This is a genomic window from Acinetobacter sp. F16, from assembly GCF_052712855.1.
Genome location: NZ_JBRATK010000010.1, coordinates 1 through 57,671, shown reverse-complemented (window position 1 = coordinate 57,671; position 57,671 = coordinate 1). Strand labels below are relative to the sequence as shown.

Below are 57,671 nucleotides of genomic sequence, written 5' to 3'. Positions count from 1 at the left end.
CAAAAGAAAATACTTGGCAACGATGAGTTAGATCGCATTTTTTGATTTTTGTTGGGACTTTTAAGCGCAAAATTCTCACTTGCGCACATCAGTTATAGTGGCTTGTATGTCATGATCATATGAACCACAGTTGCTATGCCGATTTATTTCTTTTATCAAGGTAAAAAAATTTAAAATCAATTCATTCAATTTACCATTTGCCCTAGATTAGTCGTTGGTTGTGTTTCGCTTTAACGCTAAGATAAAGGCTGGAATAATTTAAAATTCATTGCCGTGCTGATCCAATATGAAATATAGAAAAACACGTGCAAGAAAGGATGAAGCAAAACATGGCATTATTCGCAGTGATCGGTTTAGGTAGTTTTGGTTCCACCATTGCAACCCAGCTGGTGAGCTTAAATCACGATGTGATTGGGATGGATAACAACAAAAGAAATGTTGAAAGTATTTCTGATCAAATCACCCATGCTGTGATTGCCGATGCCACCGATGAACATGTGCTCAAAGAACTCAATATTCAAAACTGTGAAGCCGTTGTGGTTGCGATTGGCGAAGACATAGAGGCCAGTATTTTATGTGTACTACATCTAAAGAATATGGGCATGAACAAGATTTGGGCCAAGGCTAAATCCAAAGCCCATCACATGATTCTCACCCATCTTGGCGTAGATAAAATCATTCATCCAGAAGAAGATATGGGTACCCGCGTGGCTCAGTCTTTAAGCTACCCGATGGTCAGTCGTTATATGGGTCTGGAAGACAATCACTTCATCGTTAAAATCGAAATTAAGGCAAGTCTGCACGGTAAACATTTCAATCATTTAATGGAGCACGTTACAGAAATTAAAACGCTCTTGTTTAAACGCGGTAATCAAATTCTGTTTACCATTGATCCCAATTTAATTCTGCAAGAAGGTGATATTTTAGTAGTGGAAGGTGAACTTGAACCTTTACGCAAACTGTCTGCCCGGTTTAAATAAAATATGAATCAACCAAAAAACAGTAAATCCCAAAACGTCAATTTAAGCCCTCCCAGTTTACTTGCCTTTGGGTTCTTAAGTTTTATCTGTGCCGGTACCTTATTGCTTAAACTCCCCATTTCACATCACGGGGAATTAAGCTGGCTTAATGCACTGTTTACCGCAACCTCTGCCGTGACCATTACCGGACTTTCTGTGGTCAATGTCGGAGAAGCTTTTACCACCTTTGGTCAAGTGGTGATTATGCTTCTGCTGCAGGTGGGTGGCTTGGGTTTTATGACCTTTGCTATTCTTGCTGCACTTAGCCTGTCTTCCAACATCAGATTAAAACAGCAAATGATGGCGCAGGAAACCATTGGTCAAACCAGTCTGGCCAAAGTGTCTTTCACCATTAAAGGCGTGCTTTTATATTCCTTATTCTTTGAAGCTGTTGGTACGGTTATTCTCACCATTGCCTGGATGCAGGAATACGATTTCGCCCACGCATTTTTCTATGCCGCTTTTTATAGCGTTTCTGCCTTTAACAACGGCGGGTTTTCCCTTTTCCCGAATAGTTTGATGAGTTTTGCAGACCATTACTTGATTACCTTTACCATCAGCATGCTCTACATTATTGGTGGCATTGGCTTTGTGGTACTGATGGATATTAAACGTAACCATCGCTGGAAAAAATTAAGTACCAATAGCAAATTAATACTCTCCACCATTGCAGGGCTAAATCTGGCTGCCTTTATCGTCATTTGGATATTGGAAGCCAACAATCCGCTGACACTTTCCAGCATGAGTGTAGGCGATCAGGCTCTAAATGCCTGGTTTCATGCCACGGTTCCAAGATCCGCGGGTTTTAACAGCCTAGATGTGTCCAGCATGACCGATGCCTCTACCCTAGTCACCATGATCTTGATGTTTATTGGCGGAGGTTCCTTAAGTACTGCAGGTGGCATTAAAGTCGGTACCTTTATTATTGTGGTTTTAAGTGTCATTACTTTTTTACGCCGTTCCGAAGAATTGCGAATCTTTAACCATTCCGTTCCCAAGACCACCTCATTTAAAGCTTTAGCCGTCGTTTCAATTACAGCCATATTAATCTTTCTTGGATTTTTCGCCCTGCTCATTTTAGAACCAGAAAAAGACTTTCTGGATTTGCTCTTTGAAGCGGTTTCAGCCGCCTGTACTGTAGGCTTGTCCCGTGGCGTGACCAGTGAACTGCAACCGGCAAGCTTGATTGCGTTAATTTTACTGATGTTTGCGGGTCGTTTAGGACCACTGACCTTAGCCTACCTGATTGCGACACCTAAAAAGAGCCGTTTAAAACATCCTCCGGCAGATATTCAAATTGGCTAATTGCTGTTAATTTTCGATATAAAAAAACCACTCAAGCGAGTGGTTTTTTTATAATGCCCTGATAAATTTTAATACCAATTCATCAATGACACCCCTAGACCCACATAGGTGGCACGGTGGTTATAGTCAATCAGACTTTCACCATAACCATCAAACAACTGGAAGTGTCCACGTAATTTCCCACTAATCGGGAATGCCCAATCAAACTGGGCTGCACCATGGGCATCATCACCGCCTTTAAGCGAGTGACGCAGCATCAGTGAAAATTCGTGATCATTTTTTCGGTAGAATGCTGTTAAATCACCACGACCGATGTAGTTTTTAATATCGGGGTTATTATCGTCTTTGGCATCTTCTTCAATGCGATACCACGGACGCACCATCAAGGCAAAGTTATCGCGCTCAAAACCAAGATTCAGCATCACGCGGTTCCAGCTACGCGATAAAGGATCTGCACGGCCATTAGACTGGTGGTTAAAAGTCAAACCAAGCAGGCGCGCATTTAAACCCAATATTTCATAGTTGGTGCGAAAAATCAGACTGGCTTCAGGTTCATAGTTGGTTTCACGAAAAGGACGTGATTCATCCGCATTGTAAACTTGCCAGCGTGATGATTGCGTATAACCAAACCAGATATCACCATTATCACCAAACAGGTTTTCGACCGCTTTGGTTTTTAATGACAACTGGAATTTCGCTTCCATCGATTTCAGATTTTGGTCATCACCCACGAGCACGGTATTGTTTTCATTCGGACTGGAAGGACGTTCATTTTTATCAGACGTCCAGAAACCTGGCATCAGATAAACCGGTTGATGCGCACGAATATTCCAAGTACCGAGTTTACTGTCAGAAGACAATTCCCAGCGCTTATCCAGCAAAGAACTATTCGGGTCTATTTTCGGACCTTCAGCAGCAAATACGCTACTGACCCCATTGCTGATTTTTTCTTTGATTGTTTCTGGTTCAGTCGACTTAGGCGCAATTTCATTTGCTGCCTGGCGTTCAGAAAGCAGCGGTATTTTATCAGCCTCAGCAACTTTAAACAAAGTATCGTAACAAGCCAGCCGATCTGCATTGGATTCTAATGCCACACACGCTTCAGGACTGGCGGGTGTAATTAAAGATTCCGGATTTACTGCATTTACATTCGTCACATACAACGAACTGAGCATAATCATGCTCAGTTGCAAAGTAGTACGTTCAACGCTTTTGAACGCCATTTAACATTACCTCAAATGAGGGGCTGTTGACCTTTCATCTATGCTTTGCGACCACGCATGTTTTTTTAGCGCATAGCAGATACAGAGCAGAATATTGAGTCATTCTAAATACTGCTTCGTAGCGAAATAGCTGCAAAAAAACTATACTCAAGCTGTAAACTGCAGGCTAAAATTTTTTCATATTTCGCGATAAAACCTAAAAATAGTCTTACTATTCTCTGGGTTTGATGCTTTAAGACCTTTACGTCTTATGCTCAATTTTAGCCTACAGCGCAAACCATTTATGAAATATCAACCACCCTTAGCTTTTAGTTTACTTGTTTGATATCAAAGCCAAGTTCAAGCAAGGCATCTCGTTTTGCAACGGGTGCAACCACAGCTTTCACTGGTTTTTGATTAACCAGATATTGTTCTGCAACTCGTTTTAAATCATCCAAAGTTACTGCGAGTAAACGCGCACGCAATTGTTTTCGAACTGCAGGCGTACGTGCATGCAATAAAGCATAGCAAGCACTAATCGCTTCACCCGCAGGAGAACCCGGTTTATCCATGCTCGCAACCAAGCCCAAGATTGCTTCTTCAAGCTGATGCTCTAGATGTTCAGTATTTAACAACCAGTCAATACTTGCTTCAAAGTCTTTAAATGTTTCTGCCAAGCGTGGATCACGGTAGCTATAGAAACGGAATGAACATGCATTGCCGTCATAACTCGCACCACCACCGTAAGCTCCACCTTTTTCACGAATCGCACTATGCAAGAAGCCATTACGCAAATATGCAGCCAAGACCATTAAAGGTGCTGCATCCGGATGAGAGACTTCTACAGCAGCATAAGCTGAAGCGCAGAACTGAACATTGGCCTGAATTAGCCATGCTTCGTCTTTATTGCTATTTTCTGTGAAAATTGTCGTTAATTCCACTGGGGTTTTATCAACGGCCAATTTATCCCAAACGTCTTGAATTTCTTCAATCAAGCGATCTGACTGATGCTCTTCGCATACCAGCAAGAATTGTTTCGGTGCTTGTAAAAGTAGACGATGAATGGCTTTTAATTCCGCAATTAACGCGTCATACGCAGCTTCATCATTTTCAATTTTAGCCACCAGCTCAGTTAACCAGTTCAGTGCACCCAAGCCGGTATTTTGATAATCACGCTGCGCCAAAGCACTGCAATTACGTGATGCAATTTGCATCGCATAACTATGACCTGAACCTGAAATACGTGATTGCCAACGTGTTTTACGCTGTTGCAATAATTCAATAATGCGGTCTTTTTCATCAAAACGCAGTTGCTCAAATGCCAACTTCAATATGCGGATCGCTTCAAAATTATTCACCAGCGATTTGGTGGTCAAGGTCAACCATGCGCTGATTTTATTTTTATCATCCACTTTTGAACGTAAAGATGCGCCCATCCCAACGCCACCACTGACTGCTGTTTGCAGTTGCTGAAGCTCAAGATAATCGTACTCGCCCGCACCGACTTCGCCCAACAAAACAGACAGCAAGTTGAAATATGGCGATTGCACCACTTCATCCGGAATTTTAACCGTCACTTGTTGATAGTAAATGCCGTTGGTACCGGCATGGTACAAATTCAAAGGCGTATCGTGATTATTACTGATAATTTCACGCAATTGACCTTGCACAATATGCAGATCAGCAGGCACATCTTCAAGGCCCACTTTTGGCAACAGGTTCATGTCGTCTGGGGTATCTTGACGAACTTTTAAGGCTTCAGTTTGCTTGATAATTTCAGCTTTTTGCTCATCAGTCAGTTTGGCACCAATTTCAGCCAAACGTGCTTTTTCTGCTTCAGCTTCCTTGGCAGATTTAGTTGCATCGGGTACTAAGGTCATTTGCACACGATGTGGATTATCAAGCAAATGTTCTTGAATCAGATTCGACAGCCACATTGGGTCTTTGAGCTCTTCTTTAACTTGCTCAATCGCGGTATCCACGTCCCAAACATGAATTGGGTCACTGTGATGAATCACACTGCCTAAACCATTTAAAATCAGGCTTAAACCATATGGCATACCGTCGCCATTGATTTCACGTTGATGCAATTCAATCTGATGCAAAATGGCATCGACCATTGCGGAATCAACCGGTTTAGAGGCAACCTCTTGCAGAATTTTGAATACACCTTCTTTAAATTCTTGCGCATTTTCAGGATTTGAACCTTGCACGCCACAGAAAAAGGTGATTTCAAAGTTGGAATCATCTACGCCCATAATTGGACCGGTAGATTGTGCATAATCACAGGTTTCCAGGTAATGACGTAATGGCGAAGCAGAATCTTCAAGCAAAATCCCTTCAACCAGACGCATGCCTAAGCGCAGTTTAATATCGCTCGCTTCAGGCAATAACCATGAAATCACGTGATAAGTTTTATCTTTTAAATCTTCAGCATCTACTGCATAAGTTTCTGTGACTTCAACCGGTGCTGTTAAACGGGTTTCAGGCGTTGAATGCAGCGTTTGACCTTTCTCAAATTTAGACAAGGCCAAAGTTTCAAATTGTTCTTGCAAGTGATAGGCAGATTCATTACCAAAGGTCATAAACACCGCATTACTTGGATGGTAATGCGACTTATAGAAATTGACTAACTCTGGGTAAGTTAAATCTGGAATATCTTTAGGATCACCACCTGAATTGTAATGATAGGTAGTTTTCGGGAATAAATGATGCGCCAATTGATGATACAGCTGATCTGAAGGAGAACTCATCGCCCCTTTCATTTCATTAAACACCACGCCTTTGTAGACTGGCTGACCATCTTCAAGCTCGATACGAATACCTTCTTGAGCAAAGTCCAGCTCGTTTAAATTCGCAGCAAAAGCAGCATCTAAATACACTTCCAGCAAGTTTTGAAAGTCTTTTTTGTTTTGCGTTGCAAATGGATAAGCTGTCCAGTCCGCTGAGGTAAACGCATTCATAAAAGTATTCAGTGAACGACGAATCATCAGGAAGAATGGGTCACGAACAGGGAATTTTTCAGAACCACATAATGCGGTATGTTCTAAAATATGCGCCTCACCTTTTGAATCCATCGGTTGAGTACGAAACGCCACCAAAAAGACATTTTCGTCCAGATCGCTTGCAAGGTGATAATGCGTTGCGCCCGTCACTTTATGTTTATATTCAGACACAAAAACGTCTAAGGCCTCAACATGGTGTTGACGTATCAACTGAAACGCGGGATGAACAGTTTGAGTAATGGTTTCAGTGACATCTACAGTCATGTGATCTCCTCATGTATACATATTTATCAGATGTTGTGATTATACCTGAATCTTCAACTATATGGATTCGTACAGTTACGAATTTCCTAGCATTTCAGTCCAGTTTCCATTCCTTTCTTTTTTAATCAAAATTGGTACAATTTTCAATGCAAAAAAAATAGCAATCGATTGCCATTTTTTTAAATCAGATCCAAAAATATTTTTATGGGTAAAGAGGTATAGCGCCAAAATCCAAAATCAATAAAGTCAGACTGACGCAAAGGACAATCCCACTGATATATCCGATGCCTAGTGACTGATCGACAAAATCTGCTAGTGTCGTGCCTACGGTGGTAATAGCGATAATGGCGCCAATACAAATAAGACCAGCAGGGTTCAGAATTGATTTGAAAAACTAGTGGGGCAATAAGAAATGCCGCGAAAATAAAGGTACTGATCAGGTATCCCAAATTTAAAGACGTTGATACTGCATCACTTGCTGTTTCGCCCAAGGTTGTGGCAAAAATTTGAGTAATCTATAAAAGGTAGGATTATTTAAGGAACTTTAGAAATGTGGGCGCCAATATTTTGTTGTTGATTCATCAGCCTGACTCATTAAAAGGTCTTTGCTGATATCTTCAACTGATGCACTGAACTCAAGATTAAAATTTAAAGCTGTTTTCGATTTTATAGAATCGGCTTGAGCAATTAAAATCTCATCCGTGGAATTTAAAAGTAAAGGTAGCTCATGACGCTGCTGAGCCTATACGCCCCACAGCATCATGACCAAATACAACCATTAACCAGAGCAGAAACTAGAGCAAATATTTGAAATAACTATAATTCGGATGGTTTTCAACAAACACATAATTTTGTTTCTGATAAAAATTTGCTGCAGATTTTGTGTCTGTACTTAGGCATAGCGCAGAAAAATTTGCGCGGGCATTTTTTTCCAGATGCTGCAAAAGCTGTTTACCGACACCATGCTTACGATATTTCGGCAATACATAAAAACGACGTACACGACCAATGCGGGCATCAATTTCGTTTTCATTCCATTGCTGATTTAAGCCACCACAGGCGATCAGTTTCTCATCATCATAAACAAAAAGAAGAAATTCCCCGGGTTGATCAAACCTGTTTTTGCCACTTTCATACTCTTCAATCAATTGATCAATAAGCTGGAATCCTTCTTTCTGAGCTTGCTTGGCTAATTCTGTGATTTGTGCAGGTAATTGTTCAGCTTTTGCAATCGTGATATTCATCTAACCTTCCTAATCCTTTCCTATAGTGCATTTTGTACGAGCATCAGTCATATATTGAATTTTATTCATCAATCTACAGCAATCATGAGCATTGGTGTAAACTTAGCGTTTTATTTTGAAATGTGAATGAAAGACATGACAACTGTTGATCTTTTTGCAATTGGTAACGCATTAATCGACCAAGAATTTAAAGTCTCTGACGATTTCCTGATTCAACAAAATTTGCAAAAAGGCACTATGCAGTTGACTGATGGTGAAACACAAGCAAATTTATATAATAATTTAAAAGAAACGCAAGTATACAAAGGTCAAGCATCCGGTGGATCTGCTGCAAATACCACTGTTGCTTTTAGTGCTTTAGGCAGTAAAGCATTTTATGGATGCCGTGTCGGTAATGATGAACTCGGTCGCATTTACCTCAAAGGCTTAAATGAAGCCGGCATTCAAACCACTGAAAAATCAGTCAGTGAAGGTGTAACCGGTACCTGTATGGTTCTGGTCAGCCCTGATTCTGAACGTACCATGCATACTTTCTTGGGCATTACTGCAGAACTCAGTGAAGCGCAAATCAATTTTGAACCTTTAAAAACTGCAAAATGGCTGTATATTGAAGGCTATTTATCCACCAGCGATTCTGCACGTAAAGCAGTTAAACAGGCACGTAAAATTGCCAAAGCCAATGGCGTAAAAATTGCATTAACTCTATCTGATCCAGCGATGGTGCAATATGCACGTCAAGGTTTGGATGAACTGCTTGATGATGGCGTAGACCTATTGCTTTGTAACCAACATGAAGCCTTAATGTATACAGAAACTGACTCAATTGAAGCAGCATTGGCTAAATTGCAATTGAAAAGCAAATACACTGTCATTACATTGTCTGCAGAAGGCGCTTTAATTTCCGATTCTGAGCAAACTTTTAAAGTTCCAGGTCGTGCAGTCACAGCAGTCGATGCCAATGGTGCCGGTGATGCCTTTGCGGGTGCCTTCCTCTATGCATTAAATGCTGGATTAAGCCTTAAAACTGCTGCTGAATTGGCGATTTTGATTTCAAGTGAAGTCGTTTCACAATTTGGCCCACGCCTGAGTGTAGAAAATTACGCCGAATTATTAAACAACTTCCAAAAGGAATGTGCATAATGATTAAAATTGCGATGACGGAAGAAATTCCTGAACGTGAAGCGCGTTCATATGAAACACCGGATGGTGATACTATTTTTATTACCCAGCGTGATGGGGCATTTTATGCCTATCAGAATCTCTGTCCGCACTTGCAGGTTGAACTGGAGTTTCTAGAAAATCAGTTTCTGGACCGCGATCAGGAATACATCGAATGCTCTACACACGGAGCACTTTTTCTGGTTGAAACCGGTGAATGTATTTCTGGGCCTTGCCAGGGACAATCGCTTGAAAAAGTAGCAATTGATGTACATTCTGATGGTGGAATCTACCTCAACGAAGAATAAATAGAATACACCCTACTGGAATCTTGCCATGCTTGAGTTTTTACAGAACTATGACTTAATCCCATTTCATTTAAGTTTATTGGCTTTAGTTTTGCTCAGCATGGCAGAAACCATCGGCTATTACTTTAATATTCGACCTACGCAATATCTAAAAAAACTGTCTCCAAAGAAAATCTCTGAATCACCTTTGCTGAATGTTAAGTTTTCTAAAACGCTGATTGTGGTGTTTTTACTGATGAACTTCAGCTTTTCTGGCTACTTTCTTCAGCTTTGTGTTTATACCCAGCAACAGGAATTTCTGCCCGCGTTTTATTTGGTGATTCCTGCACTCATTATTGCAATTTTTTTCACTGTATTTATGATTCATTGTCTTGATCAAGTCATTAAACCTAAGCTCACCAGACAACAGGTGAGTTTGCTTGGACGTCTGGCAACAATATCAAGTGGTAATGCCCGTCCAGGCTTTTCTGCTCAGGCCCGGGTGAGAGATAGCTTCGGTCAATTACATTATGTTCAAGTTGAGCCAGAATTTGGTGAACTCGAGTTTCAGTCACAGATTATTTTAATTCGCTTAAAAAAATCACACTATATTGCTAAAAAAATATCCAAATCCAATTCGCTCTTTAGCATGGAAAATCATCAGTGACATTTAAGTCTTTTGGTTATAAGTTATTTAGGTTAATAACCATCAAAATTAATGTCAGATATAAAAAGACCAGTCAAATCAGCAACTCAACCGGTCTTAAAAGCAACAGTATTAACGTTTAAGGAAGCCAGAAATCAAGTTCATGATTTGTTGAATATCTGCATTGGCTTCTTGTTTATTGGTTTGTTCACCTTGTGGAGTGAGTGAATCGATAATTTGCGGTAAAACCGTTGAAATTGCACCATAAATATCTTGCTTAGGCACTTGGGTTTCCTGAGCAACCTGTTCCACTTCGTGCTCATCAAACAGGCTTTGAACCTGTTGCTGATCCACACTGGCATTTTCACCTGGACCTGTAGACACCCAGTCATCGACCTGTTTATTTAAGCCCATGCCTTTTAACTTATCCAAAGCACCTTGTATACCGCCTTGCTTTTGAATCCATGCCAAAACCAATGGCAATACAGCAATGAGTAAAGTTTTTGTGCTTCCACCGCCTAAACCGCCAGTTTGCTGCCTTGGCTGATTTTGTTGTGTGCCACTCAAATGCCCTAATACGGATCCTAAAATTCCGCCTAAACCGCCTTGTTGATGTTGCTGGGATTGCTGGTTAGGTTGAGATTGCTGATTGGTTTGAGATTGTTGCTGCGTATTGTTGCCACTCAACTGCCCCAATACCGAAGCTAGTATCCCACCCAAACCGCCTTGTTGGGGTTGGTGTTGCGATTGGGATTGATTTTGCTGGTTGCCACCTAAAGCCTGCTTAGCCAGTATTTCTACAATATTACTCAGGTTTGTCATCGTATCGTCCTTTTATTGGCTTAAGAAAAGCATACGATGCTTTCAAAACCTGCAATGAGGACAAATTGTTAAGTTTTGCAAAATTTAGAAAAGAAATAAATAGTTGAGATCTACCAGCGGAATTTATTCCAGTTTTCGGGGTTGGCCCAAAACTTGGAATTAAACCAGTCCGGCACATGCTTATAGGTCAGAATGTTAAATTGCCACAAAGCAAAATCGCTCTCATGCTGGGTTTTATCAATCAGTTGGGTAAACCCTAAAGCACGTAATAATTTCTCATCCTGCAACTGACTGACCACCACAATGCGTTTCGCCATCAAGTCACGCAACTTGACCAGCAATTGCGATTTTTGCACATTTGAAATCTCGAGTAATTCTGGTGAATTAAGTAATACCAAACCCAAGTCATATCGCTGTGTAAAAGGCAGACTTAAAAACTCAGTTACGGTAAAATAGTGCCATTGAATTGATTGATTACTGTCGTATTGTGCAAGATTCTGGCCAATACACAATGCAGTTTGAATAGGCTGTTCCTTAGATAAATCGTCTAGCATTGAAGCAATGACATTTTGTTCAGCCATAACTGCATCCTTATTATTTGAGAGAGTATTTCATGGAACTACAAGGCATTTGCCATAAAATGCATGCAGGTCTAAAGGACCCTATTGTAACTGATCAACAGACCTGTAAGGCAAATGTAGAATATAAATTTGTGCTGGATCGTGCTGAAATTGATCTTCCGTTTACTTTGGGACAGGAAATCGAAATCGAATGGACGGGCAATATTTATTGTGTTTCATGCGGCAATAAAACGCCGAAATCCTATGCGCAAGGTCACTGTTTTAAATGTTTTAAAACCCAAGCCTCATGTGATATGTGCATTATGAAGCCTGAAACCTGCCACTATCATCTAGGCACTTGCCGTCAAGATAGTTTTGCCCGTGAAGTTTGTTTTCAGCCCCATATTGTTTATCTGGCCAATTCCAGTGCATTAAAAGTAGGCATTACCCGTCAGGGACAAATGCCGACACGCTGGCTTGATCAAGGTGCAACCCAAGCCCTTCCGATTATGAAAGTCGGTTCACGCCGTCTGTCGGGCCAACTGGAAATCATGTTTGGAACCCAGGTCGCTGATAAAACCGATTGGCGCAAACTGCTCAAAGGTGAAGCTGAACCACTCAATTTGATTGAAGTTCGCGAGCTACTGATTGAAGAATTTGCACCGAAAATTCAAACCATTCGTGATGAATTCAGTCAAAACCTAGAATTCAATGAAACCATTGAAGTGATGGAAGAGGAGCTTCCACGTGAGTTTGTTTACCCAGTGGATGAATATCCTGAGAAAATCAAATCGCATAATCTGGACAAAACTCCGATTATTCGTGGAAAACTGTTCGGGATTAAAGGTCAATACCTGATCTTGGATACCGGCGTGATTAATATTCGTAAATACTCAGGTTATGAACTAAAGCTACGCGCCGAATAAAACTTTATTTAGCCCATAAAAAAACCTGCATCAATGCAGGTTTTTTTATTTCATAGAGAATTATTTAATTTTCGCATGCGCTTTTAGATATTCAGTGTAATCATCCAGCTCTTGTTGACCACGAAGCTGCTGGTACAACTTGGATAATTCATTCAACTGCTCATCCGTTAAAGCATTCGATGTTGTCTTGTTCACATTCGATACGGCCACAACCACCAGCTCATTTGGCAATGAAGCTGTAGTAACTGACCACATGCCTGCTTTCGGTGCTGCAACACTGAATGCTGCACGTTCAATCTCACGTTTCAGACCTTGTGAACGCGTAAATACACCGGCACTTTCAAATGCAATTTTACTTTGCGCAACTACAGTTGCAGCCGGTTGTGATTTAAAGCCATTTAATGCAGCTTGAATTTTTGCTTTCGCAGCATCAATTGCTTTTTGCTCAATCAGTTTAGCTTTTACACGAGGCGTTGCTTCTGCCAAGGTTTGTACGCCGGCAGCATGGTAATTACGTACTTTCACCCAAACGGTATCACCATTCGCTAACTGGATACTGCTTGAGGCATTACGATCCCCATTCTTCACATCATCATTAAATAGTTTAACTTTTACATTTGCATCACTCAGTACAGGATGTTGAGTCGCTAAAGTCATACCCTTGATCGATTGAACAGTTACACCCTTCACTTCTTGTGCAACAACATCCAGTGCATCACTGCCAACCACCATTTCATTCAGACCATTTACCGTATCTGAGAAGGCATTTGCAGATTTGTTCTTTTGCAATTCCGCCAGCAAACGTGGTTTTTCAGTTTCAAATGAAGGAAGCTTAATAGAAGGCGTTTCTGTTTCAATTAAATGATAACCATATTGGGTTTTAACCGGAGCGGATACTTGCGCTGATTTCAAAGAAGCCACAGCCTGGTCAAATGCGTCACCAAATACACCTTTGGCATATGCGTCTACCACACCGCCTTTGGCTTTAGATTCGGTATCATCTGAATATTGTGCAGCTGCTTGAGCAAAGCTCATCCCTGCTTTAATTTTGGCAGCCACATCATTGGCCAATTTCTTCGCCTCTGCATCTGAACGCGTATCTGCTGCAATTAAAATATGCTTCACCAAGGGTTTAGCATCTTTCTTTTGTGCCTCTACAAATGTTGCATAGGCTTGCTGTAATTCTGCCTCGGTCACTTGCGTATTGGCAGGCACAACATTCGCAGGGGTCAACACCACATAATCCACATCAACACTGGCAACTTGTTTAAATGAATTTTGATGCTTGTTGTAATAAGCCGCAATTTCTTGAGGAGTTACTTTTACATTTTTCTTATAGTCATCCAGTTTAATGCTTGCAAGATGCAAAGTACGTTGTTCAGTTTGCAAATTCGCAATCTGTTCAATATCAAGCTTGCTGACCAAAGCATAATCCATAAATGTTGAAGTCAACATTTTCAAGGCATGATCTTTACGCAAATTGGCAATTAAGGCTTGACTGGTCATCCCCACTGAACGCAAATAATTTGAATACAAGCTTTCAGAAAATTTACCGTTTTCTTGGAAGGTAGGCTGTTGGGCCACCATCTGCTCAATCTGTGCATCACTTAAGGAAATGCCCAACTCTTCTGCCTGTTGCAACAAAAGGGTACGAGCCACCAAGGTATCCATCGCTTTATTTTGAATAAAAGATTGATTCAATAAAGTTTCGTCACCATTGGCATAAGCCAGATACTGTTCTTTAAATGTTTTGGTCAGTGTTTCTAGTTCTTTTTTAGAAATTTCTTGGCCATTGACTAATTTTGCTGTGTCTTCTGACTTCCCGCCACTAAAATATCCTTCAATACCTACAAGTGCTAAAGGGGTCAAAAACAATATAAGCAAAACTTTGCCTAACCAACCCTTAATAACTTTACGAAAAGATTCCATAAGTATTCCAATATTTTATTTGTGAGGGATTTTACCCGAAAACCCACAATGAATGAATGCGTTCAACTTGTAAATCGCCATTATTAATAAAAAAACGCGCCTAAGTCGGCGCGTTTATCGGCTTTAAAAAAGATTAAGCAACAGAATCTTTTAAACCTTTACCAGCTTTAAAGCTAGGAACCTTGCTTGCTTTAATTTCTAAAGCTGCACCAGTCTGTGGATTACGACCAGTACGTGCTGCACGTTCTTTTACGTTGAATGTACCAAAACCAACAAGTGTTACAGTATCACCAGATTTAAGTGCTTCAGTAATTGAAGCAATTGTCGCATCTAAGGCTTTACCTGCATCAGTCTTAGACAATCCCCCTTTCTCTGCAATTGCATCGATTAATTCTGATTTATTCATGAAGATTACGTCCTCTTAATATCGTTTATTTAAGGTCTAAGGATTCCATAACACCTTTATAGCAATGGTTCAGGGCAAAACGCAATACTCCGGATATCAATTTCTGCAAAATAAATGCGAAAAAAATTGTTGAAAAATGAAGAAAAAGCAAAATTGTTTCATTTTTTTACAATTTGCGCTTTTAAAAGCTTATTTTCTTCAACTAAAAAATCGACCTTGCTATGTAGTTGTAATATGAGACTTTCTAAATGCTGAATATCTTTTACTGTCACCAAACCAATCCGGTTTAAAGAATGGTTCACACTATGATCAATCAGCTTCTCAACTTTATCTTTGGTGTCGCTAACTGACTCTCTGGCTTTCTCTGAGACTTTTTCTACAGTTTGATCAGCAATTTCAGTAGTTTTAGACTCCAGTTCCTCACCAACCTTGACTAAAGAGTCAAATAATTTATTTCCTTCTTCTTCTGCACGTGAAAAAGCACCTAAACCCGCAAGCCAGATTTGCTGAGTGTATTTACGGAAATCCAGCCCGGACTTACGCCCTACACGTAATTTATCCTTTGTTTTATCAGTATTTTTCTGTAGTTGCAGTGCATCATCTTGATCTTTTAATTGCTTATCCATCCCTTCCTTCTCCTGGTTGTTTTATGTACTGCTAAACAAATTTATCCATAAAATACACTGATAATAGCAAATTAAATACTTGATCGATTTGCTAAACTGTTCTACAAAGCAAGATTATTATGTATTTGGTTTAAAGTCCTGAAGCATATTTAACGAGCTAGGATGCTCTATTTCAGGTAAGGATTGATTTTTATGAGTGAATCGCAACAAAGTCAAAATCAAAAGCACTTGTTGCTCACAATGGCGATGATTGTTCTGGAAACAGTTTTTACACTCATCTTGAAGCATGATCGCGTTATTGGTTTACAGGCTAAAAAATTTATAGATCGAAAAGTTGCGATTAAAATTAACAGTTATTTGCCTTATTTTGATTTTTACATTCAATTTACCGAGAATGGTGTTTTATTTGATACCAAGGCGCCAGAACATGCCGTCGATCTGGATATCCGCACCACCTTCATGGATTTAATTAAAGTCTTTGTGTTTGCAAGTCGTCCAAGTATCAAAAAAATGCGTATTGATGGCGATCTGACTTTAAAAGATGAATTTCGTGATTTAGCTTTACTTTTTAGTTTTCCAAAAGTTTTATCGGACTGGAAACAATGGCTGAGTGAACCCACTGACGAGCAAGAGATTATTGCCTCAAAAAAACGTATTGTCCCTCTTTTGGAAAAAATTGACCTGCAACGCTCAAAAATCAACAGTTTGGAAGTTGAAGTCAAACAATATCAAAATCGTATTCGTCGTATTAAACAAAAACAGAAGAGAATGAATATTGCCTTTAGTATAACAACCGTGCTTTTGGTTGCGTTATTAGTGTATAATTTATGGCTCGCATAAATATATAATTTTTCTTATAAAACGAAACAATTTAAAGCCTCATAAAAAACTTGACTATTTTAGTCAGGATTCTTAAAATCGACACATCTAGTCTTAACATGTGTATCGAATCATGCGTCTTACTACTCGCGGTCGCTACGCAGTGACTGCTCTACTTGATTTAGCTTTGCAGCCAACTGAACAAACGATCACGCTTGCTGAAATTGCAGCTCGTCAAACTATTTCTGTTGCTTATCTTGAGCAGTTATTTGCAAAATTAAAGCGTCACGGCTTAGTCTCTAGTGTACGTGGTGCCAACGGTGGCTACCATCTTGCTCGTCGCGCTGATGAAATCACTGTGTTAGAAATTATTGAAGCTGTAAACGAAACAGTCGATGCAACGCGTTGTGATCATAAAGGCAACTGCCAAAATGGTGCGATGTGTTTGACTCATGATTTATGGCAAGAACTCTCCCACCACATTGCCGATTATTTAGCAAAAATTACGCTTGCTGATCTTGTAGCACGTGACAACGTACAAACCGTTGCAATTCGCCAAAATTCACCAAGTTTTGATTCAGCCCTTTTATCGGTTACAGGTATTTGACATGAAACGTCCGATTTATCTTGATTATGCAGCAACCACTCCTGTAGATCCTCAAGTTGCAGAACGTATGATGGAGTGCTTAACATTCGATGGTACTTTCGGTAATGCTGCATCTCGTTCTCATGCTTACGGGTGGCAAGCGGAAGAAAAAGTAGAATATGCACGTGAACAAGTTGCTAATTTAATTAAAGCGGATCCACGTGAAATCGTGTGGACCTCTGGCGCAACTGAATCTGACAACCTTGCATTAAAAGGTGTTGCACAATTCTATGCCTCTAAAGGTAAGCACATCATTACCTCTAAAATTGAACATAAAGCAATTTTAGATACTTGCCGTGAACTCGAAGAAGAAGGTTTTGAAATCACCTATCTTGAGCCAGAGCCAAAAACCGGTTTAATCACTGCTGAAATGGTTAAAGCTGCGATTCGTCCAGACACCATTCTTGTTTCCCTGATGATGGTGAATAACGAAATTGGTACCGTGACTGACGTTGCTGCAATTGGTGAAATCACACGTGCAAATAAAACTTATTTCCACGTTGATGCTGCCCAAGCTGCAGGTAAAGTTGAAATTGACCTTTCAACCATGAAAATTGATTTAATGAGTTTCTCTGCTCATAAAATTTATGGTCCTAAAGGTATTGGCGCACTGTTCGTACGTCGTAGCCCACGTATTCGTCTTAAAGCTCAAATGCATGGTGGTGGTCATGAACGCGGTATGCGCTCTGGTACCCTTGCAACTCACCAAATCGTAGGTATGGGTGAAGCATTTGAACTTGCAGGCAAAAACCTGGAATCTGAACAAAAACGCATTCGTGTATTACGTGACAAACTTTGGAATGGTTTACAAGGTTTGGAACAGGTGTTCTTAAATGGTCACCCTGAATACAATGTTGCAAACTACCTGAATGTGAGCTTCAACTTTGTTGAAGGCGAATCATTGATGATGGCATTGAAAGATGCTGCTGTATCATCTGGTTCTGCATGTACTTCTGCAACACTTGAGCCTTCTTATGTGCTTCGTGCATTAGGTCTGTCTGATGAACTTGCTCACAGTTCGATTCGTTTCAGCTTTGGTAAATATACCACTGAAGAAGATATTGACCATGTACTCGAAGTGACTAAAGCTGCTGTACAAAAATTACGTGATCTTTCTCCTCTTTGGGATATGTACAAAGATGGCGTAGATTTGTCTACAGTCGAATGGGCTGAACACTAATTTATTCTTGGCATCTTATAGAATTTCATTAAGATGCCCCCATATTAATTCTTATCAAGGCTGACCCCGAGGTTTGGAGACGCATCATGGCTTATAGTGAAAAAGTAATTGATCATTACGAAAACCCCCGTAATGTTGGTGTTTTAGATAAAAACGCTGAAAATGTTGGTACAGGTATGGTCGGTGCACCCGCTTGTGGTGACGTTATGCGTCTTCAAATTCAAGTGGATGACAACGGTGTTATTGAACAGGCACGTTTCAAAACTTATGGTTGCGGATCGGCTATTGCTTCAAGCTCGCTTGTTACTGAATGGCTTAAAGGCAAAACTTTAGACCAAGCACAAGCAATCAAGAACATCGATATTGCAACTGAACTCGCGCTTCCACCAGTAAAAGTACACTGTTCTGTACTTGCTGAAGATGCAATTAAAGCTGCTGTTGAAGACTACCGCAGCAAAAAAGCTAAAGCTTAATGGCTTTAAGTTTTGAATAAGGAATAATGGAGTTTTCATGATTCATTTAACTGAAAATGCTGCAACTCATATCAGCAATTACTTGAAAAATCGCGGTAAGGGTGAAGGCATTCGCGTTGGCGTGAAAACTTCAGGCTGTTCTGGCTTGGCATATGTACTCGAATTCGTTGATGAAGTTGATACACATGACCAAGTATTTGAACAGTTTGGTGTTAAAGTTTTCGTTGATCCTAAAAGCGGTGTCTATTTAGAAGGTTTGGAAATGGACTATGTGAAAAATGGCTTAAATGAAGGCTTCGAATTTAACAATCCGAATAAAAAAGGTGAATGTGGTTGCGGTGAATCTTTCACAGTTTAACCCACCTGCTCCATCCTTTTAAAAATTAAAACAGTGTACAGTACACTGTTTTAATTACATTTATATTTGCAGTTATTTTTATAGAACTTTCGCGGACCAAATCTCCCATGAATCATTTTGAGTTGTTCAATCTTCCTGCGGCACTCGATATTGATTTAGCAGCTTTAAAAAATGAATTTTTAAAATTGCAGCAACAATATCATCCCGATAAAGCTGAAGACAAAGATCAGGCATTGATCAAGTCAAGTGAAATCAATCAAGCGTTTAAAGTTTTATCTCAAGTTGATAGTCGTGCGGGATATTTGCTTTCGTTAAAAAAACAAGATCACCTTCTAGATCAGTCCATCAGCGATTTTGAGTTTTTACAATCTGCGCTAGAAATTCGTGAACAGCTGGATGAAGCCCATGCTGCCGAAGACTTGATTTCACTTAAACAAGAAGTCCAGCAATGGATTGACAGCTTGGTTCGTGAATTCAAAATTGACTATACTGAAGAAGATTGGGCTGAAGCGCGCGACACAGTGCGTAAGTTACGCTTCTTCCAAAAAGTCATGGCGGATATCGACAAAGCTGAAGATCGCTTTTTGGACGATGATTCTTTCGATCTTGACGATGATTTTTAATTTATTTTTACTTTTAGACGTTCAAAGGATGTAACACAATGGCTCTCTTGCAAATTGCAGAACCTGGTCAATCAAGTGCGCCCCACGAACACCGTATTGCCATTGGTATCGATTTAGGTACAACACACTCTTTAGTGGCTACGGTTTTATCAGGCAAAGCCAAAGTTCTTAACGATGAACAAGGTCGCGTGTTACTTCCGTCGATTGTGCATTATGCAGATGACGCAACCCAATATGGTGATGAAGCAAAAGCCTTCATGACCAGCGATCCTAAAAATACCATTGTTTCTGTTAAGCGCTTTATGGGTCGTTCAAAAGCGGATATTAAATTCCAGCACCCGTATACACTGGTGGGTGAAGATCACCAAATGCCAGCTTTTGAAACCAATCAGGGCCGAAAAACCCCAGTTGAAATTTCTGCTGAAATTTTAAAACAACTCAAAGAACGTGCTGAATCCAGCTTACAAAATCCAATTAACGGTGCAGTGATTACTGTTCCTGCCTATTTCGATGAAGCGCAGCGCCAAGCCACCCGTGATGCAGCCCAACTGGCCGGTTTAAATGTCTTACGTTTACTCAATGAACCGACTGCTGCTGCGGTTGCTTATGGCCTGGATCAAGAAAGCAATTTAGCTTCAGATCGCAACTATGTAATTTATGATTTGGGCGGTGGTACTTTTGACGTTTCTATTTTGCGTTTTACCCAAGGTGTATTCGAAGTTTTAGCAACGGGTGGTCATACTGCACTCGGTGGTGATGACTTAGACCGCTTAATTGTAAAATGGGCCAAGAAACAACTGAATATTGAAACCCTGGATGATGCAGAACATGCACATCTGGTGGTTGCTGCACGTACCGCCAAAGAAGCATTAACAGATTTAGAATCGGTTCAACTTCAAGCGCTAGATCAGGTTTTGACTTTAGATCGTGCAACCTTTGAAGCCATCATTAAAATAGCTTTAGATAAAACCATTAGCGTATGCAAACGCGTGATGCGTGATGCCAAACTTGAACTGGATGATATTCAAAACGTGGTTCTTGTCGGTGGCTCAACCCGTTCATATGCTGTACAAAAAGCTGTTCGCGAGGTGTTCAATCAAGAGCCTTTATGCACCATCAATCCAGATGAAGTGGTTGCCATTGGTGCAGCCATTACTGCAGACCAGTTAATTGGCAACAGCAAAGATGGCTCGCTACTACTTGACGTTACCCCGCTCTCTTTAGGTTTAGAAACCATGGGTGGTCTGGTTGAGCGTCTGATCTCACGGAATACCGCAATTCCTGTCGCACGTCGCCAAGAGTTCACCACCTATCAAGATGGCCAAACTGCGATGCTGATTCACGTGGTACAAGGTGAACGTGATCTGGTTGAACACTGCCGTAGTCTAGGCCGTTTTGTCTTGCATGGCATTCCACCGATGACTGCAGGTCAGGCACGTATTGAAGTGACCTTCCAGGTCGATGCAGATGGCTTACTGACCGTTGCAGCCAAAGAAACAACTTCTGGCGTGCATGCTCAAATTGATATTAAACCTTCTTATGGTTTGTCCGATTCCGATACAGAACGCTTATTGGTTGACGGTTTTAAATTTGCTGAAGAAGATAAAAATCTTCGCCACTTGCAAGAAACCAAAGTTGAAGCACAACGCGAACTTGAAGCACTGACCCAAGCATTAAAGGTGGATTCAAGCCTGCTTGGCGCTGAACAGCTTGCTGCTTTAGAACAAGCCAAAGTTCAACTTGAAAGCCAATTATCAACGGCTGATATCAAGGCGATTGAAGAAGCTGTACAACAGCTTAAAATACATAGTGATGCTTTTGCTGCAGCCCGTATGAATCAACATATTGATGCTGCGCTTAAAGGCACTCAACTTGATGACTGGTCAAACTCACCCGAATAAATAGGTAAAAATTATGCCACGTATTAAAGTTCTTCCACATGCGCAAATTTGCCCAACTGGTGCTGAGTTTGAAGTTGAACAGAATGCCAATCTTTGTGAAAGCTTATTGAAAAATGGCATCAAGATTGAGCATGCATGTGACATGTCTTGTGCATGTACCACTTGTCATGTTGTAGTTCGCAGAGGTTTTGACAGCTTGGAAGAAATGACGGATGTCGAAGCCGATTTACTTGATCGCGCCTGGGGCCTTGAACCTGACTCACGTCTTTCATGCCAAGTTAAAATTGTGGATGAAGATTTGGAAGTTGAAATTCCCAAATACACCATTAATCATGCATCTGAAAATCACTGATTGAGTCAGAATTAAAAAACCACGCTTAGCGTGGTTTTTTAATATTGAATTTAATAGCCAGGATGCTTAGTGAAATTGCTCATCTTTCTGATCTTCGATGATTTCATCTTCTAAATTCAGTTTTACAATGCCTTGAGAATTGGTCATTTTTTGCTGTTTTTGTATGCGCTTGATCATTTTTTCCAGAACATTGATCAGCTCTGGATATTCATAGTTTTGAACTTCATCCAGATTCAGCAATAAATGGAAGCCTTTATATTCATAATCAAACCAGCGCTGATAATCCGATTTACGCGAAGTATATTTTTCCATGACTTGCCAGGTGTTCACTGGCCCCTGAATACCTTTCAGCTTAATCGGTGCTTTAGGTGCACACAAATAATCATTTTTAATTAAATTATAAGTATCATCAGAAATTAAGATTTCATCCACTTCTGCCGCACTTTGTAAGCGTGCAGCCAAATTTGCATCACGTCCGACAATGGTATAGGCCATACGATGAGCCGCACCATAATTCCCAACGTGACAATATCCGGTACTGATTCCCATACGAATATGTAAAGCGGGATAGCCCATTTTAATCCAGCGCTCTCTTAATAATTTCATTTGCTGACGCATATCAATCGCCATGTCCAAACAAGTTTTTGCATCTTGTTCAACACCTTGCGAAATAGGATCACCAAAGAAAATTAAGATTGCATCGCCCATAAACTTGTCGACAGTTGCTTCATACTGTTTCGCAATTTCTGTCATATGACTTAAGTAGTCATTCAGCAAGAATGCCAAGTCATCCGGGATCAGGGTTTCGGAGAGCTCGGTAAAACCTTGAATATCCGAAAAGAAAATGGTCATTTTTTTTCGTTTATATTCAATTTTGGCTTCAGACTCACCCTTCATAATCGATTGCCACAATTGTACCGGTGCATAACGGCTGAGCTGGTTGGCAAACTCCATATAACGATTCATCTGCTCATAATAATAAGCTTTACGATCGGCAATATGCTGGATTTGACTGCGCTGGTAAAAACTACCTACACCCAAATAAGTGATGAGGCAAATAAAACCCAGAACGGTTAATTCGCCTGTGGTTTGTTCAAAATATTCACCAAATCCAAAAATAAAAATATTGCACAGATAAAAAATTGCTATTCCAAGCAAACTTGCCAATGACACCATGAGAAATGAAATTTTATTACTGATTGCAGTATACAGAAGTGCAAAAAGTGCAATAAACGTCAGCACCAAGTTTAAATGGATGGCAGATAAAATAACTGAAATGGCAATAACATCAACAAGAAATAGCAGACTACGTTTTATTTTGGAATTATAACGATACAGCAATCCATTCGATAACTTCGGGGTAATCAGCAGGACAAACAACAAGAATACAGGGACATAGATCTGATATTGCGTATCAGAAGAAGTGTAATGGTAGACGATGACGAGTAAAGACAACATGATATATCCCATCAAACGATGAAAATATTCAAATTGTCTCGGCTCTTTTCTAATCCAGTCGTCTAATGGCACTCAATCGCTCCTGGTCCCAGTATTCACACCCAACATTCCCTGTCTGGCTTTTTAAATGGCTTGGAATTAATCCATACGCCAGTCAAATGGCATATCGCCTTGACCACGTAATGCAAGCATTAAAGTTTGACGCATATGTGCAAGGACTTCATTGCTATAAGGAACAGCAGATGTTCCCCAAACTGGTTTTGGCCAAGCCACGTCATTTTGGTAACGCACGACATGATGAAAATGTAATTGTGGAACCATATTTCCTAATGCAGCAACATTCATTTTGTCTGCACGGAATACACGCGCCAACTGGCTTGATAACCAGCTAGATTCACGGAGGAATTGTTCTTGGTCAGCCTGACTTAATTCATATAATTCGCTAATACCCGGTACACGCGGAATTAATATGAGCCACGGAAATTGCATATCATTCATTAAACGACATGTTGACAGTGGAAAGTCGCCTACAAAAAAAGTATCTTGAGCAAGTTGTGGATGCAAACTAAACATATCTTTATAAATTATGCAAAATTAGAATGATGGCTAATACTATCACATCCAATGGGACGTGAATATTCTATGCAATGTGTTTCATTACAAATAAACCACTATTTGCATTGAACACTCAAGCACAGATAAATTTAATAAATTCCCTTAAAAAATCAAGTATTTCTTTTTAGAAAATCATAAATTATGCACAGATGAAGCAGTGAGTGCATATTATTTATGCACCCGCTTTCTGATCAGTGAATTTCTTTTAGCAAACTCGCCAGTAAATCGGAAATAAATTGAATTCTTTTTTGATAATCTTCCAGCATCACCATGATTTTTAAACGTTGTCCCCCATCCATACGGAAGAAAGTCGGATGTTTTTGCATCATTTGAATAATGCTCATGGCTTGAACCGGTGTATCGGGTGAAAACTCAATATGACCGCCATGTGAGCTGATATCAACCTTGGTAATGCCTAACTGCTCTGCTTTTAAACGAAGTTGATGCACTGCAAATAATTGCTTCACAGGTTGTGGTGGCACACCAAAACGGTCTATCAATTCCATACGGATATTATCTAGTTTTTCCTGAGTGTCGGTATTACTGATCCGTTTATAGAACATCAGGCGTTGATGTACATCACCTAAATAGTCATCCGGAATCAAAGCCGGCATATGCAGATTAATTTCAGCGGTTAACGACAATGGCGCATCGAAATTCGGTGTTTTGCCTTTTTGAATGGCTTTGGTCGCTTTCTCAAGCATTTCCATATACAGGCTATAACCGATCGCATGCATTGAACCACTTTGTTGTTCACCCAAGAGTTCACCTGCACCACGAATTTCCAGATCCTCTGTGGCAAGCATGAAGCCGGCACCTAGATTGGATGCACGCTGGATGGCATCCAGCCGTTTTTCTGCATCACCTTTTAAGCCCTTAATTGAAGGTACAAGCAAGTAGGCATAGGCTTGATGATGCGAACGCCCGACACGACCACGCAATTGATGTAACTGCGCGAGACCCAGCTTGTCTGCACGTTCAATCAAAATGGTATTGGCATTTGGAACGTCAATTCCGGTTTCAATGATGGTTGAACAGACCAGAACATTATATTCCTTATGATAGAACTGCTGCATCACCTGCTCAAGTTCACGTTCGCGCATTTGTCCATGTGCAACTGCGACACGTGCTTCAGGAACCAGCTCGCGAATACTAGCTGCGGCACGTTCAATGCTATCGACTTCATTATGCAGAAAGTAAACCTGACCACCACGCAGCAATTCACGCAGAATGGCTTCTTTAATCGATTCACTGGTGTGTTCTTGCACAAAGGTTTTGACGGCCAGACGACGCGCTGGTGGCGTGGCAATAATGGATAAATCACGCATCCCGCTAAAAGCCATATTCAAGGTACGCGGAATTGGGGTTGCCGTCAGGGTCAACATATCGACATCGGCACGCATGGCTTTAATCCGTTCTTTATCGCGTACCCCAAAGCGATGTTCTTCATCGACAATCATCAAACCCAGGTTTTTAAACTGAATACTTTCCTGCAGAATTTTATGCGTCCCGATGACAATATCGACTTTACCATCCGCCAAGTCTTCGGTCGTTTTCAGATGGGTTTTATTGGAACCAAAGCGCGAAAGCACTTCAATCCGAATCGGCCAATCGGCAAAACGGTCTTTAAAAGATTCATAATGCTGCTGTGCCAGCAAGGTTGTCGGCACTAAAACCGCGACTTGCTTGTTATTTTGCACTGCCAAAAATGCTGCACGCATCGCGACTTCAGTCTTGCCAAAGCCAACATCACCACAGACCAGACGATCCATCGGTTTGGCAAGCTGCATGTCATGCAAGGTCGCTTCAATCGCGTTGGCTTGATCCAGTGTTTCTTCATAAGCAAAGCCACTGGCAAACTGCATATATGAACTTTGCTCAAGCTCAAAACTAAACCCGGGTTTTGCCTGACGACGTGCCTGTATATGCAACAGTTCGGCAGCAACATCGTGAATCTGTTCCAGGGCTTTACGCTTGGCCTTGTTCCAAGCATCAGTACCTAATTTATGTAATGGTGCTAAATCAGGATCACCGCCGCTATAACGGCTGATCAAATGTAAGTTGGTGACCGGAACATACACTTTGGCAGCATCGGCATAATCCAGCTGTAAAAATTCATGATCCTGATCATCAATACTTAAAGTGACTAAACCGGCATAACGCCCCACGCCATAATCAATATGCACTACCGGGGCGCCAATACTAAGCTCGGTTAAACTGCGGATTAAAAATTCTTCCGACACTTCCTGCTGACGTTTACGGCGGCGCTGAACTACACGATGTTCATAAAGCTGATTTTCAGAAATCACGGTCAGGTGATTCGGAATCACCAAACCACGATCAAGAGGTGCACTGGTAATGGCTATGGCATGTAAGGATTTTCTAAACTCTGCAAAATTTTCGACACTCGGAATATCCCCCAAAGCAGGACGCAGAGCATCCTTTAAGGTTTCACGCCGACCGGCACTTTCAGCAACCAACAGTACCGGATGATTTGCGGCATCAATATACTTTTTAACCGCTGAAAAAGGCTTTTCCTGTTTCGGGTCAACGGGTAAACGGGGTGGCAATTCGGTATTAAGATTCAGGATACCGGTTTTCTCTACAAACTCTTCGGGGGAGACAATGATTCTGGCAAAGTGATTCAGCTGTTCCAAGACCTGATTCGGTTGCAGAAATATCTCTTCTGGCGACAAAATAGGATGATCAACGTTATGGCGACGGTCTTCATAGCGTCGAACCACATCTTTCCAAAAACTGATTAAACCTTCATCAAGATGCTTATCTGTAATGACAATGCCATTCCGTGGTAAGTACGCCATCAAGGTACTTTGAGTTTGCATTGCTTCTTTGCTAAAGAATAAAGGGAAGTAAAACTCCAAGCCTGGAGAAGCAATGCCTTCTAAAACATCCTGATAAACTGGATTTTTCTTCGGATTGGCATTCGGAAAACTTTCTGCATAACGGTCACGGAAAGTCGCACGCCCCTCTTTAAGGGGAAATTCTTTGGCAGGCAATACTGAAAACTGTTGCAGATTTTGAGTGGTTCTTTGGGTTTCAGCATCAAAGAACTTCAAGCTTTCAATTTCGTCGTCAAACAAATCAATGCGGATCGGCGAATTTTGTCCGGATGCATAGATATCCATGATGCTGCCGCGTACCGCAAACTCACCATGATCATAAACGGTATCGACCAAATGATAGCCCGCCTGGATCAAACGCATTTTTTGTTGTTCTAATTCAAATTTTTGGCCAACTTTAATATCGAAATGTTCACCCAATACCCACGACGTCGGTGCGACACGCTGTACGAGCGTTGAGGCAGATAAAAGCAACACGCCCTGCTTCGGCATATTCGATAAAATTGAAAGACGTTCTGATACGATATCTTGATGAGGCGATAACCGGTCATACGGTAGAATTTCCCAATCCGGGAAAACGGTCGGTTTTATCCCGTAAAATTCCAGTTCACTTTCCAACTGTCCCAAATGCTGATTGTTTCTGGCAATCACAATGAATAACTGCTTATTTTGCGTCGCTATTTCTTTGAACAATAAAGATGCAGATGAGCCTTGTAAATTACCGACCCAGCGTTTTTCGCCTGCTTTTAATTGCTGCAGATTTAATTGGGAAATTTGTTGTTGGAACATGTATATAGCTTTTGGTCTAAATGACATGAGCAGTATATTAGCATGGGTTTTTTCTTGGTTGAGTTATTTTTCTATGCGACCTATTTTTCCATCTAAATCCTTTTAGATGCTGAATCTTCAAGGCCTGTTTCCCCATTATTTTTCGCGTAAGAAGTTACGATAATAGTCATTCAGCTTTTTAATAATTTGCTTCAACTGCAACAAATTTTCTTCAGTGTTGCCTAAACGCGCTACAAAGCGTTGACTGGCAATTTCCAGATCAATTTTTTCATTGATAATCATGGCAGTAAAATACAATTCTTTTAAATCATCAAACTGGGTTAATTTTCGATTCGAGAAATACGACAAACGCTCTGACCATTCATTCAGCACAATACCATCGACGATATAACCCTGTTCTTTAGTGAATTGGATATTATTTTCTTCTAGAAAAAGTTGTTCAGTAGATGGCTTGGAACTTTTAAACAGTCTTGAACTGGTAAATAGTCCAGTAAGTTTATTCAACATAAGCATTACATTTATTAAAAATCCTGACTATTTTAACTCTGAGCGGCTTTATCTTCAGCATTATTTTTCATAAAAAGGCAGCAGCTTAAACTGCTGCCTTTTCGGTACGACAATGATTAATTTTTTGCACAGCGCGAATTAACTCACTTGTGCCAATAGCTGATGTTGTGCGGTCACTTCTGAAACCAGATTGCTAAAGGCAAATATTTCATCTAGCTGTTCTTGGGTCAGTAATTCCTGCTCCAAGACAATCTGTTGAATGGTTTTGTTTTCCGCAATACATTGCTTGCCAATTTCATCACATTTGGCATGACCCAGAATTGGATCGAGCAAAGTTACAATGCCGACACTGCGCATCACAGCGTCATAACACACCTGCTCATTGGCCTGAATGCCCTGAATGCATTTATGATCCAAACTCCAAATGGCCTGGGTTAACAATTCAATCGATTCATTAATTGAAATCGCGATGACCGGTTCCATTACATTTAACTGTAATTGTCCCGCTTCTGCAGCCATGGTCACGGTTAAATCATTCCCGATCACCCTATAAGCAATTTGATTCACCACTTCAGGAATCACCGGGTTAATTTTGGCAGGCATAATCGATGAGCCGGCTTGTAATTCCGGTAAGCGAATTTCGGCCAGACCGGTACGCGGACCTGAACTCAACAAGCGCAAGTCATTACAGATTTTTGAAAGTTTAACCGCAAGTCGTTTCAGCGTACTGGATAAAATAATAAATACGCCACAATCACTGGTGGCTTCCACATAATCTTCCGCACCGATTAAATTCAGTCCGGTAATTTTGCTTAAAGACTGAATGGCTTCGTGCGCATAGCCTTGCGGAGTGTTTATTCCCGTACCAATCGCGGTGGCACCTAGATTCACTTCCAGTAAAAGTTCACGTGTGCGCTGAATCAGCCGAATATCTTCTTTTAATAAGGTTGCAAAAGCACGAAACTCTTGTCCCAAGGTCATCGGAACAGCATCTTGTAATTGGGTACGTCCCATTTTTAATACAAACTGAAACTCTGCAACCTTGATATGCAGAGTATCAATCAATTTTTGAATCTGAAGCAGTAAATCGTCCAGACTATAATAGGTTGCCAGGCGTAATGCAGTTGGATACACGTCATTGGTCGACTGGGATTTGTTGACATGATCATTCGGGTGAATATGATCATATTGCCCCTTATGAAAACCCAAATGCTCTAAGGCAATATTGGCCAATACCTCGTTGGTATTCATATTAATAGACGTACCTGCTCCGCCTTGATAAACATCTAAAGGAAAAGCCTCACTCCATTTTTCTGGAGATTCGATTAACTTGTTACAAGCCAGTTGAATCGCCTGACTGACTTGTTCAGAAATTTTGCTAAATTTTAAATTGGTCTGTGCTGAAGCTTTTTTGACTTGAGCCAAGGCACGAATAAAATGATGATGATTTCCGACTTTCTGATTAGAGATTTGAAAATTCTCTAAAGCCCGTACAGTATGAATGCCGTAATAACATGTTGCCGGCACTTCCTTTGCTCCCAGCAAATCACGTTCTATTCTTGTATTATCGAGTTGAACCATAGACACTTTAAATATACTCACATTTATGCACTAGAATTGTGCAATGGAAAAAATATTAAACCTATGCTGTATTTTAAATATTGTAAAAAGATATTTATTTGGCAATGCTCTATAACCAATTACCCCAGCTTTGTAGCTATTGTAAGTACTTGTAAATTCCTTTTTCTGCCTCTTCTGCTTTCAATTTCTCTATTCAAAGAATAAAACTTAAAAATATTGAGACAGATTTTTAATTCACATTAAATCTTTGCACTGGCTTTATAAATGACATTAAGCACCATAGTTATAATTAATTAATTTTATTCAGTTTTTATCAATTGTATCTAAAAATACATTGCGCTACATAACCTGCTAATAAATCCCTTAGAAATGTAACAGAACGTAATTTGAATTTTATGTTTGAATCAGCGCCTTACTGAATATGTATAAAAATTCATCTTGGACAGATGTATCCATAAGGACAGAAGGATGAGCACATGAGTCAACTGAACCCGACATTAATCACATTTATTTTTTATATTCTCGCCATGGTCGGTATTGGACTATATGCCTATAAGGCGACGACCGATTTTTCAGATTATATACTTGGTGGGCGAAGTCTAGGCAGTGTGGTCACCGCACTTTCGGCAGGTGCATCGGATATGAGTGGCTGGTTGTTGATGGGTCTGCCCGGCGCAATTTATCTGTCAGGCTTATCAGAAGCGTGGATTGCCATTGGACTGATTGTGGGTGCTTGGCTGAATTGGCTATTGGTCGCAGGACGACTGCGTGTACATACCGAAGTCCAAAATAATGCATTAACACTGCCTGATTATTTTACCAGTCGCTTTGGTGACCGAAAACGTGTGCTACGGATTATTTCAGCTTTAGTGATTCTGGTGTTTTTCTCGATTTATTGTGCCTCTGGCATGGTTGCTGGCGCCCGATTATTTGAAAGTATTTTTGGTATGTCTTACACCACTGCCCTCTGGATCAGCGCAATTGCAACCATCAGTTATGTGTGTATTGGCGGCTTTCTGGCGATTAGCTGGACCGATACTTTCCAGGCGGGATTGATGATTTTTGCCTTGATTCTTACGCCTATTATGGCTTACCTCGCACTTGGTGATCATAGTCAACATCTGGCAACCCTGATTGAAACTGCTCGTCCCCATGCCAGCAATATGCTTTCAGGTTTAAGCATGGTCGCGATTTTATCCTCCCTTGCATGGGGCTTAGGCTATTTTGGTCAGCCGCATATTCTGGTGCGCTTTATGGCTGCAGATTCGGTGAAAACTATTCCTGCTGCACGTCGTATTGGCATGAGCTGGATGATTCTATGTTTAGGTGGCGCAGTTGGTGCGGGCTTCATTGGCATTGCCTACTTCCAGCATCACCCGGAACTGGCAACAGTAGTATCCCAGAACCCTGAAACCATTTTTATGGAACTGACCAAAATCCTGTTTAATCCATGGATTGCAGGAATTATTTTGGCAGCTATTTTAGCGGCTGTGATGAGTACCCTCAGCTGTCAGCTTTTGGTCTGTTCAAGCACCTTGACTGAAGATTTATATAAATCTTTCCTGCGCAAAAATGCCTCGCAAAAGGAATTGGTCTGGGTTGGCCGCTTTATGGTGGTGGCGATTGCCATTCTCGCTATTGCGCTTGCAAGTAATCCAGGCAGTAAAGTTTTAGGTCTGGTGGCCTATGCATGGGCTGGTTTTGGTGCTGCCTTTGGCCCGCTGATTATCTTGTCCTTGTTCTGGAAACGCATGACCTTAAACGGCGCAATCATGGGCATTATCGTCGGTGCTGTGACGGTCATTTTATGGAAGAACACTATGGCGAGTACCGGACTATATGAAATTATTCCCGGTTTCATTCTGTCATTCTTCAGCATTGTCGTAGTGAGCTTGCTCGAAAAAGCACCGTCTCAAGAAGTGATGCAACGTTTTGAACAGGCAGATGAATTGTATAAAAAAGAAATGGCTGAATTAAAAAATGGAATACCAGCTCAACCTGAAAATTTATGATAAATTTCGAATAAGTTATACCAAAATTTGACTGAGATATAAGGGGCTGATGCCCCTTTTATTGATGTCATTTTTGCACTTTGGTTTTCAGATAAATCTTGGAGCTTTCTTTAATCACTTCCATCACCGGATAGCTTCGGGTTTCTTTGACGCCCGGAAGTTGCCACAGCACCTGCCCTGAAATCTTGCGGAATTCTTCCATGCTGGCGCAGCGGATTTTCACCACAAAATCAAAACCGCCACTAATCATATGACATTCCACAATTTCAGGATATTGCATCACCGCATCTGAAAATTCATCCAAGACATTCGGTGTGGTTTTATCCAGTAAAATTTCCACAAATACCACAAAACTGGCATTTAACATGTCAGGATTCAGCTTGGCTTCATAGCCTAAAATAAAACCATCTTTGACTAATTTCTGTACCCGGGCCAACGCTGCAGTCGCGGATAAATTCACAGCTTCCGCCAATTTTATATTTGAAATTCGTCCATCATTTTGCAGAATATCTAAAATTTTGATATCTGTTCGGTCCAACGTAAAAATCGGGCTGGTCATCTGAATTATTCTCTAAAATGAATAAAAACTATAGTGAGTTATTCGGCGTTCTTTCTGTAATCATAAATTATATCAGGTATTTCACTCAACAAAAATATTGGCAGTCACAGGATGTTGGCATGAATATGATGGATACAGACACTCGCCTCAATACGGCAAAACCTCACTTTGAATATATTACTGAATTCAAAGAAAAGAATGATTATGAAGTTGAAATAAACACTGCCTGGCGTCGTGCTGAACCCGATTGTGTTGAACATTTACTTGAACATAGCCAAATTTCTGAACAGCTGAATCAGCGCATTTATGATCTGGCTTTCAATCTTGCGCATAGCCTGCGTGAACGTAAAAGCTCGAACGGTAAAGCTGGAATTGTGCAAGGTTTATTGCAAGAATTTTCATTGTCTTCTCAAGAAGGCATTGCTCTGATGTGTCTGGCAGAAGCCCTGCTTCGTATTCCAGACAGCGCGACACGTGACCTGCTGATTCGTGACAAAATCAATCAGGGTAACTGGAAAGAACATGTCGGGCAAAGCAGCCTGATGTTTGTCAATGCCGCGGCTTGGGGCCTCATGCTGACCGGCAAATTGATGGAAACGCCAAAACAAAAAAGTTTATCCAGCGTACTGACCGGGCTTTTGGCACGTAGTGGTCGCGGTATTATTCGTAAAGCGGTAGATGTGGCAATGCGAATGATGGGCGAACAGTTTGTCACGGGCGAAACCATTCAAGAAGCGCTCGAACATGCAGAACCTTTGGAAGATAAAGGTTTCCGTTACTCTTACGATATGCTGGGTGAAGCGGCACTCACCGAACATGATGCTGAACGTTATTATCAGGATTATAGCGATGCCATCCATGCCATTGGTCAGGCATCCAAAGACAAAGATGTCTATGAAGGCCCGGGGATTTCAATCAAGCTTTCTGCCCTGCATCCGCGCTATCAGCGTGCGCAGATTGATCGTGTGCATGAGGAGTTATATCCAAAAGTGCTGCAATTAGCGGAACTGTCAAAACGCTACAATATTGGTTTAAATATTGATGCCGAAGAATCTGAACGTCTGGAAATATCTTTAGAATTGTTGGAGCGTCTGTGTTTTGAGCCTAGCCTTGCCGACTGGAAAGGCATTGGCTTTGTAATTCAGGCTTATCAAAAGCGTTGCTTCAACGTGGTCGATTATGTGGTAGATCTGGCAAAACGCAGTCAAAAACGTTTGATGATTCGTCTGGTCAAAGGTGCGTACTGGGATAGCGAAATCAAGAAAGCCCAGATTGATGGCATGACGGATTATCCGGTATTTACCCGTAAAGTACATACGGATCTTTCTTATATTGCCTGTGCCAAAAAACTGCTGGCTGCCCCAGAGCAGATTTATCCGCAATTCGCGACGCATAATGCCCAAACACTTTCCACCATTTACCATCTGGCTAATCCAGAGCAATACTACGTCGGTCAATATGAGTTCCAGTGTCTGCATGGCATGGGCGAACCGCTATATGAACAGGTGGTGGGCCATAAAATAGACAATAAATTGGGTGTACCGTGCCGTATTTATGCGCCAGTCGGAAATCATGAAACCTTGCTGGCTTATCTGGTGCGACGCTTATTGGAAAACGGTGCCAATACCTCTTTTGTGAACCGTATTGCAGATAAAACCTTAAAGATTGATGACCTGATTGAAAATCCACATTCAGAAATTTTAAAAAATGCCGCCAAAGAATCACAAATAGGTCAGAAGCATCCAGCCATTCCTTTAGCACCCGACTTATACGGCGATATTCGTCCAAACTCTGCCGGTTTAGACCTAGCCAATGATCATGAGTTAATGCAGCTCAATCAAACTGCACAAGATTTCAGTCAGCAGCAATGGCAAGCCCAGGCTTTGGGTAAAAACCTCAGTTATGCAACTTCGGGTGTTGATGTTCATTCGCAGCCTATTGCAATTTTAAATCCTGCCCATCATTCCGATCTTATCGGTCATGTACAGGAAGCAAGCGTAGAGCAAGTGAATCTGGCATTAGAGAATGCCGTCAATGCCCAAGCTGAATGGAGCAATACACCAAAAAATATACGTGCCGCTTGTTTGCAACGCGCTGCGGATATCATGCAATCACGCTTGCAAGAACTGATGATTTTACTGTGCCGTGAAAGCGGTAAAACCTATGCCAATGCCATCGCAGAAGTCCGTGAAGCAATCGACTTCCTGCGTTATTACGCTGCTCAAATGATCGATCTGGATCAAAATACAGTGATTCAGCCACTGGGCACCGTGTTATGTATTAGCCCCTGGAATTTCCCTTTGGCTATTTTCACTGGACAAATTTCAGCTGCCCTGGTTGCTGGAAATACTGTCATTGCCAAACCTGCTGAGCAAACCCCACTCATTGCCGCCGAAGCGATTCAAATCTTATGGCAAGCCGGTATTCCTCAAGAGGTTGTGCAACTTCTTCCAGGACAAGGTGAAACTGTCGGCGCGCAATTAAGTGCTGATGCCCGTATTCAAGGCATCATGTTTACCGGTTCAACCGATGTGGCCAAAATTCTGCAAAAGACTCTGGCACAACGACTGGGTAAATCTGGCCAGCCTATTCCACTGATTGCGGAAACCGGTGGTCAAAATGCCATGATTGTGGATTCATCTGCATTAACCGAACAGGTCATTCTGGATGTGGTGAGCTCGGCTTATGACAGTGCCGGTCAGCGCTGTTCAGCTTTACGTGTACTCTGCGTCCAAGAAGACAATGCCGATAGTGTCATCAATATGCTCAAAGGCGCGATGCAACAACTGCGGGTGGGTAATCCGTTCCTGTTAAAAACTGATATTGGTCCGGTGATTGATCTTGAGGCACAAAGCAATATTCAAAAACATATTGATCAAATGCGCAGTAAAGGTCATCACGTTCATCAGCTGATGTTGAATGCGGCACAAGATCCATCCTTAAACCAAGGGACTTTCATTCCGCCGACCCTGATTGAATTGCCGAATTTAAATGATTTGCAGCGTGAAGTTTTCGGTCCGGTCTTGCATGTGATTCGTTATAAATACGGTCAATTGGAACAGTTACTTGAACAGATCAACACCAAAAGTTATGGCCTCACTATGGGACTGCATACCCGTATTGATGAAACCATTCAGACCGTGATTGCACATGCAGAAGTCGGCAACTTATATATTAACCGCAATATTGTGGGTGCTGTGGTCGGGGTACAGCCTTTTGGCGGTGAAGGCCTTTCAGGTACCGGCCCCAAAGCAGGCGGCCCAATTTATCTGTACCGTTTGATGCAACACTGCTCTGCCAAAAAACTGGCTCAGCCTTTTGCAACTCAGTCGAATGCAACACAGCCAGAACATCACCCGTTATATGCATTGTTTTATCGCTGGACAGAAAGGCACTTTCCTCACTATCAATTAAAACCGTGCCCTGCTTTTTGCTCTGGTCATCAGTATGAATTGCAAGGCCCGACCGGTGAAAGTAATCAATATGTCGTGTTGCCAAGAAAACGTGTGCTGTCTTTAGCCGATCAAGAGCAGGATCAGATTCAGCAATTGGCTGCAATTTTTGCGGTCGGTAGTCAACCTACCGTACTTGCTGAAAATACTTTTGTACTCAAATATCTGCCTAAGATGCCGAAAGAAATTGCAGACAGTTTTGCGATTATCCAAAAGATTGAAACAGATAATTTTGATGCTGTTCTCCATCATGGAAGCAAAGCTCAACTGCAAAAGTTGCAAACTCTCATTGCCTCGCGCCAAGGTGCGATTATTGGCATCACGCATTTAAAACCGCTTGACCACGAGATTCCTTTAGAGCGCCTAGTGATTGAACGCGCGATTAGTATTAACACCGCAGCTGCAGGAGGGAATGCCAGCCTGATGACATTAAGCTAAAAAATTTAACTAGAGCACTACAGCGCTTAATCCTATAACTGGATGTTTTTCCTCTTTACCAAGTCAAACACTCCCTGGTCAGGTTGGCTTGGTTTCTTTTTTATATCTAGATCTAGTCACCCCAATTCCACTCATCGTATTTATTTATGATGCAATCTAAAAATAGCCATAAATAAGTGATCTAAAGATCGAGCCAAAATCTCGCTTGAAACGATATTTCTGCTGCTAAATGGGCAATAAGTTTAGTTATCTGATTCAAACTTTGTTACCATCCCTGTTTTCAATGTGTTTGTGATTTTTACTGCATATGACTTCAGCTTATCAGTTACAACTTGATGCCAAGATTGCACGTATTTCTGCTCAATTTGCCGAGTTTAATCCCCCTTCTTTAGACGTATTTCAGTCGCCTGAACAAAACTTCCGTATGCGCGCAGAATTCCGGATTTGGCATACTGACGATGATATGTTCTATGCCATGTTTGAACGCAGCGAAGATAACCAAAAACAGGTCATTCGCATTGACGAATTTCCAATTGCAGATGCCAGCATTAATCAACTGATGCCGATTTTGCTACAAGAACTCAAAAGTAATCCGGTATTATCTAAACGCCTGTTTGAAGTCCACTTTCTGGCGACTTTAAAAGGCGAAATGCTGGTATCAATGATTTACCGTTGTCCGCTGGATGCCGAATGGGAAACATTAGCTAAACAATTGGCTGAAAAACTGAATATCAAACTGATTGGTCGTAGCCGCGGTCAAAAAGTGGTCTTAAGCGATGAATTTGTGGTTGAAGAACTGCAAGTATTCGATCGTACTTATCAATACAAACAAATCGAAAGCAGCTTTACCCAGCCCAATGCGCAAGTCTGCCAGAAGATGCTGGAATGGGCATGTCATGCTGCTGAACAGTCCGATAAAGACTTACTGGAATTGTACTGTGGTAATGGTAACTTCACCCTGCCGCTTTCAACCAAGTTTAATCGCGTACTGGCTACTGAACTGGCCAAGTCATCTGTTTATGCTGCGCAGTGGAATATTGAACAGAACCGGATTGACAATATTCAGGTAGCTCGCCTTTCGGCTGAAGATTTCACCCAAGCCTACAATGGCGAACGTGAATTCCGCCGTCTACAGGAAGCCGAGATTGATATCTCCAGCTATGATTTTGATACTGTATTTGTTGATCCACCGCGCGCGGGTATTGATGATGAAACTTTAAAACTGATTCAACGCTTTGAACGAATCATTTATATTTCATGTAATCCAGACACTTTACAGGACAACTTAAAGACCTTATCAACCACGCATAAAGTGACCAAATTTGCGATGTTTGACCAGTTCCCCTATACCCACCATGTAGAATCAGGTGTGTTACTGGAAAAGATTTAAACAATTTATTTCATTGTTAAGTTTGTATCTGTTGTTATTTAAATGAAGCTCAGTTGAGCTTCATTTTTATTTGTTTTAAAATCAATAAGATATAAAAAATTATGAATAGTAAATCTCATAATATCGTTAAACTTACCAACTGTCATCGGAAAATTTAAAGTTCAAACGCTGCTTTTATCACTGATACAGGCTTGTAATATTTAGTGGATTGGATATATTTCGAACTATGTTAAGTTGTGTATGAAGGCTCTATGAGTTTTTGGCAAAAGCTGTTTTCTGCTAATCATCAGCAAAACGAACACAAGAATCAAATCTCTTGTGTCGAAAATGATTACTCTTGTAAATCGAATGAACAACTGATTCAGGCTTTAGCAAAAGCAACAGATGAAGATGTGATCATTGGAATTAAAAAGGTTCTAGCTTCACGAGGTTATAGCCGTAAAGAGTTAAACGAATTACAGCACCTACCCCTCCAATAGTAGAGTCCGACCAAAAGGCATTTAGTTCACTAAATGCCTTTTTTATTTGCCTGTCCAAAATGTTGATGTTTAGTTTTTAATACTTCGAAACACACTTTTCTCAATTCATCCGGAAATCTCTGTTCCCCTCTATTCAAAAGTGCTTTACTGATCTTTGTCATATTTTAATAAATAAAAAAAGCATGACTTCAGAATAAAAAATGAGTCGAATAAAAAGGAAAATATATGCAGCGGTATTATCCTAAACTGGCCATATTATGCAGCCTGATTTCAAGTCATGGCATGGCCGCAGCGATGGATCAATCAGGACAATCCGTGTTGCCTTTCTTGGAAGCCGGGCATTATTTCGAAGCCTCGATTAGCGCGGCTGATCCCGAAGTGTCAGGACACACTTTAGGCACACGACCAGACCTGGTCAGTTCAGAAAGTGATGACTATTCAACTGACAATATTCGCCAGAATTTCCAATACTACAGTGCAGCTCTTAAACTTCAATTAAAACCAGAACTCTCTTTCGGTATCCTTTACGATCAACCATTTGGCTCAGACCTGCAATATCCGCTCAAAGACAATGGCAGCTTTTCTGATCCGGCGCTCAGCAAACAAGGTACACAGATTAATGTGGATACCCAGAATCTCAGTCTGGTTTTAGGCTATCAGCCCTTCAAAAACTTTAATCTTTATGCCGGACCTGCCTTTCAAAACATTAAAGGTGATGTTTCACTTCGCGGATTGGTTTATGCAGACTTGAATGGCTATAACGCTACTTTCAAGGAAGATGCTGCCATTGGCTGGCTGGCGGGTTTCGCTTACCAGTTGCCTGATATTGCACTAAAGGCCGCGTTGACCTATCACTCCAAAATTGAGCACAACATTAATGTCTCTGAAAATATATTGGGTGCACCGCTGCTTCTGCTTGATGAAACTGAAACTAACATTTCCACACCACAGTCGGTTAACCTAGATTTTCAAACCAGTCTTACGGTCAGTACTTTGCTTTACTCCAATATCCGCTGGGTCAACTGGAAAGATTTTGTGATTCGTCCCACCCAATTCGGTGCCTTATCAGAACGGACAACAACGACAATGAGTGGCGGAACGTATACGGGTGGATTCAACCTGGATGATTATCAAAAAGATCAGTGGAGTGCATCTGTCGGTGTGGCAAAAAAATGGACTCAACAATGGTCTAGTGCTTTTGATCTCAGCTGGGATTCCGGTACAGGTGATCCGGCATCCATCTTTAATCCAACCAAAGGCTATTGGGGAATGGGGTTAGCAATCCAGTACAGTCCCGAACCCGATTATTTTATTTCAGGGGGAGCTAAATACTTTTGGTTGGGAGATGTCACGGCGCAGGATGGAACTTATAATCTGCCACTTCCAGGTGTTTCAGAAGCTTCAAAAGTGGGAGAATTCGATGATAATCACGCGATAGGCTATGGTTTGAAAATTGGATATCATTTTTAACTTATGAATGATTTTATTCAGTTAAAAGTACAAAATTCTTCCACTCCTCACTCTAAGTAAAAATTTACCCATTAAAAGTCATACTTAAAATTATTTCAGATAAATATCCAAATAAATAAATCATGCTGAAAACATTTAAAATAATAATGTAGCTGGATACATCATTTTAAGACTTGAAATTTTAGTCTTTTTGACAGTTTTGCTCATCAACATACGCAACCATTGGACCAAGCTTAAAAAATGAATCTGCACGTTTTAATTGCGGAATATAGGCGCTTGAAATTGAGCCATCCAGATACAGCGCATTCGATACTTTCAATTCCTGTTGGAAAAATTGTGCAAATTGATAAAAACTTAGCGCAGTATTGCTCATCACAAAATAGAGGGTTTGATCTTTAATCCCCACGCCATTACGAATTTTAAATGAGTCTGAATGTTCCAAAAAGTTTGAATTAATTTTTCCATTAATCACCAGCATTGGCCCAGATTGCGTCGCATAATCCGGATTAAACTTTATCATAGCGTAGTCATCTGTGGTGCTAATCAGGCTTTTATGTTGATTCCAGGCCAGCACACCATTCGGCTGAATATGAAAATTACCAAAACCCTGTTTGATGGTGTTTAATTTCTGCTTTTGTCGGGATGCCTCTATATATAAACCGACTGCAGAATAATCTGAATGATACATCCCGGCATTCATCGCAAATAGCAACTTTTCACAAGACTTTAACTGCTTCTGAATGGCATCAAATTTATGCAGCGGTTGATTGGTTTTGGTATTATTTAAAAATAAACGTAAGTTTTGAGGCCGTTCTATCTTGACCACATCGATATCAAAAGCACCTCTTTTCCAATGCTCCGAGTAAACTTCTGCATAGCTGATTGAAACCAGATTTAAAGCAAAAATTACTGCAGATTTTAATAAAAATTGATTCTTCATTTTTATCTTCCTCAAACGACTTAGGCCTAAGCTGAAAATTTTATTCCATGCTGTAGTCTTTATAAAATAGCCATTAAGCCCAGTGAAATAGTCGATTCTTTCGCAAAGAAGCAGTAAACTACGTCAACAAAATACACTTGTAATTTTATTGATTAAACTTGGGATGCAACAGCAGAAAATCCGATTTCCTTTAGGAACACATCTTATTGTTAAACACTTAGGCTATTCCCATCATGGCATTTATGCAGGGCGTGGCCGGGTCATTCATTATTCGGGTTTTGCTCATCTATTCAAAAAACGCCCGATTGAGATCACATCAATAGAAAAGTTCAGTTTCGGCAAAACTATTATTGTTCAAAAATACAGTAACCCCAAGTTTACTGGGCGTAAAGTCATACGGCGGATGCGTTCCCGAATGAATGAAAACAACTACCATCTGATTATTAATAACTGTGAACATTTATGTACTTGGGCCATTACCGGTGTTGAAAGCAGCCCACAAGTTATTCGCATGATGAACCGCCTGACCACGATTGGCTATGTCAGCTCAATCATGAGTTATATGAACAGCATGTTGCTGACAATCACCACCACCTGTTTTGCTTTGGTGTTGTATATCAAGAAAAAATTACGGGATAAAGCAAAAAAACGTCTGCCACCCTCTTTATTATTAAAAGAACCTGAACAGAAAAATCCTTAATTCTGAGTTCTGCCGTTTCACAATTTAAAGATAAAAGCCCCATTTAAATAGGGTATAAAAAAGTTTCTGCGCAACCGCTTGCTCACCCGCTGTTAAGCAAAATTTTATTTCCAAATGAAATAGGCACACTTCAATTTTTGATGTTGGTTATTTTATTGGATGAATAGAGCCTACAACGTTTTTAGAAAAACGATCTAAACAAAAGGCGGAAATTTATCATCGACTAAATTTAATAGCGCGCCATACTCCAAATAAGCCTTACAACCATCCAAAACTGTGGTGAAACCTGCGGTATGATCAATAATAAAAGCAATTAAGGCCGATCCTTCCAAGGGAATATCGTAATTTCGGATGCGAAGGTAGGTTTCTTGTTCGGTTATTTTCTCAAAAATAAAATCTACCGTCGTCTTGGGTTCTCCCCAGATGATCTGTATCAATTCATTGTTAATCATCTGTTCCACTAGAACTGATGTAGTGACATCATATTTTTCCCAATACCAGTCTACGCTTTTGTTTTCAATTAACTGTCCGGTCGATGAAGTAAACCAAAACTTGCTGGTGATTTCAGGATCAATAAAGGCATTAAATACTTCTGCAACCGGTTTTCGAATTAACATCTGGGTTTCTATAACGACGCTCATTTTTATTACCTTCAGCTTTTTCTTATAGTGATAGCATAATTGCTTTCTTGTTGAATATTATTTTTATGCTAATAGATGTAAATCCATAAATATAAATAAAATCACACAATAAAGATGACTTGCTCAAAACTGGCTTAATCCAATAAAAAAGCTCAACCGAAGTTGAGCTTTTTAGAACATTTATTGTGATTACCTTTTACCTGTATCACAGACGAAGTACAGCTTCATCTCTTGCGTTCAGGCAAATGAGCCATATATGGCGCAAGACGAAGTGGTTTTGCTTATCCTTGCTTAGGCTTAAAGCTGTCTTTTAAGTCCAAAATACGGTTAAACACCGGTTTATCGCTGCTGTGATCATACTGATCTGCCACGAAGTAACCTTCACGTTCAAACTGGAAACGATCTTCAGGTTGAGCTTCTGCCAAAGCAGGTTCAATCATCGCTTGAAGCACAGTTAAAGATTCTGGGTTTAAGTGTGCCAAGAAATCGTCATCTGCATCAGGAGCCGCTTCATTAAACAGACGATCATAAACACGGACTTCAGCCGGTACACCTTTGGTTGCAGATACCCAATGCACCACACCTTTCACCTTACGGCCTTCAGGATTTTTACCTAAAGTTTCAGGGTCAATTGAACATTTCAGTTCAACCACTTCACCATTGGCATCTTTAATCACTTCGTCGCATTTAATCACATAGGCATGACGTAAACGTACTTCACCTTGGGGAATTAAACGTTTAAAGCCTTTAGGCGGCACTTCTTCAAAGTCTTTACGATCGATATAAATTTCTTTAGATAAAGGAATAATACGATCACCCATATCTACGTTCGGATGACGTGCATGGGGTAAATCCATATCTTCAGGCAAATTGGTCAAGGTCACTTTCAGTGGATTTAACACTGCCATACCACGCGCAGCGGTATTTTCCAGAGACTGACGGATACAGTATTCAAGCATTGCAACATCAACAATACTGCCATCAACTTTAGAGACACCCACACGCTTACAGAAATCGCGCAAACCTTCAGGTGTAAAACCACGACGGCGCATACCGACTACGGTTGGCATACGCGGGTCATCCCAACCATTGACATGATTACCTTCAACCAACTTACGCAATTTACGTTTCGAGGTAATGGTGTAATCCACGTTTAAACGGCTTGATTCGTACTGATGCGGAACAGATGGTGATTTAACTTTCTCAACCACCCAGTCGTAGAACGGACGGTGATCCTGGAATTCCAAAGTACACAATGAGTGTGTAATACCTTCAATCGCATCTGACAATGGATGCGCATAATCGTACATTGGGTACATTTTCCATTTATCACCGGTTTGGTGATGTTCAGAATGGAGTACACGGTACAAAATAGGATCACGCATATGCACGTTTGGAGACGCCATATCAATTTTGGCACGAAGCACAGCTTGTCCTTCACCCAAACCGCCATTATTCATCTTTTCAAAGTTCGCCAGGTTGTCTTCAATAGATGCTTCACGGTAAGGAGAGTTTTTACCCGGCTCTTTGAAATTACCACGGTTTAACTTAATTTCTTCCGGCGTTTGCAAATCGACATAAGCATCGCCTTGTTGAATCAATTGAATTGCCCAAGCATGCAATTGATCAAAATAGCTTGATGCATAGCGAGGTTCGCCATTCCAGTTAAAACCTAACCATTTTACGTCGTTGGCAATACCATCTACATATTCTTGTTCTTCTGCATCTGGATTGGTATCGTCAAAACGCAGGTTACATACGCCATCAAATTCTTGGGCAATTCCAAAATTCAGACAAATGGCTTTTACGTGACCAATATGTAAATAACCATTGGGTTCTGGCGGGAAACGTGTCACCACTTGTTGTGTACGGCCTGCTGCTAGATCGTCAGTAATCACTTGGCGTACAAAGTCTAAGCCAGGCTGTTGTTCTTGCTGCGCAGCATCGACAGATTGATTTTGAGTTGTCGGGTTATTTGGCAGGGATGAAACAACATCATTCGGCTTCATAGTTGATAAATCACTTCTATAAGATAAAATAGGATAATTAAAACGCTTTTCTCAGTTTTTAACAAAGAAAATAACGTTTTTGCTTGCCTTGTAGTTTACAGTTTGCTTATGCTTCTCTCAACCAAAAACCCATGGCTTTTTTTGTCCATGATTAGGAGATTATAGAATGAGTTTTCCTCAAGTCGAATTAAACACCAATAAAGGACGTATTGTTCTTGAATTAAACTCTGAAAAAGCACCTAAGACTGTTGCTAACTTTTTAGAATATGTACGTGACGGTTTTTATGATGGCGTGATTTTTCACCGTGTAATTGAAAACTTCATGATCCAGGGCGGCGGCATGGATGAAAACTTCAAAGAAAAAGCAACTCGCGATTCTATTGAAAATGAAGCTGACAACGGTTTAAGCAATGACGAAGGTACGATCGCGATGGCGCGTACACAAGCACCTCACTCTGCTTCTGCTCAGTTCTTCATTAACGTAAAAAACAACTCTTTCCTTAACCATACTGGTAAAACAGCACAAGGTTGGGGTTATGCAGTATTTGGTAAAGTCGTTGAAGGCATGGACGTTGTTGACGCAATTAAAGGCGTTCGTACAGGCAACCGTGGTTACCACGCTGACGTTCCTCTTGAGAACGTTGTGATTGAATCTGCTAAAATTATTTCTGAGTAAGAATCCCTCCTAACCTCCCTTTAAGAAAGGGAGGAATTCCCACCTTTTAATGGGAGAAAGTCCCTCTTTATCAAAGATGGGTGAGGAGCAATGCTCCGCAAGGGAGATTTAAAAATAAGGAAAATAAGTGACCTATCTGTTTATCGCTGATTTACATTTGTCACCTGAACACCCTCGACTCGTTCGGGGGTTTTTGGATTTATTAGAACACTATAAAAATAAAGCTACCCAGCTGTATATTCTGGGTGACTGGTTTAACGCATGGATTGGTGATGACTACTCTGCTACATGGTTAGATGAAATTGTTAGTGCTCTACAAGAGTTTACTCAAGCTGGCAATCATGTTTATTTTCAAGTGGGCAACCGTGACTTTGCACTGGGTCAACGCTTTTTAACGCAGTTTAATGGTTCTATATTACCTGAGGTAGATACCTTAAAGATTGGCAACCTGCAGATCCGTCTTGAACATGGCGACCTGCTTTGCACCGATGATGTGTCCTACCAGAAATTCCGTAAAATTATTCGCAATCCCCTGCTTTTAGGCTTTCTTAAAAGCATGCCTTTAAGCTTCCGCCAAAAACTGGCGAATGGTTTCCGTAAAAAAAGCGCCGAAACCAAGCAAGTGAAGTCGTATAAGATTATGGATGTGAATCAACAGGCAGTTGAACAATCCCTGCAATCTATGGATTTACTGATTCATGGACATACCCACCGCCCGAATATCCATAATGAAAATGGAAAATCACGAATTGTATTAGGCGACTGGCGTGAGCATGAAGCGCAAATTTTAGAAATTGATCCGGAACAGGTTGATCAAACCTTAGAATTGAAGACCTGGACATATTAATTTTAATTGCTTAAGTTAATTTTAATGGCTCAAGCGATTTTGATCGAATCAAACCGAAATTCTGTACGGCGTATCAATCCTTACAATCGTTGTTTATTTATACTGAATATCATCAACTGATCCAATCGTTTCTTGATTTGTAAAACAATTCAAACATAATCAGCATATATCATTTTATTTAACTTTAGAGATCTCCATGTCTGATTTTAGCAATATCGCAGTGACCCATCATGATGACGACAAAGTTTCACTTTTAGTCGATGGAAAGCCTATTTCCGAGCGCTACGCTGTGCAATTCGAAAGCAATATTGTCGATGAACTAAAAGCACTAGAAGATGGTAAGGCACTGAAATTATTCGATCAGTTTATCTTTTCTCATAGCGACTTGAATTTTGAACATGCGTATAGCTACGTAACTTGCATGGTTAAAGCGGATTCTAATTATAAAGTGGTGTGTAACTTCGTTTATAAGATTACTGCTGCCGGTCAAGCACCTATGGAAAATGTGATTACCAAGCAAGGCCAACCTATGACCAGCGAAGATATCCGTGAATTCATTGACAAGCATGTTGCAATGTCATTGAATGAATATACCGATTTAAAATACGCTTATTAATAAAAAAAGCCCCTTCTCAATAAAAAGTAAGGGGCTTTTGTCAGTTTAAGCAATGGCTCCACACTGTTTAAAACTAATACCCGCCCTCAGATTTCATCACTTCACCCCCTTTATATTTGGCTAGAAGTTCACGAAGCGAATTCATCAAGACACTGGTATCGACACCCACTGCCACAAACTCTGTACCCAGTTCCAAATATTGCTGAGTGGCTTGATGCTGTGTGGATAAAATCCCGGCTGCCTTACCCGCTGCACGAATACGTTGAATCGCATCCACCACAGCTTTTTGCACTTCCGGATGATTGGGATTGCCTTGATAACCCATGGTTGCGGACAAATCAACCGCACCAATAAACACCCCATCAATGCCATTAACTTTTAAAATATCATCCAGGTTTTCTAGGCCTTTGACCGATTCAATCTGAATCAACAGACAAATATTTTCATGGGCGGTTTGGTAGTAATCCGGAATACTGTTCCAGCGGGTTGCACGTGCCAGAGCCGCACCTACGCCACGGATGCCTTCTGGTGGATAACGCACGGCTTTGACCATGAGTTCTGCTTGTTCTACTGTTTCCACCATCGGAATCAATAAGGTTTGTGCGCCAATATCTAGCAGTTGTTTAATTAGCTGCACACTGCCAATGGGCGGACGCACCACGGCTTGCGAGGGATATGCTGCGATACTTTGCAGTTGCGAAAGCGTAGTTCTTAAATCACTGGGCGCATGTTCACCATCAATCAGTAACCAGTCGTATCCGGCATTGGCTGCAATTTCTGTAGCGTAGGCATCTGCCAAACCGACCCATAGCCCAATTTGCTGTTGGGTTTTTAGTTTTCTTTTAAAGTGATTGCTAAAGTCCATACGCCTGCTCTCGGAATGGTCATACATTTTAATTAATATTGATTAAACGCCATTTTTCTAAAAGTACCAATATCGAAAAGGTATTTCTTGATCTGCTAAAACTCTTAATTTATTGCAAGATGCCCATTCCTCATTTTATAAAATTATTGACGACATTTGAAATGCAGGCGAAACAGGAGACAAATACTGCTTTATATAAAGTGTAATAAATTGAGTGAAGAATGGTATTCACAATCAATACTTTTTATCATGCCAAAGTCTAAAGCAGGATCGATTTGTTATAAACTATTTGGATAGCGCTTCAGCTAAAATGACAAACATAATTTATAAGTGGAGTAATCATTCATGGATCTTTTAAACGTCTCGAAAACCCGTTATACCACCAAAGCCTATGATCCTATTCGAAAAATACCCAAGGAACAGGTGGCACGTTTATTAGAAATCTTACGTTTGACTCCATCTTCCATCAACATTCAACCTTGGCATTTTTTTATTGCTGACCATCAAGCGGCTAAAGAACGGATTGCCAAAGCCTTGGTTGGGAAATATGCTTATAACGCGCCTAAAGTGCTAGATTCTTCCCATACTATTTTGTTCTGTACCAAAGCAGACATTAGCGAACAGCATTTAGATAACTTGCTTACTCAAGATGACATCAGTGGTCGTTTTAAAGATGAAAAAGCCAAACAGGGCCAAAAAGACAGCCGCTCTGGTTATGTCGATTATTACCGAAATGAAAAAGGTGATATCCAGCGCTGGGCGGAAAATCAAACCTTTATTGCTTTGGGCCAAATTTTGCTCGCTGCCGGTATTGAAGGCATTGATGCAACGCCAATTGGTGGATTTGATGAACAAATTATCAATGATGAATTGCAGTTAACCGAAAAAGGCTTGGTTCCTTCGGTCCTGCTGACACTCGGTTATCGCAGTGAAAATGATTTCAATGCCCAACTGCCAAAATCACGCCTAGACAAAGAACAGATTTTCACTCAGCTTTAATTAACGATTCATTACAATAAAAGGGGCCACTGTGCCCTTTTATTGTCATTTGAGGTCTTATTCTTGCAACAATATTGAGGTATATTTGCGCAAAAAATAAAAGGTGGTTCACATCATGATTCCTGCTATAACTAAAATGCCAATGAAATTTGAATGCACACACTGCAATAAAATTTATATGCATCAATATTCCATAAATGCGATTTCCTTTTACCCGACCTGTCCAGACTGCAAGCAGGCTGGCTTGCTGCTCGGTACAGCCGACAGTATAGACATCGTGAAGTACCCAAAGACTTTTGCAAAAACACTTTTCAAGCAGATATCGCATAAGCTAGGCAAATCACACTAACCAAACCTAATATCAAACCGGCAGCGGTAGCGGGTTTTAATTTTTCCTTAAAGATGATTAAGCCACTTAATGCACCAAATAGCACCACCAGAATATTCATACCTGCAAACACAATTGCAGGTGTGTCTTTCAATAAAATATGCGCTTTGACATACAGTGCGATATTGGCAAAATTCAGCACCCCCAAGCCCAGTCCAGCCAGAATATTGTTTTTGTTCCCCACGGTTTTCGTTGTAATCACAATATAAGCCAATGACAATATAAAGGCACAAATAAACATTAAATTCAGCGCAACAGCAAACTGTACACCTAATCCGGTGGTGTACTTGAGCAGCACATCAATCATGGCATAGCCAAACCATACCAATGCAAGATATAACATCGCCTGCTTTGAAGAGGACTGCCCTGTTTCGGCTTTTTGATGTGAAAATAAAATACTGATGACTGCCGCAATACCTAAAGCAATCCCGATGATTTTCAGGCTATTAAACTGTTCCTGAAAAATGAAAAATGCCGACAATAGCGATAAAACCACAGATAAACGCTGGGCAATTTCGGTTTTAATAATGCCGGCATATTGCAATGATTTGGCTAAGCATAAAAAGATACTCGGCAGCAAAACACCTAAGGCAACAATTAACCACCACGGCGTATTTGGTATGGAAATATGCTGCAAATCCGGCTTAAACCATAGAAAGCACAGCACACTGGCAGAAGCATAGTTCCAGACAATCATTTGCAATGCATCAAAACCTTTGGCTTTAGCCAGCTTTAAAAGAATTGAAATGACCACACTACAGCATGCCGCAGCAAATATAAGTTCCATCTTTTGTCTTATTTTCCTGATTTATAATGATTTAGGGTGAGATACAAAAAAAGCCCACAACAGATGTGGGCTTTTGATTATAGATAATCTTTAACGATTATTTATAACGATTCACCATTTTCTCTAAAGAAATTGGACGAATCTGATCTGCATGACCGGCAGTACCAAATGCTGTGTAACGATCTACACAGATTTGTTTCATTGCATCTACAGTTGCAGAGAAGAATTTACGTGGATCGAATTCGCTTGGTTTTTCCGCCATCATACGACGCATTGCACCAGTAGATGCCAAACGCAAGTCAGTGTCGATATTGATTTTACGAACACCGTGTTTGATTGCTTCAACCAGTTGCTCAACAGGTACACCATACGTTTCTTTGATGTCGCCGCCGAATTCATTGATCACAGCCAACCATTCTTGTGGCACAGAGCTTGAACCGTGCATAACAAGATGGGTATTTGGCAATGCCGCATGAATTTCTTTAATACGGTCAATCGCTAAAATATCACCTGTGGGTGGACGTGTGAATTTGTACGCACCGTGTGAAGTACCCACTGCAATTGCCAAAGCATCTACATTTGTATCTGCTACAAATTGAGTCGCTTCTTCAACTGAAGTTAAAAGCTGAGAATGGTCAAGAACGCCTTCAGCGCCTACGCCATCTTCTTCACCCGCCATACCGGTTTCAAGGCTACCCAGGCAACCAATTTCACCTTCAACTGAAACACCGCAAGCGTGCGCCATTTGAACTGTACGACGAGTTACATCAACATTGTATTCGTAACTTGTAGGCGTTTTACCGTCCGCACCCAATGAACCATCCATCATTACTGATGAAAAGCCCAACTGGATCGAGCGTTGGCATACATCAGGGTCAGTACCATGATCTTGATGCATAACCACTGGAATATGTGGCCACTCTTCAATTGCTGCCAAAATTAAATGACGTAAGAACGGAGCGCCTGCATATTTACGAGCACCCGCAGATGCCTGAACAATAACAGGTGAATTCGTTTCGTCTGCGGCTAACATAATTGCGCGCATTTGTTCTAAGTTGTTTACGTTAAACGCTGGTACGCCGTAGTTGTGTTCGCCGGCGTGATCCAAGAGCTGGCGCAATGAGATAAGTGCCATAATGTCCTCCCAGTTGATGCCCCATATTCTACATGCTGATTGCTTTCAATTCAGTAATAAAAAACACTATTTCAAAAAAAATCCCTGCTTATGCAGGGACTTTTAAATAAAACACGAAAAACTTAAGGTGCAGTGGCTTCAGAAGCCGACTCGGAAGCTGCCGCTGTGGCTTCATCTGCATTTGCATTCGCTATTTCTGCCGGTACATCTGTATTTTTTTCATCCAGAATTGGTTGATCAATTGAATCTATTGCTGCTTGTTGCTCAGGGCTAATTTTTTCTTCAACTGTTGCTGTTGTCGCTGCGTCATTTTTCGGAGCTTCATCTTTCTTGGCACAAGCAGTTAAAGCTAAAGGTGCAATAAGAAGTGCTGCAAGGGTTAATTTCAAGTTCATCAGATTGTCCTGGCACAGGAGATTGAATGAAGCTCATCTTATTGCAGTTATATTTCATTTTAATGACTGGAATATGTATTCCAAAATGACAAAAGGCTGACCGTAGCCAACCTTTTGTTGTATTTAATGTATGCGTAATCTTATTTAAAGATTCTGATCTAAAGATTAAGCACGTTCAAGCAATACAGCAACTGCAGGAAGTGTTTTGCCTTCTACAAATTCAAGGAAAGCACCACCACCCGTAGAGATATAACCAATTTTGTCAGCCACTTCATACTTGTCGATTGCAGCTAAAGTATCACCGCCACCCGCGATAGAGAAACCAGCTGATTCAGCGATTGCAATCGATAATGCTTTAGTGCCTTCACCGAACTGATCGACTTCAAATACACCCACTGGACCATTCCAAAGGATGGTTTTTGAAGTTTTGATAATTTCAGCAAATGCTTTAGCCGTTTCTGGACCAACGTCTAAAATCATGTCGTTGTCGTTTACATCAGCAACGTTTTTGACCACTGCTTTTGCTTTAGCCAATGAACCCAAGAAATCAGCAAAGTCGATTTCAGAAGCATCTGCAACCACAACGTCAGTTGGTAATGGCACCGAAACTTTTGCAGCAATGGCTTTGGCTGTGTCGATCAAATCATTTTCACACAATGATTTACCCACATTGTAGCCAGCAGCAGCCAGGAACGTATTGGCAATACCACCACCCACAATAATTTGGTCACAAATACCAGAAAGCGAAGTTAACACGTCAAGTTTAGTTGAAACTTTAGAACCGGCAACAATAGCAACCATTGGGGTTTCAGGGGTTTTAAGCGCACGACCTAAAGCATCCAGTTCAGCTGCAAGTAACGGCCCTGCTGCTGCAACTGCGGCAAAACGAGCTACACCTTCAGTTGATGCTTCTGCACGGTGCGCCGTACCAAAGGCATCCATCACAAAGACATCGCAAAGTGCTGCATATTTTTGTGCAAGTTCAGGCTTGTTTTTCTTTTCACCCGGATTGAAACGCACGTTTTCAAGCAATACCACCTGACCAGCGGCAACTTCAACGCCATCTAAATAGTCAGTCAATAATTTAACGTCTTGACCCAAAGCTTGAGTCAAATAAGCAGCAACAGGAGCTAAAGACTGTTCTGGTTTAGGTTCACCTTCAACGGGACGACCTAGGTGAGAACAAACCATTACCGCAGCGCCTTTTTCTACCGCTGCTTTAATTGTAGGAAGCGCCGCGCGTAAACGTGCATCGCTTGTAATTTCACCATTTTTTACAGGTACGTTTAAATCTTCACGGATTAGAACACGTTTACCTGTTAAATCGAGGTCAGTCATACGCTGAAAATTCATGTATAGCTCTCTTTATAGATATAAAAACCGCCCGATTTTAAATGATTATGCAGAAAAAGGTTAGCTTCTTTTGCATAAAAGCTGTCGAAAGGCAAAGTTTTGATTATCATAGTCAAAAGCCACTCCATGATTTAGAGCTTATGTCTATTCACCCAGATCCAAATATCAATCGTTTAAATGTTTTAGGCGAACCCATGGCTAGCTGTTGCTATGCTCCTATTACCGGATATTTTCGTAACGGCTTTTGTCATACTGCTACAACAGATCTAGGTCAGCATACAATGTGTGCACAGATGACCGCTGAGTTTCTTAATTTTTCGCAAAAAGTAGGTAATGACTTGATCACACCGTTACCAGAAGTTGATTTCCCGGGTTTAGAGCCGGGTGATTTTTGGTGCATTTGTGTGACCCGTTGGGTTGAAGCGTATCAAGCCGGTATCGCCCCTCCCATTAAAATTCAAGCTTGCCATCAAGCTGTGCTCTCCTACGTTCCGCTTGATGTGCTTATGGAATATGCAGTGTAATGAGTACTCCCCAAATTATTTTGGCTTCAAGCAGCCAAACCCGCAAAGACTTAATGAACCGCCTTCGCATCGATTATCAAAGCATCGTGCCTGATATTGATGAGTCTCCCCGTGGTGAAAACCATGCCGATGATTTAGCCAAAAGACTGGCTTTTGAAAAAGCCAAAGCCATTTCGGAACAGTATCCAGACGCGATTGTGATTGGATCAGACCAGGTGGCCTGGCGTGAAGGCGCACCGGATATTTTTATTGGCAAACCGCTGACTGTTGAGAAAGCCATTAAACAGTTACAAGCCAATTCCGATAAAATTGTCTATTTCAGTACCGCATTAAGTGTGCAACAGCAGTCAACCGGCTTTGAACGCACGCTGGTTGAACACTATAAGGTCAAATTCCGTAAACTCGGTCTTGCTGAAATTGAGCGTTATATTGAAGTTGAACAACCTTTAATGTGTGCCGGCAGTTTCAAATGCGAAAGCCTGGGCATTAGCCTGTTTGATCAAATGATTGGACAAGACCAAACTACGCTCATGGGCATGCCGATGATTCAGCTTTGCCATATCCTGCGTCAATTGAATATTTTAGTTCCTTAATTTTAGGCTGTATTTATGTCTCAACCTTTAGATGTCCTAGGCGGAATTACCGCTGAACAATTTCTTGCTGAATATTGGCAAAAAAAACCATTACTGGTCCGTAATGCGCTGCCTGAAATTGCAAACCTGTTAGAACCTAGCGACGTGATGGAACTCGCACTGGATGAAAATATCAGTGCGCGTTTAATCAAACAAAAAGACAGAGATCCAAACCAGTGGTCGGTGAAATCATCCCCTTTGGCGAAAGCGGATTTCCAGAAGATGCCAAAACTCTGGACACTGCTGGTTCAAGCGGTGGATCATTACTCTTTTGATCTGGCTGAACTTTGGAAAAAATTTCCGTTTATTCCACAGTGGCGTCGTGATGACATCATGGTGTCATATGCCCCAAAAGGCGGTTCAGTTGGCAAGCATTTCGATTTTTACGATGTATTCTTGGTTCAAGGTCATGGGCAGCGCCGTTGGCAGTTAGGCCAAATGTGTGACGCCGAAAGCGAATTTATTGCAGGCCAACCCTTAAAATTACTGCCAGAGATAAAAGTTCATTTTGATGAAGTTCTAGCACCGGGTGACTTGCTTTATGTACCACCAGGCTTGTCTCATTACGGCGTAGCGGAAGATGACTGTCTGACTTACTCGTTTGGTTTCCGTATGCCAAATGTGGCTGAAATGATGGATCGCGTAAGTGATAAATTCGCTGATGATCAATTGCTTAAAAATCCACTGACTGACATTATTCGCGACAAAATCAGCCCGATTGGTCAAATCAGTCAAGCTGAACTTGAGTATTTAAAGGCAGAACTTCTAGCACAATTGCAAAATCCAACCGTGCTTGAAGATGCGCTCATGAGCCTGATGTCAGAACCGAAATATCCGGAAAACATTCCAGAGGCTGAAGCACTGGGTATAGGTGATTTAGAAGAAGCTTTGGATCAAGGTTATTCACTGATTCTTGAGCCAGCATCACGCCTGCTTTATACCGAAGATGAAGATGAGTTGCTGTTCTGGGCCAATGGCGAAGGGATCTGTATTTCAGATGCATTTGCACCGATTTTAAAACAGCTGGCTGATGGCAAGCCTGTATTACTCGATGAAAATCTTTATGATCCGGATATGCTGGAAGATATCGTGAACTTGTTAAATGAATCGATTCTGATGTTGTTACCTGCTGCAGATGAAGAATAAATAAAGCAAAAAGGGGGAAATCATCATTTCCCCTTTTTTTAATATCAACTTGATACATGCATATAAAATTCCAAATTTAATGATAAATAATAATTTCTAATATTCCCTACTTTTATTTAAGTTTCAGAAAAATCAAAAGCAAAATAACTGACAAATTTTAACTTTTTACCCATTCGATAATATGAAGTTGCCAGATAAATATGCGGATCTATCTGTACCATTTCATCATGATAACGTCTGACCCAATTGGGATTAGCAGATAAATCATGATTAATAATCAAAACCTGTTGGTCACTAAATAATGATTTTCCGACACGGGCATTAAATTGATATCTTTGCGTTTCGAGTTTACCTATCCCTATTCGGTTAAATCCTGTTAATTCTCCTGTAGAAGCAAGATTAAATACCTTACCTCGCCAAAGATTTAAACGCTGAAACCAAGCGGGTTTAATTACCATCCCTTTTGCACTGCCATTTAAAGATGCAATCTTGGGACAGCGACCTGTTTTAAATAGTTGATTCAACGCTTGTAGATTTAAGGTTTTTAAATCATCGAGTTCCTGGATATTAAAATTCATAATTTCGTTCTTAACTGATTTATGTTATTTATTTTTAAAAATTTAAAATCATTTAATAGTAGCTTATGGCCTATTTAAGGATACCTAGCGACAAGAAGACTCTTGTTCAATCATTTAAGCTGAACAATCGCCTGGATTATCGTACAGCCCTGTTCAGAAGATAAGTTAAGTTCCGCCCCTATGCGTTCTAAGCGCATTTTCATGCTGCGCATCCCAATACTTAATCCCTGTTGTGCCACGCAATCCGTATTAAAACCCACACCGTCATCTTGTATGGTTAAAATTAACTGATTTTCCGAAAGATAAGTCATCGACACTTTCACATTTTTTGCCTGACTGTGTTTAATCACATTGGTCAAGCTTTCCTCTAACATGCGAATCAAGGTCAAACACTGTAGCGCTGTGGGTACGGCCTGCCATTCTCGCGGAAAAGCCCATTTAGAATGAATATCTAATTCATCCATCAGCTGGCTAAAACGGTGTCTGACCGGTGCCACCCACATAACAGGACTGACGGGAATTTTATTATCTGCAGATGAACCGCTATCTATAATTTGCCTTAAATCATCCCTTAATAATTTGAGCATCGATAGAAATTGCTGATTCGGAATATCATGTGCACTTTGATCCACTAAAATCATGGAACGCACCAGTGATGCACCTAAACCATCATGTAAATCGTGGGATAGATGTATTCTTTCCTGCAAGCGGACATTTTCAAGCTCTAACTGATGTTTTTCATTCAAGCTTGAGCTTAAGTCTTCACCCGCTTGTTTAACTTTAACTTCTAATGCTGCATTAAATGTTTCTACTTTTTTTACATTTCTTGCCAATCTCGTGCCCAATATGACCACCACAAAAAAGGTAATAACCGGTCCGGTATAAGGAGATAATGGCCGTGCATCAGATATGGATTCCGACAATAACAATAAAATATCGAGTACAGCAAAGCTGAAAATTCCGCTTAGGCAAATCGCTAAAAAAATATAATCTGATCGTCGAGATTTAATGGCCCGATAGCTAATATATAAATAGGTAAGGAAAAACAATCCCACATAGATTAAAAATATCAGTGGAAAGACCCAATAAATAGAGTGTTGAGGCGTAAAGAAAATACCCGTGATGACAAGTCCAGTCACAAAATAAATCGAAGCCTCAATTTTGGCTAAATGGGTTTCAATAAATCGAAGTAAATATATACAGAAACTCAGGATATACAGGACAAAGAAAGCCAAATTTGCTTGGGTTGCCATTAAACTGGTTGGATATGGAAATGTTTCTGTTGCCAGTACATTGGAAATAAATAGCACCCACAACAATAAACTTAATGCGAACCATCCAAAGGCAGTTTCTTTGCGTCTTAATGACCAGATCACAAGACAAATGATGCCAAAAGTGATCGATAAAATGAGGTTTATTTGAAATAAAGTTCTACGGTTCCAAATTTTGCTTTGATGGATTTCATAATTGCTTTGCACATTATTAAAGAAGATATTACCAAGCCCAGGAGATTGAAAAGCAAAACCATTCACATAAATCAAAATTTCATTTTGGTCAGATCTTAATCCCGATACGGGTAAAATCCAGTAACGTGGCATATTCCAACTTTTAGACAAAGGTTCCTGTAAATTTTGATCTCGCCAAAGTAAATCTCCATTTAAAAAAACTGCACCCGCTGAATTAATATAATCAATTGAAAAAGCAATCGGCTCTGCTAACCTGGCATTATTTTCACATGACCAGTTCCATTCAATCTTATACCAGACTCCACCATTATAATTTTTCCAGTAATTGGTCCATTTATCTGGCAATTGTACCGGTTGCCAGCCTTGCTTGGGTAAAACAGTCTGTGAAGGTGTTTTCACCGCAGAAACAGAATTGATATATACAGAACATTGTTCATTAATACTTTGATTTATTTCTGCATAAGCCATGCGGCTGAATAAACCCAACAAAAATATGCAAAATAAATACAGTATGGAGTGCTTCATAAAATCCCTAAGGATCGTGCTGCACTGACCGCTTTAGTTCTTTTCGTCACCGCCAATTTTCGGTAAATATGTTTAATATGACTTTCAACCGTATATTTAGAGACAAATAATTGTTCTGCTATTTCTTTATTGCTCATCCCTTGGGCGACCAAGTCTAAAATTTCTGTTTCACGATTGGTCAAAAGTGCCGCTTCAGATTCTAATGATTTATCCTCATTTGAGTCCGTAATCACGGAAGATGAGATTTGCTTTAAAATTTCTTGTGCGATAAAAGGGTCAATGGGTGCGCCACCGCGCAGAATGCTGCGGATGGATAACCGCACTTCCGCATCATCACGTTCTTTCAAGACATAACCTGTCGCACCCGCTTTAATCGCTGAGAATAAACTTGCTTGCGTACTCCATGCGGAAATCACCAGAATTAAGACACTGCTATCGAGATTACGCAGCTTTTCTATCAGTTCTATCCCGTTTCCATCCGGAAGTCCAAGATCGACCAATGCCAGGGAAATAGGTTGTTGTTCTATTTGCAGGAAAGCTTGTTTTAGATTCTTGGCAAAAATAAGCACATCATTGTCATAGCCCAATTCGGTCAATATATTTTTTAATCGCTCACAAATGAGATCTTCATCTTCAACAATCAAGACTGGTACAGGTAAAATCGTTTCTATTCCCGACACACACTACCCCTTTTTTTTATTGGCCCAATTTAAGGGAAAAACCATTAAAAAATATCCCTAAAACCAAGTAATTTGATGACTCTTATACTAATAATTAAAATTCTCGTTAAATATTTTAAGACTTATTCTCTTAATTTAACACGATAAAATAAAAATGTTCATGATTCAATGCATGATTAATACTTGATCAATAAATTAAATCATTTTTATAAAATTCAGTTTGTATGATTGCCAAAGCTAAAGAAAAATCGATTGATTGAGATAAAAAGAAACAGCTGATCTCGCTGTTTCTTTTTTGCAGTTTTGATTAGGGTCTGTTGACATTTCAAGTATAGAATTTACCCGATAAAGGTAGCCAAATAAATACACAAGCTAATGCAACTGCACCCTCATAGCTACACTTTAGC

52 protein-coding genes and 2 pseudogenes are annotated in these 57,671 nt (G+C 40.6%); 27 read left to right on the top strand and 27 right to left on the bottom strand.

The window, feature by feature from the left end; all coding sequences use genetic code 11:
- The first annotated feature begins 329 nt into the window (after positions 1–329).
- Positions 330–980: a potassium channel family protein gene (locus ACU0NF_RS07805; RefSeq protein ID WP_445660712.1), complete on the top strand. Its 651-nt coding sequence runs from the start codon at positions 330–332 to the stop codon at positions 978–980.
- Positions 981–983: 3 nt separating this feature from the next.
- Positions 984–2,324 carry a TrkH family potassium uptake protein gene (locus ACU0NF_RS07800; protein WP_445660711.1) on the top strand — a complete coding sequence of 447 codons (1,341 nt, stop codon included), beginning with the start codon at positions 984–986 and terminating at the stop codon, positions 2,322–2,324.
- Positions 2,325–2,392: 68 nt separating this feature from the next.
- Here the strand turns inward: ACU0NF_RS07800 and ACU0NF_RS07795 are convergent, their stop codons facing one another.
- The 4 genes and pseudogenes from ACU0NF_RS07795 to ACU0NF_RS07780 form a co-directional block, all read right to left on the bottom strand.
- Positions 2,393–3,547: a phospholipase A gene (locus ACU0NF_RS07795; protein WP_445660710.1), complete on the bottom strand. Its 1,155-nt coding sequence runs from the start codon at positions 3,545–3,547 to the stop codon at positions 2,393–2,395.
- 308 nt (positions 3,548–3,855) lie between these two features.
- Positions 3,856–6,795 carry an insulinase family protein gene (locus tag ACU0NF_RS07790; protein WP_445660709.1) on the bottom strand — a complete coding sequence of 980 codons (2,940 nt, stop codon included), beginning with the start codon at positions 6,793–6,795 and terminating at the stop codon, positions 3,856–3,858.
- Positions 6,796–7,027: 232 nt separating this feature from the next.
- Positions 7,028–7,310 (bottom strand): annotated as a pseudogene (locus ACU0NF_RS07785) (hypothetical protein); the annotation flags it as partial.
- A gap of 279 nt (positions 7,311–7,589) precedes the next feature.
- A complete protein-coding gene (locus ACU0NF_RS07780) occupies positions 7,590–8,039 on the bottom strand; it encodes a GNAT family N-acetyltransferase (RefSeq protein ID WP_445660708.1) in 450 nt (149 codons plus the stop codon).
- Positions 8,040–8,174: 135 nt separating this feature from the next.
- Here ACU0NF_RS07780 and ACU0NF_RS07775 point away from each other — a divergent pair, with 135 nt between their 5' ends.
- The 3 genes from ACU0NF_RS07775 to ACU0NF_RS07765 are packed head-to-tail and all read left to right on the top strand — an operon-like array spanning position 8,175 to position 10,151.
- Positions 8,175–9,179 carry an adenosine kinase gene (locus ACU0NF_RS07775; RefSeq protein WP_445660750.1) on the top strand — a complete coding sequence of 335 codons (1,005 nt, stop codon included), beginning with the start codon at positions 8,175–8,177 and terminating at the stop codon, positions 9,177–9,179.
- Between the two features lie 14 nt (positions 9,180–9,193).
- The gene (locus tag ACU0NF_RS07770; protein ID WP_171458513.1) at positions 9,194–9,505 is read left to right on the top strand and encodes a Rieske (2Fe-2S) protein; all 312 of its coding nucleotides are present in this window, start codon (positions 9,194–9,196) and stop codon (positions 9,503–9,505) included.
- A 28-nt stretch (positions 9,506–9,533) separates the two neighbouring features.
- Positions 9,534–10,151: an OB-fold-containig protein gene (locus ACU0NF_RS07765; protein WP_131384440.1), complete on the top strand. Its 618-nt coding sequence runs from the start codon at positions 9,534–9,536 to the stop codon at positions 10,149–10,151.
- Between the two features lie 111 nt (positions 10,152–10,262).
- On the opposite strand, the gene ACU0NF_RS07760 is transcribed toward ACU0NF_RS07765, so the two are convergent.
- Both ACU0NF_RS07760 and ACU0NF_RS07755 read right to left on the bottom strand, forming a co-directional pair.
- Positions 10,263–10,952: a YidB family protein gene (locus tag ACU0NF_RS07760; RefSeq protein WP_445660707.1), complete on the bottom strand. Its 690-nt coding sequence runs from the start codon at positions 10,950–10,952 to the stop codon at positions 10,263–10,265.
- Positions 10,953–11,062: 110 nt separating this feature from the next.
- On the bottom strand, positions 11,063–11,533 hold the full coding sequence (locus ACU0NF_RS07755; protein WP_445660706.1) for a DUF6231 family protein: 471 nt from the start codon (positions 11,531–11,533) through the stop codon (positions 11,063–11,065).
- 32 nt (positions 11,534–11,565) lie between these two features.
- Here ACU0NF_RS07755 and ACU0NF_RS07750 point away from each other — a divergent pair, with 32 nt between their 5' ends.
- Complete coding sequence (locus ACU0NF_RS07750; RefSeq protein WP_445660705.1) at positions 11,566–12,438, top strand: DUF2797 domain-containing protein; 873 nt, start codon at positions 11,566–11,568, stop codon at positions 12,436–12,438.
- 60 nt (positions 12,439–12,498) lie between these two features.
- On the opposite strand, the gene ACU0NF_RS07745 is transcribed toward ACU0NF_RS07750, so the two are convergent.
- From ACU0NF_RS07745 to ACU0NF_RS07735, 3 genes are all read right to left on the bottom strand, one after another.
- Positions 12,499–14,367, bottom strand: coding sequence for a SurA N-terminal domain-containing protein (locus tag ACU0NF_RS07745; protein WP_445660704.1), 1,869 nt, complete (start codon positions 14,365–14,367; stop codon positions 12,499–12,501).
- A 133-nt stretch (positions 14,368–14,500) separates the two neighbouring features.
- Positions 14,501–14,773 (bottom strand): HU family DNA-binding protein, encoded by a 273-nt coding sequence (locus ACU0NF_RS07740; protein ID WP_004651791.1) that lies wholly within the window; start codon positions 14,771–14,773, stop codon positions 14,501–14,503.
- 158 nt (positions 14,774–14,931) lie between these two features.
- Complete coding sequence (locus tag ACU0NF_RS07735; RefSeq protein WP_445660703.1) at positions 14,932–15,399, bottom strand: phasin family protein; 468 nt, start codon at positions 15,397–15,399, stop codon at positions 14,932–14,934.
- A gap of 192 nt (positions 15,400–15,591) precedes the next feature.
- Here ACU0NF_RS07735 and ACU0NF_RS07730 point away from each other — a divergent pair, with 192 nt between their 5' ends.
- The 8 genes from ACU0NF_RS07730 to fdx all read left to right on the top strand — a co-directional run bounded on the left by ACU0NF_RS07730 (position 15,592) and on the right by fdx (position 21,751).
- A complete protein-coding gene (locus ACU0NF_RS07730; RefSeq protein ID WP_445660702.1) occupies positions 15,592–16,239 on the top strand; it encodes a hypothetical protein in 648 nt (215 codons plus the stop codon).
- A 112-nt stretch (positions 16,240–16,351) separates the two neighbouring features.
- Entirely contained in the window at positions 16,352–16,825 is a 474-nt protein-coding gene (locus tag ACU0NF_RS07725; protein ID WP_131214394.1) for an Rrf2 family transcriptional regulator, read from the top strand.
- A 1-nt stretch (position 16,826) separates the two neighbouring features.
- On the top strand, positions 16,827–18,044 hold the full coding sequence (locus ACU0NF_RS07720; RefSeq protein ID WP_445660701.1) for an IscS subfamily cysteine desulfurase: 1,218 nt from the start codon (positions 16,827–16,829) through the stop codon (positions 18,042–18,044).
- An 86-nt stretch (positions 18,045–18,130) separates the two neighbouring features.
- Entirely contained in the window at positions 18,131–18,517 is a 387-nt protein-coding gene (gene iscU, locus ACU0NF_RS07715) for a Fe-S cluster assembly scaffold IscU (protein WP_004651785.1), read from the top strand.
- 37 nt (positions 18,518–18,554) lie between these two features.
- The gene (gene iscA, locus ACU0NF_RS07710; RefSeq protein ID WP_445660700.1) at positions 18,555–18,875 is read left to right on the top strand and encodes an iron-sulfur cluster assembly protein IscA; all 321 of its coding nucleotides are present in this window, start codon (positions 18,555–18,557) and stop codon (positions 18,873–18,875) included.
- A gap of 107 nt (positions 18,876–18,982) precedes the next feature.
- Positions 18,983–19,498 carry a Fe-S protein assembly co-chaperone HscB gene (hscB, locus tag ACU0NF_RS07705; RefSeq protein WP_067724653.1) on the top strand — a complete coding sequence of 172 codons (516 nt, stop codon included), beginning with the start codon at positions 18,983–18,985 and terminating at the stop codon, positions 19,496–19,498.
- A 38-nt stretch (positions 19,499–19,536) separates the two neighbouring features.
- On the top strand, positions 19,537–21,399 hold the full coding sequence (gene hscA / locus ACU0NF_RS07700) for a Fe-S protein assembly chaperone HscA (RefSeq protein WP_445660699.1): 1,863 nt from the start codon (positions 19,537–19,539) through the stop codon (positions 21,397–21,399).
- Positions 21,400–21,412: 13 nt separating this feature from the next.
- Complete coding sequence (gene fdx / locus ACU0NF_RS07695) at positions 21,413–21,751, top strand: ISC system 2Fe-2S type ferredoxin (RefSeq protein WP_131266446.1); 339 nt, start codon at positions 21,413–21,415, stop codon at positions 21,749–21,751.
- A 66-nt stretch (positions 21,752–21,817) separates the two neighbouring features.
- Here the strand turns inward: fdx and ACU0NF_RS07690 are convergent, their stop codons facing one another.
- The 5 genes from ACU0NF_RS07690 to aspA form a co-directional block, all read right to left on the bottom strand.
- Positions 21,818–23,281, bottom strand: a complete 1,464-nt coding sequence (locus ACU0NF_RS07690; protein ID WP_445660698.1) for an adenylate/guanylate cyclase domain-containing protein — start codon at positions 23,279–23,281, stop codon at positions 21,818–21,820.
- A gap of 66 nt (positions 23,282–23,347) precedes the next feature.
- Positions 23,348–23,782, bottom strand: coding sequence for an HIT domain-containing protein (locus ACU0NF_RS07685; RefSeq protein WP_445660697.1), 435 nt, complete (start codon positions 23,780–23,782; stop codon positions 23,348–23,350).
- 233 nt (positions 23,783–24,015) lie between these two features.
- Entirely contained in the window at positions 24,016–27,474 is a 3,459-nt protein-coding gene (gene mfd / locus ACU0NF_RS07680; RefSeq protein ID WP_445660696.1) for a transcription-repair coupling factor, read from the bottom strand.
- A gap of 135 nt (positions 27,475–27,609) precedes the next feature.
- A complete protein-coding gene (locus ACU0NF_RS07675; protein WP_086197851.1) occupies positions 27,610–27,981 on the bottom strand; it encodes a hypothetical protein in 372 nt (123 codons plus the stop codon).
- 138 nt (positions 27,982–28,119) lie between these two features.
- Positions 28,120–29,562 carry an aspartate ammonia-lyase gene (aspA, locus tag ACU0NF_RS07670; RefSeq protein WP_445660749.1) on the bottom strand — a complete coding sequence of 481 codons (1,443 nt, stop codon included), beginning with the start codon at positions 29,560–29,562 and terminating at the stop codon, positions 28,120–28,122.
- Between the two features lie 476 nt (positions 29,563–30,038).
- Between aspA and putP the strand changes: the two genes are divergently transcribed.
- Positions 30,039–31,574 carry a sodium/proline symporter PutP gene (gene putP, locus ACU0NF_RS07665; RefSeq protein WP_445660695.1) on the top strand — a complete coding sequence of 512 codons (1,536 nt, stop codon included), beginning with the start codon at positions 30,039–30,041 and terminating at the stop codon, positions 31,572–31,574.
- Between the two features lie 67 nt (positions 31,575–31,641).
- Here the strand turns inward: putP and ACU0NF_RS07660 are convergent, their stop codons facing one another.
- Positions 31,642–32,133 carry an Lrp/AsnC ligand binding domain-containing protein gene (locus ACU0NF_RS07660; protein WP_131266452.1) on the bottom strand — a complete coding sequence of 164 codons (492 nt, stop codon included), beginning with the start codon at positions 32,131–32,133 and terminating at the stop codon, positions 31,642–31,644.
- Between the two features lie 17 nt (positions 32,134–32,150).
- Here ACU0NF_RS07660 and putA point away from each other — a divergent pair, with 17 nt between their 5' ends.
- The 4 genes from putA (at position 32,151) to ACU0NF_RS07640 (ending at position 39,362) form a co-directional block, all read left to right on the top strand.
- Positions 32,151–36,023, top strand: a complete 3,873-nt coding sequence (gene putA, locus ACU0NF_RS07655) for a trifunctional transcriptional regulator/proline dehydrogenase/L-glutamate gamma-semialdehyde dehydrogenase (protein WP_445660694.1) — start codon at positions 32,151–32,153, stop codon at positions 36,021–36,023.
- Positions 36,024–36,330: 307 nt separating this feature from the next.
- On the top strand, positions 36,331–37,413 hold the full coding sequence (gene trmA, locus ACU0NF_RS07650; protein WP_445660693.1) for a tRNA (uridine(54)-C5)-methyltransferase TrmA: 1,083 nt from the start codon (positions 36,331–36,333) through the stop codon (positions 37,411–37,413).
- Positions 37,414–37,664: 251 nt separating this feature from the next.
- The gene (locus tag ACU0NF_RS07645) at positions 37,665–37,892 is read left to right on the top strand and encodes a hypothetical protein (protein WP_131266455.1); all 228 of its coding nucleotides are present in this window, start codon (positions 37,665–37,667) and stop codon (positions 37,890–37,892) included.
- Positions 37,893–38,117: 225 nt separating this feature from the next.
- Positions 38,118–39,362: an outer membrane protein transport protein gene (locus ACU0NF_RS07640; RefSeq protein WP_445660692.1), complete on the top strand. Its 1,245-nt coding sequence runs from the start codon at positions 38,118–38,120 to the stop codon at positions 39,360–39,362.
- 181 nt (positions 39,363–39,543) lie between these two features.
- On the opposite strand, the gene ACU0NF_RS07635 is transcribed toward ACU0NF_RS07640, so the two are convergent.
- Positions 39,544–40,302: a phosphodiester glycosidase family protein gene (locus tag ACU0NF_RS07635; RefSeq protein ID WP_131384470.1), complete on the bottom strand. Its 759-nt coding sequence runs from the start codon at positions 40,300–40,302 to the stop codon at positions 39,544–39,546.
- A 163-nt stretch (positions 40,303–40,465) separates the two neighbouring features.
- Between ACU0NF_RS07635 and ACU0NF_RS07630 the strand changes: the two genes are divergently transcribed.
- On the top strand, positions 40,466–41,002 hold the full coding sequence (locus ACU0NF_RS07630) for a lecithin retinol acyltransferase family protein (RefSeq protein ID WP_131384472.1): 537 nt from the start codon (positions 40,466–40,468) through the stop codon (positions 41,000–41,002).
- Positions 41,003–41,196: 194 nt separating this feature from the next.
- On the opposite strand, the gene ACU0NF_RS07625 is transcribed toward ACU0NF_RS07630, so the two are convergent.
- Positions 41,197–41,643 (bottom strand): SRPBCC domain-containing protein, encoded by a 447-nt coding sequence (locus tag ACU0NF_RS07625; protein ID WP_131384474.1) that lies wholly within the window; start codon positions 41,641–41,643, stop codon positions 41,197–41,199.
- 281 nt (positions 41,644–41,924) lie between these two features.
- On the bottom strand, positions 41,925–43,652 hold the full coding sequence (locus tag ACU0NF_RS07620) for a glutamine--tRNA ligase/YqeY domain fusion protein (RefSeq protein WP_445660691.1): 1,728 nt from the start codon (positions 43,650–43,652) through the stop codon (positions 41,925–41,927).
- 166 nt (positions 43,653–43,818) lie between these two features.
- Between ACU0NF_RS07620 and ACU0NF_RS07615 the strand changes: the two genes are divergently transcribed.
- The 3 genes from ACU0NF_RS07615 (at position 43,819) to ACU0NF_RS07605 (ending at position 45,791) form a co-directional block, all read left to right on the top strand.
- Positions 43,819–44,328, top strand: a complete 510-nt coding sequence (locus tag ACU0NF_RS07615) for a peptidylprolyl isomerase (RefSeq protein ID WP_445660690.1) — start codon at positions 43,819–43,821, stop codon at positions 44,326–44,328.
- 127 nt (positions 44,329–44,455) lie between these two features.
- The gene (locus ACU0NF_RS07610) at positions 44,456–45,175 is read left to right on the top strand and encodes a UDP-2,3-diacylglucosamine diphosphatase (protein WP_445660689.1); all 720 of its coding nucleotides are present in this window, start codon (positions 44,456–44,458) and stop codon (positions 45,173–45,175) included.
- A gap of 196 nt (positions 45,176–45,371) precedes the next feature.
- On the top strand, positions 45,372–45,791 hold the full coding sequence (locus ACU0NF_RS07605; protein ID WP_131386663.1) for a hypothetical protein: 420 nt from the start codon (positions 45,372–45,374) through the stop codon (positions 45,789–45,791).
- 73 nt (positions 45,792–45,864) lie between these two features.
- Here the strand turns inward: ACU0NF_RS07605 and hpaI are convergent, their stop codons facing one another.
- On the bottom strand, positions 45,865–46,656 hold the full coding sequence (gene hpaI / locus ACU0NF_RS07600; RefSeq protein WP_370984290.1) for a 4-hydroxy-2-oxoheptanedioate aldolase: 792 nt from the start codon (positions 46,654–46,656) through the stop codon (positions 45,865–45,867).
- A 345-nt stretch (positions 46,657–47,001) separates the two neighbouring features.
- On the opposite strand from hpaI, the gene nfsB reads away from it, so the two are divergent.
- Complete coding sequence (gene nfsB / locus ACU0NF_RS07595; protein WP_445660688.1) at positions 47,002–47,655, top strand: oxygen-insensitive NAD(P)H nitroreductase; 654 nt, start codon at positions 47,002–47,004, stop codon at positions 47,653–47,655.
- Positions 47,656–47,966: 311 nt separating this feature from the next.
- On the opposite strand, the gene ACU0NF_RS07590 is transcribed toward nfsB, so the two are convergent.
- The 4 genes from ACU0NF_RS07590 to ACU0NF_RS07575 form a co-directional block, all read right to left on the bottom strand.
- Positions 47,967–48,830, bottom strand: coding sequence for an EamA family transporter (locus tag ACU0NF_RS07590; protein WP_445660687.1), 864 nt, complete (start codon positions 48,828–48,830; stop codon positions 47,967–47,969).
- Positions 48,831–48,927: 97 nt separating this feature from the next.
- Complete coding sequence (gene fba, locus ACU0NF_RS07585; RefSeq protein ID WP_131266467.1) at positions 48,928–49,965, bottom strand: class II fructose-bisphosphate aldolase; 1,038 nt, start codon at positions 49,963–49,965, stop codon at positions 48,928–48,930.
- 122 nt (positions 49,966–50,087) lie between these two features.
- Positions 50,088–50,360 (bottom strand): hypothetical protein, encoded by a 273-nt coding sequence (locus tag ACU0NF_RS07580; RefSeq protein WP_171539394.1) that lies wholly within the window; start codon positions 50,358–50,360, stop codon positions 50,088–50,090.
- A 165-nt stretch (positions 50,361–50,525) separates the two neighbouring features.
- Positions 50,526–51,713, bottom strand: coding sequence for a phosphoglycerate kinase (locus ACU0NF_RS07575; protein ID WP_445660686.1), 1,188 nt, complete (start codon positions 51,711–51,713; stop codon positions 50,526–50,528).
- A 140-nt stretch (positions 51,714–51,853) separates the two neighbouring features.
- On the opposite strand from ACU0NF_RS07575, the gene ACU0NF_RS07570 reads away from it, so the two are divergent.
- From ACU0NF_RS07570 to ACU0NF_RS07560, 3 genes are read left to right on the top strand one after another with little or no spacing between them, the layout of a single operon-like run.
- Positions 51,854–52,237, top strand: coding sequence for a DUF2237 family protein (locus ACU0NF_RS07570; RefSeq protein WP_067724598.1), 384 nt, complete (start codon positions 51,854–51,856; stop codon positions 52,235–52,237).
- Positions 52,237–52,830: a Maf family protein gene (locus ACU0NF_RS07565; protein WP_370984286.1), complete on the top strand. Its 594-nt coding sequence runs from the start codon at positions 52,237–52,239 to the stop codon at positions 52,828–52,830. Before ACU0NF_RS07570 ends, ACU0NF_RS07565 begins: the two co-directional genes overlap by 1 nt.
- A 15-nt stretch (positions 52,831–52,845) precedes the next feature.
- On the top strand, positions 52,846–54,015 hold the full coding sequence (locus ACU0NF_RS07560) for a ribosomal protein uL16 3-hydroxylase (RefSeq protein WP_445660685.1): 1,170 nt from the start codon (positions 52,846–52,848) through the stop codon (positions 54,013–54,015).
- Between the two features lie 116 nt (positions 54,016–54,131).
- Here ACU0NF_RS07560 and ACU0NF_RS07555 read toward each other — a convergent pair whose 3' ends face one another.
- From ACU0NF_RS07555 to ACU0NF_RS07540, 4 genes and pseudogenes are all read right to left on the bottom strand, one after another.
- Entirely contained in the window at positions 54,132–54,593 is a 462-nt protein-coding gene (locus ACU0NF_RS07555; RefSeq protein WP_445660684.1) for a hypothetical protein, read from the bottom strand.
- 110 nt (positions 54,594–54,703) lie between these two features.
- Positions 54,704–56,584, bottom strand: a complete 1,881-nt coding sequence (locus ACU0NF_RS07550; protein ID WP_445660683.1) for an ATP-binding protein — start codon at positions 56,582–56,584, stop codon at positions 54,704–54,706.
- Positions 56,581–57,264 carry a response regulator gene (locus tag ACU0NF_RS07545; protein WP_445660682.1) on the bottom strand — a complete coding sequence of 228 codons (684 nt, stop codon included), beginning with the start codon at positions 57,262–57,264 and terminating at the stop codon, positions 56,581–56,583. The genes ACU0NF_RS07550 and ACU0NF_RS07545 overlap by 4 nt, the downstream gene beginning before the upstream one ends.
- 325 nt (positions 57,265–57,589) lie before the next feature.
- Positions 57,590–57,671: pseudogene (locus ACU0NF_RS07540) on the bottom strand (IS5/IS1182 family transposase); the annotation flags it as partial.

What these genes read in the sequence shown, in the direction of transcription:
- putP (WP_445660695.1), top strand. Translation starts at nt 30,039, where the DNA reads ATGAGTCAACTGAACCCGACATTAATCACATTTATTTTTTATATTCTC.
- ACU0NF_RS07735 (WP_445660703.1), bottom strand. Translation starts at nt 15,399, where the DNA reads ATGGATAAGCAATTAAAAGATCAAGATGATGCACTGCAACTACAGAAA.
- hscA (WP_445660699.1), top strand. Translation starts at nt 19,537, where the DNA reads ATGGCTCTCTTGCAAATTGCAGAACCTGGTCAATCAAGTGCGCCCCAC.
- hscB (WP_067724653.1), top strand. Translation starts at nt 18,983, where the DNA reads ATGAATCATTTTGAGTTGTTCAATCTTCCTGCGGCACTCGATATTGAT.
- aspA (WP_445660749.1), bottom strand. Translation starts at nt 29,562, where the DNA reads ATGGTTCAACTCGATAATACAAGAATAGAACGTGATTTGCTGGGAGCA.
- ACU0NF_RS07625 (WP_131384474.1), bottom strand. Translation starts at nt 41,643, where the DNA reads ATGAGCGTCGTTATAGAAACCCAGATGTTAATTCGAAAACCGGTTGCA.
- ACU0NF_RS07640 (WP_445660692.1), top strand. Translation starts at nt 38,118, where the DNA reads ATGCAGCGGTATTATCCTAAACTGGCCATATTATGCAGCCTGATTTCA.
- ACU0NF_RS07755 (WP_445660706.1), bottom strand. Translation starts at nt 11,533, where the DNA reads ATGGCTGAACAAAATGTCATTGCTTCAATGCTAGACGATTTATCTAAG.
- ACU0NF_RS07795 (WP_445660710.1), bottom strand. Translation starts at nt 3,547, where the DNA reads ATGGCGTTCAAAAGCGTTGAACGTACTACTTTGCAACTGAGCATGATT.
- ACU0NF_RS07630 (WP_131384472.1), top strand. Translation starts at nt 40,466, where the DNA reads ATGCAACAGCAGAAAATCCGATTTCCTTTAGGAACACATCTTATTGTT.
- trmA (WP_445660693.1), top strand. Translation starts at nt 36,331, where the DNA reads ATGACTTCAGCTTATCAGTTACAACTTGATGCCAAGATTGCACGTATT.
- ACU0NF_RS07675 (WP_086197851.1), bottom strand. Translation starts at nt 27,981, where the DNA reads ATGTTGAATAAACTTACTGGACTATTTACCAGTTCAAGACTGTTTAAA.
- ACU0NF_RS07645 (WP_131266455.1), top strand. Translation starts at nt 37,665, where the DNA reads ATGAGTTTTTGGCAAAAGCTGTTTTCTGCTAATCATCAGCAAAACGAA.
- ACU0NF_RS07800 (WP_445660711.1), top strand. Translation starts at nt 984, where the DNA reads ATGAATCAACCAAAAAACAGTAAATCCCAAAACGTCAATTTAAGCCCT.
- mfd (WP_445660696.1), bottom strand. Translation starts at nt 27,474, where the DNA reads ATGTTCCAACAACAAATTTCCCAATTAAATCTGCAGCAATTAAAAGCA.
- ACU0NF_RS07765 (WP_131384440.1), top strand. Translation starts at nt 9,534, where the DNA reads ATGCTTGAGTTTTTACAGAACTATGACTTAATCCCATTTCATTTAAGT.
- ACU0NF_RS07555 (WP_445660684.1), bottom strand. Translation starts at nt 54,593, where the DNA reads ATGAATTTTAATATCCAGGAACTCGATGATTTAAAAACCTTAAATCTA.
- hpaI (WP_370984290.1), bottom strand. Translation starts at nt 46,656, where the DNA reads ATGGACTTTAGCAATCACTTTAAAAGAAAACTAAAAACCCAACAGCAA.
- nfsB (WP_445660688.1), top strand. Translation starts at nt 47,002, where the DNA reads ATGGATCTTTTAAACGTCTCGAAAACCCGTTATACCACCAAAGCCTAT.
- ACU0NF_RS07580 (WP_171539394.1), bottom strand. Translation starts at nt 50,360, where the DNA reads ATGAACTTGAAATTAACCCTTGCAGCACTTCTTATTGCACCTTTAGCT.
- ACU0NF_RS07635 (WP_131384470.1), bottom strand. Translation starts at nt 40,302, where the DNA reads ATGAAGAATCAATTTTTATTAAAATCTGCAGTAATTTTTGCTTTAAAT.
- fba (WP_131266467.1), bottom strand. Translation starts at nt 49,965, where the DNA reads ATGGCACTTATCTCATTGCGCCAGCTCTTGGATCACGCCGGCGAACAC.
- ACU0NF_RS07740 (WP_004651791.1), bottom strand. Translation starts at nt 14,773, where the DNA reads ATGAATAAATCAGAATTAATCGATGCAATTGCAGAGAAAGGGGGATTG.
- ACU0NF_RS07590 (WP_445660687.1), bottom strand. Translation starts at nt 48,830, where the DNA reads ATGGAACTTATATTTGCTGCGGCATGCTGTAGTGTGGTCATTTCAATT.
- ACU0NF_RS07780 (WP_445660708.1), bottom strand. Translation starts at nt 8,039, where the DNA reads ATGAATATCACGATTGCAAAAGCTGAACAATTACCTGCACAAATCACA.
- ACU0NF_RS07605 (WP_131386663.1), top strand. Translation starts at nt 45,372, where the DNA reads ATGTCTGATTTTAGCAATATCGCAGTGACCCATCATGATGACGACAAA.
- ACU0NF_RS07790 (WP_445660709.1), bottom strand. Translation starts at nt 6,795, where the DNA reads ATGACTGTAGATGTCACTGAAACCATTACTCAAACTGTTCATCCCGCG.
- iscA (WP_445660700.1), top strand. Translation starts at nt 18,555, where the DNA reads ATGATTCATTTAACTGAAAATGCTGCAACTCATATCAGCAATTACTTG.
- ACU0NF_RS07775 (WP_445660750.1), top strand. Translation starts at nt 8,175, where the DNA reads ATGACAACTGTTGATCTTTTTGCAATTGGTAACGCATTAATCGACCAA.
- ACU0NF_RS07760 (WP_445660707.1), bottom strand. Translation starts at nt 10,952, where the DNA reads ATGACAAACCTGAGTAATATTGTAGAAATACTGGCTAAGCAGGCTTTA.
- ACU0NF_RS07575 (WP_445660686.1), bottom strand. Translation starts at nt 51,713, where the DNA reads ATGAATTTTCAGCGTATGACTGACCTCGATTTAACAGGTAAACGTGTT.
- ACU0NF_RS07560 (WP_445660685.1), top strand. Translation starts at nt 52,846, where the DNA reads ATGTCTCAACCTTTAGATGTCCTAGGCGGAATTACCGCTGAACAATTT.
- ACU0NF_RS07615 (WP_445660690.1), top strand. Translation starts at nt 43,819, where the DNA reads ATGAGTTTTCCTCAAGTCGAATTAAACACCAATAAAGGACGTATTGTT.
- ACU0NF_RS07720 (WP_445660701.1), top strand. Translation starts at nt 16,827, where the DNA reads ATGAAACGTCCGATTTATCTTGATTATGCAGCAACCACTCCTGTAGAT.
- fdx (WP_131266446.1), top strand. Translation starts at nt 21,413, where the DNA reads ATGCCACGTATTAAAGTTCTTCCACATGCGCAAATTTGCCCAACTGGT.
- ACU0NF_RS07550 (WP_445660683.1), bottom strand. Translation starts at nt 56,584, where the DNA reads ATGAAGCACTCCATACTGTATTTATTTTGCATATTTTTGTTGGGTTTA.
- ACU0NF_RS07685 (WP_445660697.1), bottom strand. Translation starts at nt 23,782, where the DNA reads ATGTTTAGTTTGCATCCACAACTTGCTCAAGATACTTTTTTTGTAGGC.
- ACU0NF_RS07725 (WP_131214394.1), top strand. Translation starts at nt 16,352, where the DNA reads ATGCGTCTTACTACTCGCGGTCGCTACGCAGTGACTGCTCTACTTGAT.
- ACU0NF_RS07730 (WP_445660702.1), top strand. Translation starts at nt 15,592, where the DNA reads ATGAGTGAATCGCAACAAAGTCAAAATCAAAAGCACTTGTTGCTCACA.
- putA (WP_445660694.1), top strand. Translation starts at nt 32,151, where the DNA reads ATGAATAAAAACTATAGTGAGTTATTCGGCGTTCTTTCTGTAATCATA.
- ACU0NF_RS07570 (WP_067724598.1), top strand. Translation starts at nt 51,854, where the DNA reads ATGTCTATTCACCCAGATCCAAATATCAATCGTTTAAATGTTTTAGGC.
- ACU0NF_RS07770 (WP_171458513.1), top strand. Translation starts at nt 9,194, where the DNA reads ATGACGGAAGAAATTCCTGAACGTGAAGCGCGTTCATATGAAACACCG.
- iscU (WP_004651785.1), top strand. Translation starts at nt 18,131, where the DNA reads ATGGCTTATAGTGAAAAAGTAATTGATCATTACGAAAACCCCCGTAAT.
- ACU0NF_RS07660 (WP_131266452.1), bottom strand. Translation starts at nt 32,133, where the DNA reads ATGACCAGCCCGATTTTTACGTTGGACCGAACAGATATCAAAATTTTA.
- ACU0NF_RS07565 (WP_370984286.1), top strand. Translation starts at nt 52,237, where the DNA reads ATGAGTACTCCCCAAATTATTTTGGCTTCAAGCAGCCAAACCCGCAAA.
- ACU0NF_RS07805 (WP_445660712.1), top strand. Translation starts at nt 330, where the DNA reads ATGGCATTATTCGCAGTGATCGGTTTAGGTAGTTTTGGTTCCACCATT.
- ACU0NF_RS07620 (WP_445660691.1), bottom strand. Translation starts at nt 43,652, where the DNA reads ATGAAGCCGAATGATGTTGTTTCATCCCTGCCAAATAACCCGACAACT.
- ACU0NF_RS07750 (WP_445660705.1), top strand. Translation starts at nt 11,566, where the DNA reads ATGGAACTACAAGGCATTTGCCATAAAATGCATGCAGGTCTAAAGGAC.
- ACU0NF_RS07745 (WP_445660704.1), bottom strand. Translation starts at nt 14,367, where the DNA reads ATGGAATCTTTTCGTAAAGTTATTAAGGGTTGGTTAGGCAAAGTTTTG.